This window comes from Stenotrophomonas sp. YJH_SMC_8, from assembly GCF_059371315.1.
Window position 1 is genome coordinate 223,363 of sequence record NZ_JCAFUL010000001.1, and the last position, 57,671, is coordinate 281,033.

A 57,671-nucleotide genomic window follows, 5' to 3' on the forward strand; every position below is an offset into this window, starting at 1 on the left:
GCCCTGTCGGCCGTGCGTGACCTGCGTACCGCGCCTCTGGTCCTGGCCGTTCTGGTGCTGGTGTTGATCGCACTGGGAAGCCCCAGCGATGGCTGGGACCCGCGTTCGATCTGGCTCTTCCATGCCAAGCGGATCTACCTGGAGGGCACGTTGTACGCCCAGCTGGATGATTACGCGCCGTGGAGCCACAACGACTATCCCGCGCTGGTTCCGTTGTTGATGGCCTGCGCAGCAGGTTTGGCCGGGCACTGGAACGAACTGCTGCCCAAGGCGGTGGCACCGCTGCTGCTGCTGCCGGCACTGCTGCTGATCGCCCCGAGTTTCCGATGGCGCTGGTGCGGGGTGCTGTTCGCAGTGCTGCTGCTGCGCCTGGGGCGCGACATGCTGATCAACGGCTACATGGATCCTCTGGTGGCGGTCTACGCCGTCGCTGCCGTGGCGACAGCGGTGCGCTACCGCATGTCCGGGAAGCATGGTGGTAGTCGCGAGCTGGTCGCATTCACCCTGCTGGTGGCAGTGCTGTCGATGTTGAAGAACGAGGGCGCCGTGCTTGCGGTTCTGTTGACGGCCGTGGTGCTGGGCGAAGGCGCGCTGCGTGAGCGTCGCCTGGGCTGGCGCATCCTCCTGGCCGCGGTTGTGGCCCTGCTGCCACTGCTGGCATGGAAGCTGGCCGTCGGGCAGGCAGGGGTTGGCAATGACCTGGCGGGAAGCGACATGAAGGCGCAGCTATTGGCGCGGCTTGGCAGCGAGGGCGGTACCCTGCCGATCGTCGGGCGCCTGCTGCTGGATGTCTGGGTGCTGGTGCCGTTGCTGGTGCTGGCGGTGCTCTGGCGCCCGGTGCTGCGGGTTCCGGCGGCATCGGCTGCCATGCTGGCGGCGCTGGCGTACGCAGCGGTGCTCTTCCTGGTCTACCTGGGAACGCCGCATGACCTGGACTGGCACCTGCGCACCAGTGTCGATCGAGTCCGCATGCCGGTAACACTGCTGCTGGGGTTTGCGGTGCTGCTGGCGCTGGAACATCGCGTCGCGGTGAAGACGCTGCGCACCCGCTGAGTCGGAACGCGCCGTGGCGCCATGCTGCGGCGCATCCCAGCGGTATGCAGGTGTAGCGCTAGAATGCGCTCATTCTTCCCGTGTGGGGCTGTAGAAATGGAACACGTGACTTCCACCGGCAAGCGCGGCAAGCGCTTTGCCACGGCGGCGCAGGCGCTGGAGGGCGTCATCGCCGATGGCCAGACCCTGGCTGTCGGAGGCTTCGGCCTGTGCGGCATTCCCGAGGCACTGATCGCCGCGCTGCGCGACAGCGGGGCCAAGGGCTTGACCGTGATCTCCAACAACGCGGGGGTCGATGGCTTCGGCCTGGGCCAGCTGCTGGAGACGCGGCAGATCAGGAAGATGATTTCGTCCTACGTGGGTGAGAACAAGGAGTTCGAGCGGCAGTTCCTGGCCGGTGAACTGGAGCTGGAATTCAACCCGCAGGGCACCCTGGCCGAGCGCCTGCGCGCCGGTGGCGCCGGCATCCCGGCGTTCTTCACCGCCACCGGCTACGGCACGGTGGTGGCCGAAGGCAAGGAAACCCGCGAGTTCGACGGCAAGCACTACGTGATGGAAACCGCGCTGCGCGCCGACGTGGCGCTGGTCAAGGCGTGGAAGGCCGACGAGGCCGGCAACCTGGTGTTCCGCAAGACCGCGCGCAACTTCAACCCTGCCTGTGCGATGGCCGGCAAGGTCTGCATCGTGGAAGTGGAGGAGGTGGTGCCGGTCGGCGCCATCGATCCGGACCAGGTGCACCTGCCGGGCATCTACGTGCACCGCATCGTGCACAACGCGCATCCTGAAAAACGCATCGAACAGCGCACCATCCGCGCGGAGGGCAACTGACATGGCGTGGACCCGTGACGAGATGGCAGCGCGCGCTGCCCAGGAACTGACCGACGGTGCCTACGTGAACCTGGGCATCGGCCTGCCGACCCTGGTCGCCAACCACATCCCCGAGGGCGTGGACGTGTGGCTGCAGTCGGAAAACGGCCTGCTGGGCATCGGCCCGTTCCCGACCGAAGCCGAAGTCGACGCGGACCTGATCAATGCCGGCAAGCAGACCGTCACCGCGCGTGCCGGTGCCAGCTATTTCGGCAGCCATGACAGCTTTGCGATGATCCGTGGCGGCCACGTCAACCTGGCCATCCTCGGCGCCATGCAGGTGACCGACAAGGGCGACCTGGCCAACTGGATGGTGCCCGGCAAGATGGTCAAGGGCATGGGCGGCGCGATGGACCTGGTGGCCGGCGTGCAGCGCGTGGTGGTGCTGATGGAGCACACCGCGAAGAACGGCGAGCACAAGATCCTGGCCGAATGCACACTGCCGCTGACCGGCGTCGGCGTGGTCGACCGCATCATCACCGACCTGGCTGTATTCGACGTCACCGATGCCGGTCTGGTGCTGGTGGAAGCGGCGCCGGGTGTCAGCGATGACGAACTGAAGGAAAAAACGGGCGTGGCGTTCGCGCGAGGTTGAATCGGCGTTCGCGCCGGAGTGATCAGTCGCGCAGGAGTGCTTCCAGACTCCTGCGCGCCGCATCGCTGGAGAAGTGCTCGCGGATGTTGTGGTAGCCCTGTTCGGAGATGTGGGACCACAACGCCTCATCCGAGTACAGGCGCAGGATGGCGTTGCTGAACGCCTCGGTATCTGCCGCGATCAGTGCATTCTGACCATCGACCAGGAACATGCCTTCGGCAGCAATGGGCGTGGCCACTACCGGAACACCGTGGCTCATGGCCTCATTGACCTTGCCTTTCACGCCTGCGCCGGAGAGGAGCGGGGCGAGCGCGATCCTGCAGCGCGACAGGAAGGGCTGCAGTGATGCTACGTGGCCGTGGACGATGACACCGTTGCCGGCATAGCGCGCCGCCACGTCTTCCGGAATCTCTCCGATCAGGTGCAGGACGATCTCCGGGCGCTGCGCACGGATGCGGGGATGGATCTCGCCGACCAGCCATTCCAGCGCTTCCTGGTTGGGTTGATGGGCATAGCCCCCCACGAAGTACAGGTCAGCGGTCTCCTCGAACCGGCGTGTGCCCCCCTGTACGTCATGGATGTTGGACAGCAGCCGGATGTCGCTGCCGGGCAGTTGCGCCTGCAGCATCTCCAGCTCGGTCTGGCTGACCACCAGCGTCGTGTCGCTGGCGTTGATCAGGGCGAACTCGCTTTGCCGCGTGCGTGCGGCCCGCCGCTGCAGGTCCGGGTCCTGGCGCAGGTCCGCAGCACGCTGCTCACGCACATGGTGCAGGTCCACGGTGTCGAAGATCACCTTGCCGACAGCGTAATCGCGGATCAGCCCGATGTGGGCTGCCGCCACATGGTGGCGGCTGAGCAAGGTCGCACGCAGCTGCTGGCCGTGCACGCGCAGCCACTGGTCGAGGCGTGGGCGGCCTGCGATGCCGATCAGGTCCACGCCCAGTGCGTTGAGGAAGGCGCCACTGTCGGCACTGATGACACCATTGTCCGGCATGAACACCGGTTGCCATCCCAGCTCGCGGATCGACTGGAGGATCTTGCACATCCGGACCGAGCCGGAATCGCGGGTCGGATCGGGCGCGCTGGCATCAAGCACCAGCACGTATCCAGCACGTGCAGGGGCGGTGCTGCGCGCCTCGCCGGAAGAGCGCACTGCTTGATCGGGCACCGATGCTGCGGCCGGTGGATGTGGGCGAAGCACGGCCCTGACCTTGCGCAGCGTGGCGGCCGGGCCAACCTGGCGCAGGTTGTGAATCACCGAGGCCAGCCGGCGGGACGCCTGGCGAAGTCGCCATTTGAGGCTGTACCAGGAGTGCTTCATCGTCATCATCGTCAGGCGGCGCGCAGGAATGCGGTCGACCATCATAGTCGCTGGCCGCGGAGGGGGTGTGCTAGCGTGCTGGTATGCATTTCCCACTGGACGACGCCGACATCCACTGGCATCGGGGCTGGCTGGCCGCGGACCAGGCGGACCTTATGCAGCAGCAACTGGAGCAACGTATCCCCTGGCAGGTGCATCGCATCCGAATGTTCGGCCGTATCGTCGATTCGCCCCGCCTGAGCTGCTGGATGGGGGATGCCGAGGCGCGCTATCGCTATTCGGGTACCGATTTCCTGCCTGAGCCGTGGCAGCCGGCCCTGCTGCCGCTTCGCGAACGGCTGCAGGCATTCTGTGGACATGCCTTCAACAGCGTACTGCTGAACCGCTATCGCAGCGGCGGCGATTACATGGGCTGGCACAGTGATGACGAACCCGAACTGGGCCCGGCGCCGGTGATCGCCTCGCTGAGCCTGGGCGCGCCGCGGCGCTTCCTGCTGCGGCGGCGCGACGATCCGGCGCGGAAGGCGGAGTATCTGCTCGGCCACGGAGACCTGCTGGTGATGGCGGGGCAGACCCAGCGCTTCTACCAGCACGCGCTGCCGAAGATGGCGCGCGTGCAGGGTGAGCGGATCAACCTGACGTTCCGCTGGATCACGCCCCGTTGATGACGATGGGGGCAGAGCCCTTTCGCAGCGCGAAAGGGATCCGACCCCGTCACGCATCGGGTTCTGGGGTCGGATCCCTTTCCCGTCGGGAAAGGGCTCTGACCCCCTCGGCCTATCAGCGCTTGGCCGCCGTAGTGTCGTTCTGCCCGCTGACCAGCGTCCAGCCCACCATGTCCTGCGCCAGCTGCTGCAGGCCACGCTCGAACGCGGCGGTTACGGCCGGCACATCGGTGCTGCCGACCGGCTGGGCCTGGCGGAACGTGCGGTCGGCCACCACGCGCTGGTCGGCGACGTGGATCAGCTTGGCGTTGACCTCGATCACCACCGTCGGCGTGGCCTGGCCCTGGTAGTCCGACTCGAAGCGGCGTACGTCGGTGGACAGCTTGTAGTCGGCGCGGATGCCGGCGGTGCTGCGCGCCACGCCGCGGATGCGGCCGGAGTCCTCGAAGCCACGCAGCAGGGTGTCCTCGATCATGTCGGTGGCCGGCTGTGCCCAGCTGGCGCCCTTGTAGATCTCCAGCTGCGACGGGGTCGGCCGCACGTTGATGCGCGGGCTGTCAACCATGCGTGCGGCGCTGGGCTTGGCCAGTACCAGTTGCCAGCTGGCCTGCGGCCACGCCGGATCGGCCTTCACCTGCACGGCGGGCGAGTACAGCGTCACTGCGGTTTTCTCGCTGCTGCCAAGGATGGAGCAGCCGCCCAGCAGGGTGACCAGCGAAGCGGCCAGCAGCAGGCGCGGAAGGGGCATCGGGCTCATTTGGGTTCGAACTCCTTCGGTGCGTCGCGGCCCAGCAGATAGCGCGCGGGGTTGTTCTCGAGGCGGTCGCTGACCCGGCGCAGGTCGCGGATCAGGCCGCGCAGTTCGGTCAGCGTCGGGCCCAGCTGGCCGAGGCCATCGTTGGCGAAGCTGTTGATCGCGGCGCGGTTCTCGCCAAGGATCGAATCTGCATTGCCGGCGGCCGAGTCAAGCTTGGCCAGGGTGCCGTCCAGCTTGTCGATGATGCCCGGCAGCTGCTGCACCAGGTTCTTGTCCAGGCGCTCGATGGTGCCGTTGGTGGTCTTCAGCGTGGTGTCCAGGCTGCGCGCGGCATCGCGCGCGCTGAGCAGCAGCGCCTGGGTACCCTGGTCGCGGTCGGCCAGGCCGCCGCTGATGGTCTCCAGGTTGGCCAGCGTGGCGTTGATCGAGGCCACGTTGCGGTCGCTGAGGATCTGGTCCATGCGCTCGACGATGCGGTTGGCAACGTCGGTGATGTTCTGCAGCGCCGATGGCGTGGTCGGGATGATCGGGGCCGGGTCCTTGTTGACCGTGGTCAGCGCCGGCGACTGCGGCGTGCCGCCGCTGAGCTGGATGATCGATGGGCCGGTCAGGCTGGTGATCGCCAGCTTGGCGCGGGTATCGGTCTTGACCGGGGTGGTCGAGTTCAGGCGGATGCGTGCGACCACCTGGCGCGGGTCGTCCGGCACCAGGTTCAGTTCGATGATCGAACCGACCGCGATGCCGTTGTACTGCACCGGGCTGCCCACCGACAGGCCGGTCACCGCCTCGCGGAACACCACGCGGTATTCCTGCCAGGTACGGTCGGAGGAGTACTTGGCCGCCCACAGGCCGAAGGCCAGAAGGGCCAGGCCGGTGATCAGGGTGAACGCGCCGATCAGCACGTAGTTGGCTTTGGTTTCCATGGCTCAGGCACTCTCGATCTGTTCGCCGCGCGCGGCACGCGCACGCGGTCCGTGGAAGTATTCCTGGATCCACGGATGATCCAGTTTCTCGATGTCCGGCAGCGGTGCGTTGGCCACCACCTTGCGGTCGGCGATCACCGCCACCCGGTCGCAGATCGCGTACAGCGTGTCCAGGTCGTGGGTGATCAGGAACACGGTCAGCCCCAGCGCTTCCTGCAGGGTCTTGATCAGGCGGTCAAATGCCGCCGCACCAATCGGGTCGAGGCCGGCGGTGGGTTCATCCAGGAACAGCAGGGGCGGGTCCAGCGCCAGTGCCCGGGCCAGGCCCGCACGCTTGCGCATGCCGCCGGACAACTGCGATGGCAGCTTGTTGATCGCATCGGCGGGCAGGCCGGCCAGCTTCACCTTCAGCAGCGCCAGTTCGTAATGCCAGCGCTCGGGCAATTCGCGGTGGTGTTCCTTCAAGGGCACCTGCACGTTCTCGCCCACGGTCAGCGAAGAGAACAGGGCGCCATCCTGGAACAGTACGCCGGTGTTGCGTTCGATGTGCAGCCGGCTCTCTGCATCGTCGGCACGCGCATCGCGGCCGAGCACTTCGATCTGGCCGGCGTCGGGCGTGCGCAGGCCGAGGATCGAACGCATCAGCACCGACTTGCCGGTGCCCGAGCCACCGACCACGCCCAGGATCTCGCCGCGGCGCACGTCCAGGTCCAGGTCTTCATGCACGGTCTGGCTGCCGAAGCGGTTGACCAGCCCGCGCACACGGATGGCCAGATCGTGTCCTTCGCCGTCCTGCATGGGGATTTCTTCGGGAGTCGTGTGCGTGCTCATGTCACCAGTCCATGTGCATGAACCACAACGCCGCGAAGGCGTCGATGATGATCACCAGCGAGATGGTCTGCACCACGCTGGACGTCGTGCGCTCACCCACCGACTGCGCCGTGCCCTCCACCTTCAGGCCTTCCAGGCAGCCGATCAGGCCGATCACCAGTGCGAACACCGGGGCCTTGGACAGGCCGACCAGCATGTGCCGCACTTCCATGGTTTCGTGCATGCGCGCGATGTACATCTGCGGCGGGATGTCGAGGTCGAACGCGCCGACGGTGATGCCGCCGGCCAGGCCAGCAATCATCGCAATGAAGGTCAGCAGGGGCAGGGTGACCAGCAGCGCCATCAACCGTGGCAGCACCAGCAGGTCGATCGGGTCCAGGCCCAGCGTGCGCATGGCATCGATTTCCTCGCGCGCCTTCATCGCGCCGATCTGCGCGGTGAACGCACTGGCGGTACGGCCGGCCAGCACGATCGCGGTCAGCAGCACGGCGAACTCGCGCAGGAAGGCGATGTTGACCAGCTCGACCACGTAGATCTCGGCACCGAAGTCGCGCAGGATGGTCGAGCCGAGGAAGGCGATCACCGCACCGACCAGGTACGACAGCAGCGCCACCAGCGGTACTGCGTCCAGCCCGACCTGCTCCATCTGGTGCACGGTGGCGGTCAGTCGGAAGCGACGCGGCTCCTTGACCAGCCGGGCTGCCTTGACCAGGTTTTCGCCGAGGAAACTGCACAGCGCCTTGATGTTGTGGCCAGTGGCATGGACGCTGACACCGAGCCGTTCCAGCGCGGCCAGCACGCCGAAATCGCGCTTGGGCCGAGGCCGGTCGTCGGCCACTTCCTCGATGGTGCAGACCAGCGCCTGGTGATCCGGGCGGAACTTCAGTGCGTCCTCGCTGAGGTCGGCGCGATGGGCCACGCGCAGCACCTGCAGCACGCCGGCCGAATCCATCTTCTCGATGGCGGTGGCGTCGATGCCGGTCAGCGTGTCGGGAACGCCGCGCAGGACCTCGGCCGCGGCGAGCGCGGTCTTCAAGGTCCAGGTGCCGGACAGGCGGATCAGGCCCGGGTCATGGGCATCCTGTTCGAGCTGGGGGGCGTGGTTCGGGGTCACTTGGGCCATTCGGGTCGCAGCATAACCGTTCTGTCTGGGGCATCGCGTCGAACCCGGATGAATTTATCCAGTGCGGCCCGGCAGTAGGTAATACTACGGCGCATGTCCGCAGACGCTCACACGATCCCCACGCCCCAGGCCACCTACGCGCAGCGCGTGGCCTTTGTTTCCGAGATCGCCGGACGCCTGCACAGCTACGGCACAACGGCCCAGCGCCTGGAAACGGCAGTGGTGGCACTGGCCCGCCAGCTCGATCTGGATTGTGAACCGTGGTCGAATCCCACCGGTATCATCCTCAGTTTCAGCGACCCGGCACAGGCGATCGGCTCCAGCGACATCACCCGCGTGATCCGCCTGGCACCCGGTGAGAATGACCTGCACAAGCTCAGCGTCGCCGACCACATCGCCGAGGAAGTGGCCAATGGGCGGATGAGCATTGCCCAGGGGCACACCGCGCTGCGCCAGCTGGACAAGGATCCGGGCCGGCGCGGCAAGCTGCGCACCATCCTTTCGTTCACCCTCGGCGCGGCCGGCGTGGCCGGCATGTGGAAGCTGCCGTGGCTGGACATCGCCACCGCCGGTGTCATCGGCCTGATGATCGGCCTGCTCGGCATGGTCACCGACCGTCGCCCGGCCACCCGCGAAGCGGCCGAGGCGCTGGCGGCGCTGCTGGCCGGCATGGTCGCAACCCTGGTTGCGTCCTTCGTCGGCGCGCTCAACCTCAACACGGTGATCATCGCCTCGCTGGTGGTGTTGCTGCCCGGCATGTCGCTGACCAATGCGGTCAACGAACTTGCCAGCCAGCATTGGGTCTCCGGTACCGCGCGCTTCGCCGGCGCGTTGACCACCATCATGAAGCTCAGCGTGGGCGCGATGATCGCGGTGACCCTGGCCGATGTACTTGGCCTGGACCCGGTGATCCGTGCCACGCGGCCGCAGGGGCCGTGGGTGGAGTGGGGCTCGCTGCTGACCGCGGCGTTCGCGTTCGCGATGTTGTTCAAGGCCAACCGCCGCGACTATCCCTGGGTGATCGCCGCCTCGGTGGCCGGTTATGCGATCTCCAAGTTCGGCGGCCATGCCTGGGGTGCGCCGGCCGGCATCTTCCTGTCGGCGATGCTGCTGACCGCCGGTGGCAATCTGTTTGGCCGCCTGGTTGGCCGCCCGGGCGCGATCATCCGCCTGCCGGGCATCATCATGATGGTGCCCGGCAGCACCAGCCTGCGCGGCGTGCTGACCCTGGTCCAGCAGCAGGATGTCGGCGCTGGCCAGAGCGTGTTCCTCACCGTGCTCAACGTGGTGATGGCGCTGGTGGCCGGCCTGCTGTTCGGCAACCTGCTGATGCCGGCGCGCAAGACGTTGTGATCGAAGGACGGTAGCGCCGGGCCGTGCCCGGCGGATCGGGAAGCCAACCGCTGCGCTCGCCGGGCATGGCCCGGCGCTACCCAAAGAAAACGCCGGCTTTCGCCGGCGTTTTTCATGGCTTTCCAATTAGGCCTCAGGCCTTCTTGATCAGGAAATCTTCCGGCTTCTTGTTGCCCTTGGCGGTCAGCTCGGCCATCCAGCGCGGCTGCTTGCCACGGCCGGTCCAGGTTTCCTTCGGGTTGGCCGGGTTGCGGTACTTCGGCGCAACCTTGCCCAGCTTGCGGCCGGCGGTCTTGGACGGTGCCTTGGCTGCCGGGGCGGCCTTGCGCGCGCGCGGGGCCGGGGCGCCGCCGAACAGTTCTTCGATGGTGTAACCCTCGGTCTTGGCCAGCTTGGTCAGCTGGGCCCGGACCTTGGTGATCGGCCGGCGCTTGGCGACGATGGTCTGCTGCTTCTTGGCGGTGCGGATCAGGGCGCCCAGTTCGCGTGCCGACAGGCCGGTCAGGTCAATGCTCATTTACGGTTACTCCGGAAACTAATGTGTGGACGGGACGAGCCAGTCCATGGCGTCGCAGCACAGAATAGAGATGAATTATTCCAAGCACAAATGCAGACGGGACAGGGCTTGGCGGCATGCCGGCTGCATCGCGTCGATTTTGACCGGATTATGTCCGCTGCAATATCGGTGACGTGGCGGGAACGCAAAAAAAGACCGGGGCATGCCCCGGTCTTTCTGCAATCAGCCCTGCAGTCGCTGCAGCAGGGTGGCCTTGTCCAGGCTTTCCGCTTCGCTGGCGCGGCGCGAGCGGTACTCGTAGGTACCGGCGGCCAGGCCGCGCTCGCTCACCACCACGCGGTGCGGGATGCCGATCAGTTCCATGTCGGCGAACATCGCGCCCGGGCGCAGGCCACGGTCGTCCAGCGCGGCGTCGAGGCCGGCGTCGCGAAGTTCCTGCAGCAGATTGGCAGCGGCGTCGGCGACGGCAGCGTCGCCCTTCGGGTTGATCACGCACACCACCACCTGCCACGGCGCCATCGCGTCCGGCCAGATGATGCCGGCATCGTCATGGTTCTGTTCGATCGCCGCAGCCACCACGCGCGAGATGCCGATGCCGTAGCAGCCCATCGCCATCACCGCCGCCTTGCCGTTCTCGTCCAGCACGGTGGCGTCGAGTGCTTCGGCGTACTTGCGGCCGAGCTGGAACACATGGCCGACTTCGATGCCACGGGCGATCTTCAGTTCACCGCCGTCCAGCGCACGGTCGCCCGCACGCACGTTGCGGATGTCGGCCACTTCCGGTTCCGGCAGGTCGCGGCCCCAGTTGACGCCGGCCAGATGGAAACCGGCCTCGTTGGCACCGACCACGAAGTCGGACATCGCCGCCACTTCGCGATCGGCGACCACGCGGATGGCCTTGGCCGGCGCGACCGGGCCGAGGAAGCCCGGCACGCTGGCCAGGTGCTCGGCGATTTCCGCTTCGCTGGCGAAGCGCTGCTCGTCCAGGCCGGCGACCTTGGCCAGCTTGATCTCGTTGACCTCGTGGTCGCCGCGTACCAGCACCAGCACGAACTGCTGTGCCTTGCCTTCACCAGCGATCAGCGCCACCGACTTCACCGTGCGCTGCAGCTCGATGCCGAGCAGGGCGGCGACGTCCTCGCAGGTCTTCTGGGTGGGCGTGTCGACCTTGCGCATCGCTTCAGCGGCGGCCGCACGCGGCGCCGGATCGGCGCTGATCGCCGCTTCCATGTTGGCTGCGTAATCCGAGCCGGTGGAGAACACCAGCGCGTCTTCGCCGGAATCGGCGATCACGTGGAATTCCTGCGACGCATCGCCGCCGATCGCACCGGAATCGGCCTGCACCATGCGGAAATCCAGGCCGAGGCGGGTGAAGATGCGGCTGTACGCCGACTTCATGTTCTCGTACTCGCGCACCAGGCACTCATCGTGCAGGTGGAACGAGTAGGCATCCTTCATCAGGAACTCGCGCGAGCGCATCACGCCGAAGCGCGGGCGGATCTCGTCGCGGAACTTGGTCTGCACCTGGTAGAAGTTCACCGGCAGCTGCTTGTAGCTGGACAGCTCGCTGCGCGCGAAGTCGCAGGCGGCTTCTTCGGCGGTCGGGCTGTAGCAGAACACCTGGTCCTTGCGGTCCTTGATCTTCAGCAGCTGCGGGCCGAACTTCTGCCAGCGACCGGTCTGCTCCCACAGTTCCTTCGGCTGGATGGTCGGGATCTGGAATTCCACCGCACCGGCACGGTCCATTTCCTCGCGCACGATGCGCTCGACCTTGCGCAGCACGCGCAGGCCCAGCGGCGACCAGGTGTACAGGCCCGATGCCAGCTTGCGGATCATGCCGGCGCGCAGCATCAGCCGGTGGCTGGTCAGCTCGGCGTCGCTGGGGGTTTCCTTGGTGGTGTGCAGGTGGAACTGGGAGAGGCGCATCGTCGGCTTCGGATAACGGCAGAGACGCCTATTCTGCCAGCCCGGCCGGGGGGAGGGGTATCGGCAGGGCTGCGCCCTGCACCCGTCTGAAGCAACGTCAACTGCAACGGCAACAGCAAGAACGGGTTTCCTGGGAGATGGCGGGGTGGGTCCGGTTGCGGGGGGCGCCGTAAACCCATCCCTGGGGGCTTGGCAGCCGCATCCATGCGGCTGACACCCCCGCAACCGGACCCACCCCGCCTTCGACAGATCTCCGCGATCTGTTGGACATGCCGATGGGGGTCAGATCCGTTTTCCGGAGGAAAACGGATCTGACCCCGGATTAAATTCGATATCTGACAGATTTCATCCACGCATGGCGTGGATCTACCACCGTCACCGGGAAACTGTCGAAGGCGGGGCGGTGTCGGATTGCGGGGTGTCCGCGGCATGGATGCCGCGGCCAAGCCCCCATGGACGGGTTTACGGCGTCCCCGCAATCCGACACCGCCCCGCCAAACCTACAGAAAGCCCAGAGCCGGCTGTTGCCCTTGCTGTTGCCTCTGCGGGTGCAGGGCGCAGCCCTGCCGGTACCCTCACTCCGCTGGGCAGTAGGCCTTGATGGCGGCTTCCGCCAATCCCTTCTGCGCGCTGCGCTGTTCCGGGGTCAACGCGGTATCAGCCTTGCCGTCGCCATTTGTGTCCTGCATCACTTGGCCGGAGCCTTCCAGCAGGGCCAGGTTGGCACGGGCGGTACTGCACTGCTCCGGCACGGGTGTGGCCGGGGTCTCGGCACTGGCCGCGGCCTGCGGGCTGCGGGCCTGCTCGCGGGTCTCGAATTTCTTGCCGGCCGGCGGGGTCTCCGAGTACTGGGTCACGCCATTGGCGTCCTTCCATTTATAGACCGGGCCGGCCACGGCGTTGGCACTGGCCAACAGCAGCAGGCATCCAAGGCAGGACAGGGCACGCATGGCAAACTCCATGGAATGGGCGTAGAACGCCGATTGCAGCATTGGCGCCGAGCACTGGCAAGTCGATTAAACTGGATTCCATGGACCCGATCACACCGCCGCCGCGCTCGCGCACGATTTACCTGCTGCCCAACCTGTTCACCACCGCCGGCCTGTTCGCCGGCTTCTACGCGATCATCGCCGCGGCCAACGGGGATTTCGTCAACGCCAGCATCGCCGTGTTTGTGGCGGCGGTGATGGACGGCCTGGACGGGCGCGTGGCGCGCCTGACCGGTACCAGCAGCGAGTTCGGCGTCCAGTACGACTCGCTGGCCGACCTGGTCAGCTTCGGCATGGCCCCGGCGCTGGTGATGTACCACTGGTCGCTGTCGTGGCTGAAGTTCGACGACCCGCTGCTCGGGCGGGTCGGCTGGGCGGTGGCGTTCCTGTATGCCGCCTGCGCGGCACTGCGCCTGGCCCGCTTCAACACCCAGGTGGCGGTGGTCGACAAGCGCTGGTTCGTCGGCCTGGCCAGCCCGGCTGCGGCCGGCCTGATGATGTCCTTCGTCTGGGCCTTCGCCGATGGCAACCTGGGATGGGACGGCAACCAGCTGCGCTACGTGGCGCTGGCGGTGACGATCGTCGCGGCGTTGCTGATGGTCAGTCGCATCCGCTTCTGGAGCTTCAAGGGCGGTGCCGCCAAGGGCAGCCGTTCCGACCGTGTGCCGTTCCTGGTGCTGGCACTGGTACCGGTGGCGATCGCCATCGCGGTCATCGATCTGCCGCGCGTGCTGTTCGCGGTGGGCATCCTGTACGCCTTGTCCGGCCCGGTGATGTGGGCCGTGCAGCGCCTCCGCAAGAAGCCCGAGGCCGCGTGAGCCAGGACCTGCCCGTGCTGTGGTCACCGGCCCAGCAGGCCTGGCTGCAGGCCATGGGCTTTACCGTGTATCACGACGGCCAGCTGGCCGCCGAACTGGACGCCGCGCTGCAGTTGAGCGTGGTCGAAGCCGACGCGGCCGCAGCGGCTTCGGCGGAACCAGTGCGGGCGGGTTCGGCCTCCATGCGGGAACACCCTGCCGAAGCCGCAGCCGCCCCTCACCAGGGACGCCCGGCACCGCCGCGTCGCGAGAGCCCCGTCACCGCACCGGATACCGCGCCGGCACCGGCCCGTCCGCTGCCGGGCGGCAATGCACGGCAGCCGGTGGTGCGGCTCCCGGATCGCCTGCAGATCGCATTGCTGCGTGCCTCTGGCTGCAATCCCAATGATCCCGCCACGCAGGCGCTGATGGACAGTTGGCCGCTGGACCAGCTGCGCCAGGATCCGGCCGCCAAGCGCGCGTTGTGGCCGCAGTTGCGTGCCCTGCGCAAGCGGGGCAGTGCATGAGCGCGGTCAGCCAGCCCGGCCCGGTCAGCCTGCGCGCATTGCGCGAGAGCGACCTCAATGCGGTGATGGCGATCGAAGTGCGTGGCTATCCGTTCCCCTGGACCCGCGGCATCTTCGTCGATTGCCTGCGTGCCGGTTATCCCGGCCTGGCGATGGAGCGCGATGGCCAGCTGATCGGCTACGGCGTGCTCAGCATTGCCGCCGACGAGGCACATGTGTTGAACATCTGCATCGATCCGCTGGCGCAGTCGCGAGGGCTGGGTCGCCAACTGCTGCGCGCACTGGTGCAGCTGGCGGGCAACCGGGGTGCGCACCGCGTGTTCCTGGAAGTGCGTCCCTCCAATACACCCGCGCTGGCCCTGTACCACAGCGAAGGTTTCAACGAGATCGGCCGCCGTCCACGCTACTACCCGGCGGCACAGGGCCGCGAGGATGCGGTGGTGATGGCCATCGAACTGGTCGACGGCGACCTGCAGGCGATGCCGCCGTTGTAAGGGAGAAGGGGTGCCGGCCAGCGGCCGGCACTACCGCGCTCGCCGGGCGCGGCCCGGCGCTACCGGCGGCGGCCAACCCTGGCTGGCACACATTGTCCGCTTCGGTAGGTGCCAACCTTGGTTGGCACGCATTGCTCACGCCAGCCGCAAGGCCAATACACCGCAGACGATGAGCGCCGCTGCCAGCCAGCGCGCACGCGGGATCCGCTCGCGCAGCAGGAACACCGAGATCAACAGCGCGAACAGGATCGATGATTCACGCAACGCCGAGACCATCGCCACTGGGGCCTGGGTCATCGCCCACAAGGCCATCGCATAGGACGCCGTGGTGCCGACGCCGCCGGCCAGGCCCAGGGGCCAGTGCTGGCGCGCATAGGCCAACACCGCGCCGCGCCGGGTGTACAGCGCCCACAGGGGCAGTGGAATGCCCGACAGCAGGAACAGCCACAGCGTGTAACCGAGCGCGCTGCCGGATTGTCGCGCGCCCTGCGCATCGACCAGGGTGTAGGTGGCGATCATTGCCGCGGTCAGCAGTGGCAGGCGCAGTTGGCCGCCACGTGCAGCCAGTGCCATGCACAGGATGCCGGTGCTCACCAGCACCACGCCCAGCCACGCGGGAGGGGGCAGTTGCTCGCCCAGCAGGGTGCCGGCCAGCGCGACCAGGATCGGCGCGCTGCCACGCATCAGCGGATAGGCCAGGCTCATGTCGACCTGCTGGTAGCAGCGTGCCACCAGGCCGTAGTAGGTCACCTGCAGCAGCACGGATGCAGCCAGCCAGGGCCAGCTGTGCGCGGCCGGGAACGGCAGGAAGGGCAGGGCGGCCGCCGACAGCAGCGCGGCGCTGCCGGTGACCAGCACGGTGCCGAGGAACTTGTCCGGCCCGCGTTTGACGATTGCATTCCAGCTGGCGTGCAGGGCCGCTGCGGCGAGGACCAGCAGGAAGATGGAAAGAGGCATCGGGCGATGATGCCATGCCGGCGAAACGTTCCGGATTTGGTGGGTGCCAACCTTGGTTGGCACATCGCTCAGTGCGGAGCAAGGTCCGCACCCACCAGAGTGGAGGCAGGGTAGGTGCCAACCTTGGTTGGCACGCACCAGAGCGCGGCGCTTACAGCTTCGCGCGCTGCTCGCGCAGGCCGGCCAGCTGGGTATTCCAGTCGGCCAGGCGCACGCGTTCCTGCTCGACCACCGCCGGCGGCACCTTGTCGGTGAACCTGGCCAGCTTGGTCTCGCTCTTTTCCTTTTCGGCATCGACGCGGGCGATTTCCTTGTCCAGGCGCACGCGCTCGGCATCGAGATCGACCAGGCCTTCCAGCGGTACCAGCAGCTTCAGTTCACCGACGATCGCGGCGGCGGCTGGCGGTGCGCTTTCGCCTTCGGCCAGCCACTGGATGCTGTCCAGCTTCAGCAGGAACGACAGCGAGGCACTGAAGCGTTCGATGCGCACGCGGTCCTGCGCCAGCCCGGCCTGCAGGCGCAGCGGCACCAGCTTGGACGGGGCAACGTTCAGTTCGCTGCGCACGCGACGCACCGCGCTGATCACCGCCTTCAGCCATTCCACGTCGGCCTCGGCCTGGGCGAAATCGCCTTCGAACTCGGCGGCGGTCGGGTACGGGCGCAGCGACAGCGTGGTCTCGGCCAGGCCCAGGCGCGGCGCCAACTGCTGCCACAGCTGTTCGGTGATGAACGGGGTCAGCGGGTGCAGCAGGCGCAGCAGCGCTTCCAGCACGTACAGCAGGGTGTGGCGGGTGCTTTCGGCATCGGCGGCGTCGGCACCGTTCAGCGCCGGCTTGCTCAGTTCCAGGAACCAGTCGCAGAACGCGTTCCATGCGAACTCGTACAGGCACTGCGCCAGCAGGTCGAAGCGGTAGGCGGCGAAATGGCCCTGCGCTTCGGCGGTGGTGGCGGCCAGGCGCGCGAGGATCCAGCGCTCGGCATCGGTGCGCGGCTTGGGCACGCCGGTGAACGCAGCGCCCTCAGTGTTCATCAGCGCGAAGCGGCTGGCGTTCCACAGCTTGTTGCAGAAGTTCTTGTAGCCCTCGGCGCGGTTCATGTCGAACTTGATGTCGCGGCCGTGGGTGGCCAGCGCGGCGATGGTGAAGCGCAGCGCATCGGCACCATGGGCGGCGATGCCGTCCGGGAATTCCTTGCGGGTGGCCTTCTCGATCTTCTCCACCATCTTCGGCTGCATCAGGCCGCCGGTGCGCTTGGCGACCAGGTCGTCGATGGTGATGCCGTCGATGATGTCCAGCGGGTCGAGCACGTTGCCCTTGCTCTTGGACATCTTCTGGCCCTGGCCGTCGCGGATCAGGCCGGTGAAGTAGACGTCCTTGAACGGGATCTTCCCGACCAGGTTGTCGGTGGCCATGATCATGCGCGCCACCCAGAAGAAGATGATGTCGAAGCCGGTGATCAGCACCGACGACGGCAGGTAGCGGTCGAAGCCACGCTCGGCCATGGCCTGCTCGTTCGGCCAGCCCAGGGTGGAGAACGGCCACAGCTGCGAGGAGAACCAGGTCTCCAGCACGTCGCTTTCCTGGTTCAGCACCACGTCGCTGCCGAGGTTGTTCTTTGCCCGCACTTCCTCTTCGCTGCGACCGACGTAGCAGCTGCCGGTGGCTTCGTCGAACCACGCCGGGATGCGGTGGCCCCACCACAGCTGGCGGCTGATGCACCAGTCCTGGATGTTGTTCATCCAGTGGCGGTAGGTGTTGATCCAGTTCGGCGGCACGAAGGCGATGGTTCCGTCTTCGACCAGTTCCAGGCCACGCTTGGCCAGGTCATCCATCTTCACGAACCACTGGTCGGTCAGGTACGGCTCGATCACCTGGCCGGTACGGTCGCCGCGCGGCACCTGCAGCTTGTGCGCCTTGGTCTCGACCAGGATGCCGAGGTCTTCCAGTTCGGCCAGCACGGCCTTGCGCGCTGCGTAGCGGTCCAGGCCCTGGAAACGCTCCGGTGCGTTTTCATTCAGCGCCGCCACCGGGGTGAACAGGTTGATCATCGGCAGGCTGTGGCGCACGCCCACTTCATAGTCGTTGAAATCGTGCGCCGGGGTGACCTTGACCACGCCGGTGCCGAACGCACGGTCCACGTAGTCGTCGGCGATCACCGGCACGCGGCGGCCGGTCAGCGGCAGCACCACGCTCTTGCCGATCAGGTGGGCATAGCGCTCATCTTCCGGGTGCACCATCACCGCGGTATCGCCCAGCAGGGTTTCCGGGCGCGTGGTGGCGACCACCAGGTAGTCGCGGGTTTCGCGCAGGGTTTCCACGCCGTCGGCATCGCGCTCGACGTGCTCGTAGCTCAGGCCTTCATCCAGCGTGTAGGCGATCGACCACAGGAAGCCGTCTTCCTCGGCGCTCTCCACTTCCAGGTCGGAAATGGCGGTCTTCAGCACCGGGTCCCAGTTGACCAGGCGCTGGCCGCGGTAGATCAGGCCCTGCTCGTACCAGCGCACGAAGGCTTCGTTCACCGCCGCCGACGGCTGCGGATCCATGGTGAAGGTGCTGCGCGACCAGTCGGCGGAGGTGCCGAGGCGGCGCATCTGGCGCTCGATGGTGTCGCCGGACTGCTGCTTCCACTCCCAGACCTTGCCGATGAAGCCTTCGCGGCCCAGCGAATCGCGGGTCTCGCCCTTGCCTTCCAGCGCCAGGTTGCGGCTGACCACCATTTCGGTGGCGATGCCGGCGTGATCGGTACCGACCTGCCACAGCGTGTCGTAGCCGCGCATGCGGTGGTAGCGCACCAGCGCATCCATCAGCGTCTGCTGGAACGCATGGCCCATGTGCAGGGTGCCGGTCACGTTCGGCGGCGGCAGCAGGATGGTGTACGGCTCGCCCGTGCCGGACGGCTTGAAGTGGCCGGCCTTCTCCCAGGCCTCGTAGAGGTCGGTCTCGAAGGACTTCGGGTCGTAGCTGGAGGCGAGTTGGGTCATGCGGGGGAACCAGGAGGTAATCGTTGAAGGATCAGGGCGCGGCGGCGGCCCATCAAGGGGGCCGGGGCGCGCCTACATGTCGTGCTTGTTCAGGTCGTAACCGGCGGCCTTGTACTGGCGCCAGCGCTCGCGCAGCGGTTCGCGCGCTTCCGGATCGGCCGGGACCACTTCCAGCACGCGTTCGCACTGGCCCAGCCAGGGTTCATCGCGCAGGTTGATCACCAGCGGGCGCGCCGGCGCCTCGGTGCCGGGCACGGCGATCAGCACCAGCGCCTCTTCCTCGTCCATGTCTTCGCCGGCGATCTGGTGCGGGATGTAGGCATCGTTGTCGAACGCCCACAGCAGCTCGTCCAGCTCCTCGGCCTGGGCCTGGTCGCGGGCCAGCACCAGGGTGAACAACCCGGCGTCGTTGGCCTTGCGCGCCAGTTCGCAGACCAGGCGTAGCGGCTCGGTCAGGAAACGGGGCTTGGCGATCAGGTAGAAGTCGGCGCGGGGCATGGCAGGGTCCGGGTCAGGCAGGGGCCCGGTCGTGCCGGGCGAGGCCCTGGCCGGCGGGGGCCGGCCAGGGTCGGGTACGGCATCAGGCGCGGGCGGCCTGGTCCAGCAGCCACTGGCTCAGCAGGCCGACCGGGCGGCCGGTGGCCATGCCACGCTTGCCTTCATCGCTGGCCACGCCGGCGATGTCCAGGTGCGCCCAGCGCTGGCCTTCAGCGAAGCGCGACAGGAAGCAGCCAGCGGTGATCGCGCCGGCCCAGCGGCCGCCGATGTTGTAGACGTCGGCGAAGGTCGAATCCAGCATTGGCTGGTACTCGTCCCACAGCGGCAGGCGCCAGGCGCGGTCGAACACGTGTTCGCCGGCGGCCAGCAGCTCGTTGGCCAGGTCGTCGTGCTTGCTCATCAGGCCGGCGGTCTGGTGGCCCAGGGCGACCATGCAGGCACCGGTCAGGGTGGCGACGTCGACCAGCGCGGCCGGCTCGAAGCGCTGCGCGTAGGTCAGCGCATCGCACAGGATCAGGCGGCCTTCGGCGTCGGTGTTGCCCACTTCGATGGTCTTGCCCGACATCGAGGTGATCACGTCGGACGGACGGTAGGCGTTGCCGTCGATGGCGTTCTCCACTGCCGGCACCACCACCACCAGGTTCAGCGGCAGCTTGGCCTTGACCGCGGCGACGAAGGTGCCGATGACGTTGGCGCCACCGCACATGTCGTACTTCATCTCCTCGATGCCGCCCTGGGTCTTCAGGTTGACGCCACCGGTATCGAAGGTGATGCCCTTGCCGACCAGCACGTACGGCTTGGCGTCGCCGGCGCCGGTCCACTTCAGCACGACCAGGCGCGGGCGGTTGGCCGAACCACGGGCCACGGCCAGCAGCGAGCCCATGCCCAGCGCTTCCATCTGGTGCTCGTCAAGGATCTCGGCCTCGGCACCGTCGTGCTCACCGGCGAACTTCACGCCCACCTCGGCCAGGTAGGCCGGGGTGCAGTAGTTCGGCGGCAGGTTGCCCAGCTCGCGGGCGAACTCGACACCGGCGGCGATGGCCTGGCCCTGGGCCAGGGCCTGGGCGTCGTCACCGGCGACGGCCAGCTGGGCCAGGCCGGCGTCGTCGGCCTTCTTCTTGCCCAGGGTGGCGGTGTAGCGGTAGGCGGCGTGATCGGCGGCGATCACCGCCTGGCGGATCGCCCAGGCCACGTCGCGGTCCTTGATGGCCACTTCGGACAGGGTGAACAGTGCGCTGCGGGCAGCGCCGGCCTTCAGCGCGCGCACGGCGTCGCCAACGGCCTTCAGGTACTGCGGCACACCGAAGCGGGCGGCGTCGCCGAGGCCGACCACCAGCACGCGCGGGGCGGACACGCCCGGCAGGTCGTGCAGCAGGGTGGTGGCGCCGGTCTTGCCGGACAGGTCGCCGCGCTGGGCCAGCGAGGCCAGGCGGCCGCCGCTGGCGGCGTCCAGGGCCTGTGCGGCCGGGGTCAGGGTATGGTCGGCATACGCGCCGACCACCAGGCAATCAACGGTGGCGGCGGCCGGAGCAACGTGGTTCAGGGTGAATTCGAGGGCCATTGAGCAGATTCCATTGGCAAGTCCGTACAATCGCGGACCGTTTACGCCCAGACAGTAGACTGGGCGGCACCGCGAACGAACCCCAGAGTTTAAACCACCGCCCCATGTTGAAGCTCGACCGATACCTGCTGGGCGATTTCGTCCAGAGTTTCCTGGCTACCCTGATCGTCCTGCTGGTGGTCAGCGTGGGCGGCGTGCTGGTGGACATCCTCGGCAACATCGCCGACGGGCGCCTGCCGGCCAAGCTGCTGTTCTCCCAGCTGGGCCTGCAGTTCATCGCCTACCTGCCGCTGATCCTGCCGCTGGCGCTGATGCTGGGCCTGCTGCTGGCGGTGGCCCGCCTGTACCGCGACTCGGAAATGGCCGTCATCACTGCCATTGGCGTGGGCCCCAAGCGCCTGCTGCGGCCGCTGCTGATGCTGGTGGTGCCGGTGGTGCTGCTGGTCGGCGCCTGCTCGCTGTGGCTGGGCCCGTGGGCCGGCCGGGTGGCCGAGCAGATGATCATCGAGGCCAACCGCAGCGTGCTGATGGCGGGCCTGGAGCCGGGCCGCTTCACCCAGCTGCCCAATGGAGGCGTGGTCTACCTGTCCTCGATCTCGCCCGATGGTACCCAGCTGGGCCGGGTCTTCCTGCAGCGGCAGAAGGACGACCGCCTGGAAGTAGTGTCCGCCGCAGGGGGGCGCATGTTCTTCGAAGGCGCCCGCCAGCGCTTCCTGGAACTGGATGATGGCCACCAGGTGGAAGGACCGGTGGCAGGGGGTCTGGATTACCGTCTGGCCACCTTCGCCCGCAACGATGTGGCCCTGCCCGACGGTGCGCAGACCCGTACCGGGGATGATCCGGAACTGATGCCGACCACGCAGCTGTTCGGCGATGACCGGCCCGAGGCGCAGGCACAGCTGCATCGCCGCCTTGCCCCGCCGTTGATCGCACTGGCGTTTGCGCTGCTGACCGTGCCGCTGGGCCGCAGTTCGCCGCGCCAGCAGCGCTACGGGCGGATGATGCTGGCGCTGATGGCCTACATGGTGGGCACCAACCTGATGTTCATCGGCAGCGGCTGGATTGCCAACGGCAAGATTCCGCCTGCGCTCGGCCTCTGGTGGCTGACCCTGCCGCTGCTGGCGCTGGCGATCTGGATGTATGCACGTGATGGCCGCCTGGGCCGCCCGAAGGGAGCCCGCGCATGAGGCTGCGCCCGATGCGTTTCGACCTGTATCTCGGCCAGTCGGTGTTCACCACGGTGCTGCTGACCTGGGCCGTGCTGGTGGGCCTGGACGTGGTGATGGCGTTCTCCGGCGAGTTCAAGGACATCGGCAAGAACGGCTACACCCTGGGGCACGCTGCCGCCTGGGTGCTGTACACGGTGCCACGCCGTGCCTACACCATGTTCCCCACCGCTGCGGTGATCGGTGCGCTGATGGGCCTGGGCCAGCTGGCCGCGACCTCTGAGCTGACCGCACTGCGTGCACTGGGCCTGTCGCGCAAGCGCCTGAGCGTATCGGTGGCCATCGCCCTGTCGCTGCTGACCGCAGTGATGGTGCTCAGCGCCGAGACGCTGGGCCCCTGGGGCCAGGACCGGGCCGACGCGCTGAAGTCCAGTGCCAAATGGGGCCGTGACATCTCCACCACCCGTTATTCCGGCCTGTGGGCGCGCGAGGGCGATACCTTCCTCAGCGCCGCCGGTGGCGAAGAGCAGCTGGTGGGCGACAAGGGCACGCGGCTGATCCTGCGTGACGTGCGCCTGTATCGCATCGCCGAGGATGGTGGGATCGCCTCGCTGACCCATGCGGACACGGCCGAGCATGACCGTGACGGCTGGGTGCTGACCGGCGTGCGCCGCGATACCTTCGGTGAACGTTCGGCCACGCGCGAGGAAGTGGCGCGCGAGCCATGGAACTCCAAGCTGGACGCCGGCGCGCTGGCCACCGGCATCGCCAAGCCGCGCAACCTCAGCGTGGCCGAACTGCGCACCAGCATCGAATACCGCGAGCGCAACGGTCTGGATGCGCGCGACTACGAAGATGTGTACTGGAGCCGCTGGTTCTACCCGGTGAACGTGCTGGCGCTGTGCCTGGCGGCGGTGCCGTTCGCGTTCGGCTCGCTGCGCAGTGGTGGCATGGGCAAGCGCCTGTTCCTCGGTATCCTGTTCGCGCTGGGCTTCTGGCTGCTGCAGCTGTTCTTCGGCCGCATGGCCGGCGCGTTGAAGTTCGATTACCGCATTGCCTATGCGTTGCCGCCGATCGTGATGCTGGCGGTATCGGGATTGCTGTTCCGGCGGAAATCGGGCTGATCGTGATTGTTGCAGGGCCGGGCTCATGCCCGGCTGTTTCCGCTTCACTTCAAGGACGCTTCACTTCAAGGATGAACATGACCCTCTACCGCCTTCTGCCGTGCATTGCGGCTGTGCTGCTTTCGGCCGGCTGCAGCCGATCGCCCGTCGACTTCGAGATCGACAACCCGACTGATACGCCGGTCACCCTGTCGATCGATGATCAGCAGCACGTCCTCGCGCCGCACACTGCGGTGTCGATCAGCCTGCAGCCAGGCCACTACCGTCTGCAGAGCGAGAAGATCGGCAGGGTGCGCATGGTGGTCTATGCCGGTGGCAATGGCGGCCTGATCAACCCGACGCTGGGCGAGTACGTGATCGTCACCGAGCAGTACGTCACCAGCAAGACCAACTCCGGTGGCCTGGTGTCGAAAGTCGAGTTGAATGATGTGGAGATCGAAGGTCCGTATGTGAAGGCGACAGGCCTGCTGATTCCACGCCGCTGGGATGTGGGCCTGCTCGGCGAGCTGCCGGACATGGTGGTGTCCAACAGCCCGGATACGTCGTCCGACTACCGGACCAAGCTCTACAACGTGCCCGGCTTCTTCGATTACCTGGATGCCGGGGACGAGTTGAAGGAGGCTTTCGGGCCGGACGGCTACCGGGCGCCGGCGGCATCGGTGGCTTTCACCCCCGCCCAGCTGCCGTCGCTTCCCGCCGCCTATGAGGCCCAGGCCAAGCCGATGCGCGAGCTGTACGCGCAGTACCTGGCGGCCTCCGATGCGGGCGAGCAGGAACGATTGAAGAAGGGAAGCCTGAAGCTGTGGCAGGAGTTCGTGAAGGCCCGCGCGCAGTTGAGCGGCCAGGTGCCCGTGGCCGATGACGTGCAGGCAAACGCGTTTGCTTCGGCGTTCTTCGACATATGGGCGCAGCCAGCGGTGATCCTGCCGGATGCGGCACCCGCAGGCTGATCGTTTCGTTGATCGTGTAGAGCCGAGCCCATGCCCGGCTATCGAGTGCATCGCGAAACGCAGCCGACCGTAGGCTCGGCTCTACAGGTCGTGCATCAGCGCTTCGGCATCCGCAACAGGCGGGTGCCGCTGGCGCGGTCGTGCCAGGTCAGCCGCTGGCGGTCGATCCACGCCCACCAGAATCCCAGGCCGCCCAGCAGCAGCGACAGCGTGCCCACTGCGAAGCGCAGCCAAAGCTGCGTGCGTCGCAGGGGCGCGCCATCACTCGATTCCAGCTTCAACCGCCACGGCCGCATGCCCAGCGTCTGCCCGCCGCGGCGCCAGCTGGCCGTGGCATACCACCCCGTGATGAGCCAGCACACTGCCCACAGCAGCCACTGCCAGGCGCTGAACGGTGCGATGTTCTCGCGCTGGGCGTGGCCGCTGAAGGTGTAGGCAAGGGTGAACAGGGTGCCGGCCAGCATCCACAGCGCCAGCACCGGCAGCGCGTCGTAGACCATCGCCAGCGCGCGCCACAGCAGCAATGCGCGCGGGCGGGGCAGCTCGGTAGCGGCCGCAGGGGCCGTATCAATGGCGGGGCGGGACATGCGCCGAGCATACGCAATGCTGGCCGCATCCGCAGTGGCCCTCGTATCCTGCACGCATGGCCTCTGTTTCCACCCCCGCCGAACGCCGCCAGCTGGTGCAGCAACTGCCGGAACTGCGTGCCGATGACAGTGCGCGCATCCAGCGTTTCCTCGATGCGATCTGGGCCGAGAACGGCCTGGCCCGCGCCACCCTCGACAGCTACCGGCGCGACCTGGAAGGGTTGGCACGCTGGATGGACGGGCGCGACGGTGGCCTGGCCGGCATTGAACGTCCGGGATTGTTCGACTACCTGGCCTGGCGCACCCGGCATGGCTGGTCGCCACGAAGCAATGCCCGCCTGTTGTCGGCGTTGCGCGCGTTCTTCGCCGATGGCGTGCGCCGGGGCGATCGCAGCGAAGACCCCAGCGCGCTGCTGGACCCACCCAGGTTGCCTAGGCTGCTGCCCAAGGCACTGGCCGAGAGCCAGATCGACGCGCTGCTGGCGGCACCGGATGTCGACAGCCCGCTGGGCCTGCGCGATCGCGCCATGCTGGAGCTGATGTATGCCGCCGGCCTGCGCGTGAGCGAACTGGTGCTGTTGCCGGCCACCGCCGTCAACCTGCGCCAGGGCGTGCTGCGGGTCACCGGCAAGGGCAGCAAGGAACGGCTGGTGCCGCTGGGCGAGGAGTCGCAGCACTGGCTGGAACGCTATCTGCAGCAGTCACGCCCACTGCTGGTCGGCAAGGGCAGGGTGCAGGCACTGGCGGATGGGCAGACGCCATTGTTCGTCGAGCCGACGCTGCATGCGCTGACCCGGCAGGCGTTCTGGCACCTGGTCAAGCGCCATGCGCAGATTGCCGGCATCGACCCGGCGCGGATCAGCCCGCATGGCCTGCGCCACAGCTTCGCCACCCACCTGCTCAATCGCGGCGCCGATCTGCGCGCGCTGCAGATGCTGCTCGGCCACAGTTCGCTGTCCACCACCCAGATCTACACCCTGGTGGCGCGCGAACACCTGCAGAAGCTGCACGCCCGGCATCATCCGCGCGGCTGAGCCGCGGCCTGAACCCTGGCCCCGGGCGGTGCGCGGCGTCGCGGCCCGGTGCCGATGGCTGTGTCAGAATCCGGGGTCTTCTTCTGTCGCGGACCGTTCCATGCTCCGATTTGCCATCGCCGCCGTGTTCGGTGCGCTCAGCCTGACTGCCTGCGCCCAGCCGGCCCCGCCAGCCGCCAAGGCACCTGCTGCCGCTGCTGCCAAGGCCGGCCCGGCCGCCAACGCGCCGGCCGACCAGGCCGTGCGTGCCGCGTTGACCGCGCTGAATCCCGGTTTCCAGATCGACTACATTGGTGCCGCGCCGTTCCCAGGCTTCCGCGAGGTGGTGGTGTCGGGCCAGCTGCTGTACGTCTCCGACGACGGCCGTTACCTGTTCCAGTCGCAGCCGTACGACACCCGTGCCAAGGGCCCGGCCAACAGCGAAGGCCTGCTCGGCTACCGCCGCGATCTGCTGGCCAAGGCCAACCATGGCGACCGCATCGTGTTCGCCGCGCCGAACGCCAAGTACACCATCAGCGTGTTCACCGACATCGAATGCGGTTACTGCCGCAAGCTGCACCAGGACATCGCCGAACTGAACCGCAACGGCATCTCCGTCGAGTACCTGGCGTTCCCGCGCATGGGCCTGGGCAGCAAGGACTACACCGACATGATCTCGGTCTGGTGTGCGGCAGATCGTCGCCAGGCACTGACCAACGCCAAGCGCGGTGGCAGCGTGCCGGCCAAGAACTGCACCAACCCGGTGGCGATGCAGTACGCACTGGGCCAGCAGCTGGGCGTGAACGGCACGCCGGCGATCTTCGCCCCGGACGGCACCCAGCTGGGCGGCTACCTGCCGCCGGCACAGCTGCGCGCGGCGCTGGAAAAGCTGTCGGCCAAGCGCTGACCGGGAATGCCGCCGGGCATGGCCCGGCGCTACCGAGGGTGGGCGGGTAGCGCCGGGCCATGCCCGGCGGATGCATCATTCGAACGAAGCCGGGGATGCGTGTCGCATCCCCGGCTTTTTCCTTACTTCAGGCCGTCACTGACCGCCTTGGTCAGCGTGCCCTGTGCATCGTCACCACTGAACTCCCAGACGAACGCGCCGCCCAGGCCCTGGGTCTTCACGTAGCCCATCTTGCGGGTGATGTTGGCCGGGGTATCGAAGCTCCACAGCGTGCTGCCGTTGTAGATCCAGGTGGCACCGGCAGTGTTGTCGGTGTAGCCCGGCCACGCCAGGTTCTTCAGCACCTTCCAGTCTTCGATGCCGGCCTCATACGTGCCCGGCGCGGCGCCGGTCGCGGTCTGGTACAGGCCGTTGTTGGCGTTGGCCACGCCGGTCCAGCCACGCCCGTAGTAACCGATGCCGAGGTTGAGCTTGGCGGCAGGCACGCCGCGGCTGATGAAGGCCTCGATGGCGTCGTTGCTGTTGTACAGCTTCTGGTCGCCGGTGGACGGATCATTCGGCGAATCGAACAGTGCCGACTGGTGATTGGTCTTCGCATCCCACGCGCCGTGGAAGTCGTAGGTCATCACGTTGATGTAGTCCAGGTACGGGTGGTACGCGGCCGGATCGGTGACGCGGATCTTGTCGATGCCGGCACCCACCGCCACCGTCAGCAACAGGCCCGGACGCACCGCATCGAGCTGGCGGCGGAACTCGGCCATCAGCGCGGTGAAGTTGGCGTTGTCTTCCGGCTTGCCGCATTCGATGCCGCACGCCACCGGGTATTCCCAGTCGATGTCGATGCCGTCGAACACGCCCAGCGCGGCACCGGCGCCACCGGCACCGTCGGTCACCGGCAGGTTGCCCTTGATGTAGGCGTCGATGCAGGAGGCGACGAAGGCCTGGCGGTTTTCCGGGCGCGCCGCGCTGGAGAAGCCGCGCGACCAGGTCCAGCCACCCAGCGAGATCAGCACCTTCATGCCCGGGTACTTGGCCTTGAGCTGCTTGAGCTGGTTCCAGTTGCCGCGCAGCGGCTGGTCCCAGGTGTCGGCGCTGCCGCTGACGCTCTCGGCGGCACTGAACGCCTTGGTGTAATCGGCGAAGGCATCGCCACCGGCACCGCTGTTCGGATCCGACGGCTGGGTGATGCCCACTTCGCAGCGGTTGTTGCGCACGTTGCCGAAGGCGTAGTTGATGTGAGTCAGGCGCGCGGCGGAGCCACTGCTGTCGATGTTCTTCACCCGGTAGTTGCGGCCGTAGATGCCCCACTGGGTGAAGTAGCCGATGACCCGCTTGCCGGTGGTGCCGCCGTCACCGGCCAGCGTGGTGGCGCTGATCTCGGTGCCCTGTGCCGACGCGTTGCCGGCGTTGTCGCGGGCGCGCACACGGTAGCGGTAGGTGGTGGATGCAGTAAGCCCGCCATCGACATAGCTGGCGCTGGACGGCGAACCGACCAGGCTGCCGTTGCGGTACACGTCATAGCCGGCGACGCCGCTGCCACCGGTATTGTCGGTGGACGGGCTCCAGCTGAGCGCGATGCTGTTGGCGGTGCGCGTGCCCACTGCCAGTCCACCGGGCACGCTCGGCGCGGTGGTATCGCCACCGGCGGCGTTGACGGTGATGGTGATGGTCGGCGTGCTGCTGGTGGCGTTGTTGTTGTCGGTGGCCACCGCCCGCAGGGTGTGGCTGCCGGCGCTGGCGTTGGCCCAGCTGGCCGCATACGGCGCACTGGTGGCGATGCCCAGCGAGGCGCCGTCGCGGAAGAACTCGACCTTGGCGACGCTGCCGTCCGGGTCGCTGGCGTTGGCGGTGACGTTGACCGTGCTGCCGGCGCTGAAGGTGGCGCCGTTGGCCGGCGAGGTCAGGGTGACCACCGGCGGCTGGTTGCTGCCGCTGCCATCGCAGGCACCGAGGTTGGTGTAGTAGGGCGCACCGGCCGGATGGTCCGGCGGCGCGTTCCAGATGTCCTGGTTCGCCCGATAGAGGACGCCTCCTTTCTGCAGGGTATCGCCGGCCCGGTAGATCTTGGCCTGGTCCCACTGGGCCACGCCGGCACAGCTGGCGGCCTGCGCCAGGCCGGGCAGGGCGGCGGTACCGGCGGCAAGGGCAAGCAGCCAGGCCAGGCGGCGGGGACGACAGCTTCGGGTCGCACGTTCGGCACTGCGCACAATCGGGTCGTACATGGGTAAGTCTCCGATCAAAGGGCGCGCGGGCCCCGATGGCGCCGCGCGTGACGCAGGTCCGGGCATCGCCCGGGAAGGCGACGGAGGGGGCGGACGGGGTACCTGGGAGGCCGGGGAGAGAGTCCGGCACCAGGTGGGGACAACGTTGTCATCAATTGTGTGGTCAATCCGTGAGCAAGCGCATGGTTCCGGGATTCAGGCGGAAAGCGGCGCTGCGCGCAGTCGGCGGCCATCGGCGGAGCCCCTCGTGGCGGGTCGCAGCGCGATTTCATGGGTTTGGCCGGGTGGGTGGGCATCGCAGGGGACGCCGTAAACCCGTCCTTGGGGGCTTGGCCGCGGCATCCATGCCGCGGACACCCCCGCGATGCCCACCCACCCGGCCACGGACAGGTTCCTGCGCGGCCAGCCACGGAAGACAGAACAAAAAATCAAAAGCAAAAGCCGGTCGCTTCGCTCTTCATGCTTGATTTCTGACTTCCTCTGGTTGCCGGCCGGCGGCCGGCACTACCGGGAACATCCACGCATGGCGTGGATCTACCGCAGATCGCGGAGATCTGTCGAAGGCGGGGTGGGTCCGGTGGCGGGGGTGTCCGCGGCATGGATGCCGCGGCCAAGCCCCCAAGGACGGGTTTACGGCGTCCCCCGCCACCGGACCCACCCCGCCATCCCACGGGAAGCCAGCTTTTGCTCCGGCCGTTGCCGTTGCCCTGGCCTCGGCGGGTGCCGGGCGCCGCCCGGCCAAAGCCCTTCCCCCGCTTCCGGTACAATGTCGGGCCCGTTTCCCAACTACGGTTCCCCGGACATGATGGTCCTCGAGGGCGCGCCCGCCCTGTCGCCGTTCCGCCGCGAACGTCTTGAATCCCGCCTGCAGTCCATCGCTCCCTCCCTGCGCATCAGCGGTGCCTGGCACGTCTACTTCGTGCAGCCCGAAGGCAGCGCCGCTCCCGACCTCGCCACCCTGTGCCGCATCCTCGAGGCTGCGCCGCAGGCAGAAGCCGTGGCCGACGGCGCGGTCAGCCGCATCGTGGTGCCGCGCCTGGGTACGCTGTCGCCGTGGTCGAGCAAGGCCACCGAACTGGTGCGCGGTGCCGGCCAGCCGGTGAGCCGGGTCGAGCGAGGCCTGCGCATCGACGTGCAGGGCTGGCCGGCCGATGCCGACGTGCAGCAGGCGCTGGTCAAGGCGTTGCACGACCCGATGACGCAGTCGGTGCTGGAGACCGTGCAGCAGGGCCAGGCACTGTTCTCGGCGCCGGCCCGTGGCGAACTGGAACGCGTGCCGGTGGACCAGCTGGAGGCCGCCAACGAGCGCCTCGGCCTGGCCATGGCCCAGGACGAGATCGATTACCTGCGCGAACGCTTCACCGCGCTGGGCCGCGCGCCGTCGGACGTCGAACTGATGATGTTCGCGCAGGCCAATTCCGAGCACTGCCGGCACAAGATCTTCAACGCCAGCTGGACCATCGACGGCCAGGAGCAGGACCGCTCGCTGTTCCGGATGATCAAGAACACCCACCAGCAGACCCCGCAGCACACGCTCAGCGCGTACAGCGACAACGCTGCGGTGATCGAAGGCCATCCGGCCTCGCGCTACCGCCCGGATCCGGCCAGCGGCGAGTACCGTCGTGAACCGCAGGTGCCCAGCGCGTTCCAGATCAAGGTGGAGACCCACAACCACCCGACCGCCATCGCACCGTTCCCGGGCGCCTCGACCGGCGCCGGTGGTGAAATCCGCGATGAAGGCGCGACCGGCCGCGGCGGCAAGCCGAAGGCGGGCCTGACCGGGTTCTCGGTCTCGCACCTGCGCATTCCCGAGCTGCCGCAGCCGTGGGAAGCGCCGCGCGCGCTGAACCCGCGCATGGCGCCGGCGCTGGAAATCATGACCGATGGCCCGCTCGGCGGCGCCGCGTTCAACAACGAGTTCGGCCGCCCGAACCTGCTCGGCTACTTCCGCAGCTTCGAGCTGCCTGAAGGCGCCGACCTGGTTCGCGCCTACGACAAGCCGATCATGCTGGCCGGTGGCCTCGGCGCCATCGACCGCATCCAGGTCGACAAGATCCAGCTGCAGGCCGGTGATGCGGTCATCGTGCTCGGTGGCCCGGCAATGCTGATCGGCCTGGGCGGCGGTGCCGCCAGCTCGGTGGCCTCCGGCGAAAGCGCCGAGGACCTGGACTTCGCCAGCGTGCAGCGCGACAACCCGGAAATGGAACGCCGCTGCCAGGAGGTCATCGACCGCTGCGTAGCGATGGGCGCCAACAACCCGATCAAGTTCTTCCACGACGTCGGCGCCGGTGGCCTGTCCAATGCCATCCCCGAACTGCTGCACGACTCCAAGGTCGGTGGAGTGATCGATCTGGGCAAGGTGCCCACCGATGATCCGTCGCTGTCGCCGATGCAGCTGTGGTGCAACGAATCGCAGGAACGCTACGTGCTGGGCGTGGCCCAGGAGCGCCTGGCCGAGTTCGCCGCGCTGTGCGCCCGCGAGCGCTGCCCGTTCGCTGCGGTCGGCGTGGCCACCGCCGAGGAACACCTGGTGGTGGCTTACGGTGCCGTGCCGGGCCACACCCCGGCCGATGCGCCGATCGACCTGCCGATGGACGTGCTGTTCGGCAAGCCGCCGAAGATGCACCGCGATACCGCGCATCCGCCGGCACCGCGCTGGCCGGCGCTGAAGACTGCGGGTCTGGATCTGCAGGAAGCGGGCCTGCGCGTGCTTGCGCACCCGACGGTGGCCTCGAAGAACTTCCTGGTCACCATCGGTGACCGCAGCGTCGGCGGCCTGACCGCACGCGAACAGATGGTTGGCCCGTGGCAGCTGCCGGTGGCCGATGTGGCCATCACCGTGGCCGACTTCGATGGCGTGGCCGGTGAAGCGATGTCGATTGGCGAGCGCACCCCGCTGGCCCTGCTCGATGCGGCAGCTTCGGCACGCATGGCGGTGGGCGAAGCGCTGACCAACCTGTGCGCGGCCCCGGTCGATGCGCTGGATGAGATCAAGCTGTCGGCGAACTGGATGGCCGCGGCCGGCCACCCGGGCGAGGACGCGCTGCTGTACGACGCGGTGAAGGCCGTGGGCATGGAACTGTGCCCGCAGCTGGACATCAGCATTCCGGTGGGCAAGGACTCGCTGTCGATGCAGGCGCAGTGGCACGACCAGGGCGAAGCGCACAAGAGCGTGTCGCCGGTGTCGCTGGTGATCTCCGCCTTCGCGCCGGTCGCCGACGTGCGCCAGCAGCTGACCCCGCTGCTCGACCGCGACGTCGAAAGCGAGCTGTGGCTGATCGGCCTCGGCGCCGGCAAGCAGCGCCTGGGCGGTTCGATCCTGGCCCAGGTGCATGCCGACCACGGTGACCTGCCGGCCTTCGCCGGTGCCGCCCCGGATCTGGACGACCCGCAGCGCCTGCGCGGTTTCTTCGAACTGATCCGCGATGCGCGCCAGGCCGGCCTGCTGCTGGCCTACCACGACCGCAGCGACGGCGGTGCCTTCGCCGCGCTGTGCGAAATGGCCTTCACCTCGCGGCTGGGCCTGGACATCACCCTCGACGCCTGGGGCGACGATCCGTTCCGCAGCCTGTTCAACGAAGAACTGGGCGCGGTGGTGCAGATCGCGCGCGAAGACCGCGCGGCATTTGCCGATCTGGTCGAGCGCCATGCACTGACCGAGTGCGCGCAGCGCATCGCCAAGCCGACCACCGCACCGGTGGTGCGTGTGTCGCTGGCTGGCGAGAATCTGGCCGAATGGCGCTGGGAAGCGCTGTTCGACGCCTGGTGGTCGGTCACCCACGCCATGCAGAAGCGCCGCGACAACCCGGCCAACGCCGATGCCGAGCGTGAGATCGCCCGTGCCTTCAACGCACCGGGCCTGAAGCCCAAGCTCAGCTTCGACATCAATGAAGACGTGGCTGCCCCGTTCATCAGCACCGGTGCGCGTCCGCGCGTGGCGGTGCTGCGCGAGCAGGGCGTCAACGGCCAGATCGAAATGGCGAACATCTTCGAACGTGCCGGCTTCCGCCCCTTCGATGTGCACATGAGCGACCTGATCGAAGGCCGCGTGGCGCTGCAGGAGTTCACCGGTCTGGTCGCCTGCGGCGGCTTCAGCTACGGCGACGTGCTTGGCGCTGGCCGTGGCTGGGCGACTTCGATCCTGGAGCGCAGCGCGCTGCGCGATGCCTTTGCCGCGTTCTTCGCGCGCGAGGACAGCTTCGCCCTGGGCGTGTGCAACGGCTGCCAGATGATGAGCCAGCTGAAGGACATCATTCCCGGTGCCGAACACTGGCCGCAGTTCCGCCGCAACGCCAGCGAGCAGTTCGAAGCCCGTACCGCGCTGCTGGAAGTGGTGGAGTCTCCATCGATCCTGCTGCGTGGCATGGCCGGTTCGCGCCTGCAGGTGGCAGTGGCGCATGGCGAAGGCCAGGCGGTGTTCGACAACGCGGTCGACCAGGCCGCGGCCCGTGTTTCGCTGCGCTACATCGATGGCCACGGCAACGTGGCCAGCCAGTACCCGCTGAATCCGAACGGTTCGCCGGACGGCATCACCGGCCTGACCAGCAGCGACGGCCGCGTGACCATCATGATGCCGCACCCGGAACGCACCCCGCGTGCGCTCAACATGAGCTGGGCCCCGGCCGAGTGGCAGGGTGATTCGCCGTGGATGCGCATGTTCCGCAACGCGCGGGTGTGGTGCGGCTGATCGCACCACATCGCGCAGGCATCAATGCCGCCGCGTATGGAAAAACCCGCCGTTGATCGGCGGGTTTTTTCTTTGCGCGCGTGAAAATCCTGATGCGCCCGCTAGTTACATGGATTTTCAGGCGACAAAGTATCGTCACGCATCGCTAACAAAATCCTTTTATAAACAGGCGAAAAAGTGAACTACTTCACGGCAACAGGATTTGTCGTGTCAAAGTCTTGACGATCTGCAAAGTTGCCGTTAACACTTGAACCCCGTTTCAGAATCATTCATTTCGCAGTAACCGGTTGGCGCACGCGCTCGGTTTTCTGTCGCTGCGCGCCGTTCGGCAATACCCCGCAGTAAATCACGCGAATAAACGCCCCCAGGGGACGTTGGGCCGGAAAGCCCAGCGGTGGCGTTGCTTTGCCCAAAACCAGTCCAATCAGGAGCCGTACCGATGAATCGGATTTATCGCAAGGTCTGGAACAAAGCATTGGGTCAGTTGGTGGTGGCCTCGGAACTGGCTTCCTCCGACAGCAGCAGTGGTGGGGTCGTCGACCAGCGCCGCGATGCGACACAGGCCACGCCCGCACTGCTGGCGGTGGCACTGGGCCTGGTATTGGGATTGGGCATGAGTGGCTCTGCCACCGCACAGTCGGTGCAGATCGGCGGTAGCGCCACCTGCGTGGCATTCAGCGGCAAGCTGCTCGAAAAGTGCCTGATCGAAGGCTCGGCCACGGCCAAGGGCAGCAATGCGGTGGCGATCGGCAGCAACAGCAGTGCCAGTGCGGCCAACAGCGTGGCGCTGGGCGCGGGCTCCAGGGCCACGCGCGCCAACACCGTCTCCGTCGGTGATGCCGGCAAGGAACGGCAGGTCACCAACGTCGCCGCAGGCACGCAGGCGACCGACGCAGTGAACAAGGCGCAGCTGGATGCGCAGGCGCGCGCCACGCAGGCCGCGCTGGCCAACGTTGCCGCAGACGGGAACCGCTATTTCAAGGCCGACGGCGCAGGTGATGACAGCGACGCGGCGAAGATCCAGGGCGAGGGTGCACTGGCCGCCGGCGCCGGTGCGCAGTCGCTGGCCAACGCCACCACTGCCATCGGTACCCAGGCCATAGCTGCGGGCATCGGCGCCAGCGCGTTCGGCCAGGGTGCGTTGGCGATCGGTGATGCCAGCGTAGTGGTCGGGCAGAGCGCAGCAGCCTTCGGTCTTGGCGATACCGCCGTCGGCGCCAGTGCGTATGCCGCCAGCGAGAACGGTGCAGCAACGGCACTGGGTGCACTGTCCGAAGCCACCGCCGATGGTGCGACCGCCGTCGGTGGCGGTGCCGTGGCGATGGGCCCGGGCAGCACTGCGCTCGGTCGCGGCGCCACCGCCGCCAACGAAGCCTCGATCGCCGTCGGTGCGTTCAGCACGGCCGTCGGTGAATACAGCACGGCCCTGGGCTCCAATTCCGCCGCAGTCGCTACCGGCAGCGTGGCGCTGGGCGCCGGTTCGCTGGCCGACCGTGTCGATACCGTGTCCGTCGGTGCCGCCGAATACGGGCTGACCCGCCAGATCACCAGCGTTGCCGCCGGCACCGAAGATACCGATGCGGTCAACGTCGGCCAGTTGAAGGGCGTTGCAGCGGTGGCCGATGCCACCGCCAAGCGCTTCCAGGCCACCGGCAGCAGCAACAGCGATGCCGGTGCCCTGGCTGAAGGTGACGACGCGCTGGCCGCCGGCGAGGCCGCCAATGCCATCGGCAATGGCACCACGGCGGTCGGTGCCGGTGCCACCGCCGTTGCGCAGAACGCGACCGCGGTGGGCAACAACGCGCTGGCCTCTGGCCAGAACAGCGCAGCATTCGGCAACAACGCGCAGGCCAACGGACCGGGCAGCGTGGCCGTCGGAGGCGCTGCGGTGGATGCCAACGGCAACCCGCTGATCACCAGTGGTGGCGTGCCGGTGGTCACCGGCGCCACCAGTGCCGGCGTGGGTGGTACGGCCGTCGGCGCAAGTGCCGATGCCAGCGGCTTTGCTGCATCGTCCTATGGCGTGGGGGCCTATGCGTCCGGCGCGCAGGCGTCGGCGTTCGGTGCGGTTTCCAATGCCATCGGTGACTACTCCACGGCACTGGGTACGCAGAGCAATGCCACGGGCACCAGCAGCGTTGCCATCGGCGGCCCTGCCGACCTGATTCCCGGCCTGGGCTTCTTCGTGCAGACACAGGCCAGCGGTGAATCGGCGACTGCGGTCGGCGCAGGCGCCATCGCCAGCGGCGACCGTGCCGTGGCCAACGGCAGCCTCAGCGAAGCCTCCGGTGCCGAAGCCACCGCAGTGGGCTACTTCGCTTATGCGCCGGGCGAGAACGCCAGTGCGCTCGGCGCGCAGACCTGGGCGAGTGGTGCGCAGAGCACTGCGGTGGGCTACTACGCCACTGCACGCGGCGCCAACAGCGTCGCGCTGGGCGCGAACTCCGAAGCGGTGCGTGCCAACAGCGTGGCCGTCGGCAGTGCCGGCAACGAGCGGCAGATCACCAGCGTCGCAGCCGGCAGTGAAGCCACCGATGCGGTGAACAAGGCGCAGCTGGATGCGGTGGCCAGCACCGCCGACAGCACCGCGCGCTTCTTCCAGGCACAGCCGGAAGCTGGCAGTGATGCCGGTGCGTTGGCGGAAGGCGAGGGGGCCATCGCGGCCGGTTCGTCGAGCAATGCGATCGGTGCTGGCGCGGTTGCGCATGGCGCGGCCGCGTCGGCAATCGGCGATGACAGCGTGGCGGTGGGCCGAAACAGCACGGCCACCGGCAATGGCGGTGTCGCCATTGGTGGCCTGGGCCAGGCCTACGACGAGTTCAACCAGCCGATCATCGGTGCCGATGGCAAGGCGCAGCAGGTGGGTACCACGGCCGTGGCCGATGCCACGGCGGTCGGCAGCGCTGCGCAGGCCACCGGTGCTGCCAGCAGCGCCTTCGGCAATGCGGCCAAGGCCAGCGGTGACAACAGCTTCGCCGCCGGCGGCAAGTCGCGCGCCACCGGCGCGTATGCGGTGGCGGTGGGTGACAGTGCGTTCGCCAGCAGCGATGACAGCACCGCGGTGGGCGGCTACAGCTGGGCCACCGCCAGCGGCGCCAGCGCCTTTGGTTCCGGTGCGTGGGCGACCGCCACCAACGCCTCGGCGTTCGGCAATGCAGCATGGGCCAGCGGCGCTGGCGCCACGTCGATCGGCTACAACAGCTGGGCCAACGGCACCAGCGCCACCGCAGTCGGCCGTGGTGCCTTCGGCTATGGCGACAACAGCGTGGCGCTGGGCTTCCAGGCGCTGGGCAACAGCATCAACAGCATCGCCATCGGCACCAACACGGTGGCCGGCGGCGAAAGTGCAATCGCGCTGGGCGCGGGCAGCAATGCCAGTGCCAGCAATGCCGTCGCACTCGGCGCGGGCTCGGTCGCCAACCGCGCACGCACGGTGTCGGTGGGCAGCAGCGGCAACGAGCGCCAGGTCACCAACGTCGCCGCCGGTACCCAGGCCACCGATGCGGTGAACAAGGCACAGCTGGACGCGGTGGCAAGCACCGCCACAACCACCAGCCGCTTCTTCCAGGCCAGCGGCAACGGCGACGATGTGGCGGGTGCGCTGGTGGAGGGCGACAACGCGCTGGCCGCAGGTGATGCGGCCAACGCCATCGGCAATGGCGCCACCGCGCTCGGCAGCGGTGCCAATGCGCTGGCCGGCAATGCGCAGGCGATCGGCTTCAACGCGCTGGCGACCGCCGCCAATGCCAGTGCCGTAGGCGCCAATGCACAGGCCACCGGCGAATACGCCACTGCGCAGGGTGCGGAAAGCGAAGCCAGCGGTGAGCAGAGTGCGGCGTTCGGCGCGGCCAGCATCGCCAGCGGCGCGGGCAGCACCGCCAGCGGTGCCTTGTCCGAAGCCTCCGGCGAAGAAGCCGTAGCCGTGGGCTACTTCAGCAACGCCAGTGGTAGTGGTGCCACCGCGGTCGGCAGCGAGAGCGTGGCCAGCGGCACGGCTGCGGCAGCGTTCGGTATCGGTGCCGAAGCCACCGGTGGTTACAGCACCGCCATCGGCGGCTATGCACAGGCTTCGGCCTTCAATGCCACCGCTTTTGGCAACTTCGCCAACGCCTCGGGTTCCAACAGCGTGGCGCTGGGCGGCGATTCGCAGGCGTCCGGCGCCTACAGCACCGCCACCGGCCAGGGCAGCCTGGCCACCGGCACCAACAGCGTCGCCATTGGTGGTTCGCTGTTCGGCACGCTGGCCACCGAAGCCTCGGGCAACTACTCCACGGCGGTGGGCGGTGGCGCCTGGTCGGGAGGCATCAACAGCACCGCACTGGGCAATGCGGCGGAATCGCGCGCGGCCAACAGCGTGGCGCTCGGTGCGGATTCGATTGCGGACCGCGACAACACCGTGTCGGTGGGCGGCGGCGGCAACACCCGCCAGATCACCAACGTGGCCGATGGCACGCAGGGCAACGATGCGGTCAACAAGAACCAGCTCGATGCCGTAGCCGCCGCCGCGGAAAAGACCAGCAGGCAGTTCCAGGCCAGCGGCAATGCCGATGGTGAAACCGGAGCGCTGGTGGAGGGCGACAATGCGCTGGCCGCCGGTGATGCGGCCAACGCCATCGGCAACGGCGCTACCGCGTTGGGCAGTGGTGCCAATGCGCTGGCCGCCAACGCCACCGCAGTCGGCATCGATGCGCTGGCGACCGGCAACAACGCGGCGGCACTGGGCAGCACGGCACAGGCCACCGGCGAGGACAGCCTGGCCCTGGGCAGCGGCGCCAGCGCCAGCGAAGTGGGGACAAGCGCAGTGGGCGCGCGTGCACAGGCAAGCGGTGTCTACAGCACCGCCAACGGTACTGAATCCAACGCCAGTGGCGCACAGTCCCTTGCCAGCGGCTTCCGCAGCGCGGCCTCCGCCGATGGCACCACAGCGGTGGGTGGCTATGCCGAAGCGACCGGTCGCCTCGGCACCGCACTCGGCTACGGCTCGGCTGCCAGCGGCGCCAACACCACGGCGGTGGGCTTCGGGGCAGCGGCGGCGGGCACCGGCGCGGTTGCGGTGGGTCAGTCGAGTGAAGCCAGCGGTGCGGAAAGCGTGGCGATCGGCGGCAGCACCTTCTTCGGCCTGGTTCCGTCGCGCGCCAGTGGCACCGGTGCGGCCGCATTCGGTGCCGGTGCGTGGGCCACCGAGGATTACGCTACGGCCATTGGCTGGAATGCCTGGTCGGCAGGTACCAACGCCACGGCGCTGGGTGCCAACGCCACCGCCAATGGCAGCAACAGCGTTGCGCTCGGTGCCGGTTCCAAGGCTGACCGCGACAACACGGTGGCCGTTGGCAAGGCCGGCAGCGAACGCCAGGTCACCAACGTTGCCGCCGGTACCGAAGCCACCGATGCGGTGAACAAGGGCCAGCTCGATGCCGTTGCCAGTGTCGCCGACAAGACCAGCCGCCAGTTCCAGGCCAGCGGCAATGCCGATGGCGAGGCCGGTGCACTGGTCGATGGTGAAAATGCGCTTGCGGCCGGCAATGCGGCCAATGCGATCGGCAACGGTGCGACCGCGCTGGGCAGCGGCGCCAACGCCATGGCCGCCAATGCCACGGCGGTCGGCTTCGATGCACTCGCCACCGGCAGCAACGCCGCCGCACTGGGCAACGCCGCGCAGGCGGCCGGTGTCGACAGCGTGGCGGTAGGCAGCGGTGCCAGCGCCAGCGAAACCGGCGCCAGCGCCACCGGTGCCGGTGCCCAGGCCAAGGGCCCCTACAGCACCGCCAGCGGTGCGCAGGCCACGGCCACCGGCACGCAGGCGCAGGCCAGTGGTTTCCGCGCCAATGCTTCGGCTGACGGCGCTTCGGCCATCGGCAGCTACGCCGATGCCAGCGGTCGCCTCGGCACTGCGGTCGGCTACGGCAGCAAGGCCACCGCCGCCAACGCCACGGCGGTGGGCGTCAGTGCCACCGCCAGCGCCGCAGGCAGCGTGGCGTTGGGTTCGGGCTCGGTGGCTGATCGTGCCAACACCGTCTCGGTGGGCAGCACCACCAGCGATCGCCAGATCACCCGGGTTGCGGCCGGCACCGAGCGCACCGACGCGGTCAACCGCGGCCAGCTTGACGCGGTTGCTGCAACCGCCGATGGCACGGCGCGCTACGTCAAGGCCAGCGGTACCGGCACCGCCAGTGCCAGCGGCAGTGACGCGGCAGCGCTCGGTTCGGGAGCCAGCGCCAGTGGCGCGCGCGGCAACGCATTCGGTGCCAACGCGGCGGCCATCGGCAATGGCGCGCTGGCGCTGGGCAGCAGTGCCGGTGCGACCGGCGCGAACTCGGTGGCACTGGGTGCGGGCTCGCGCGCACTCGATGCCAACGTGGTGTCGGTCGGCGGTGGCAACGGCACCGATGGCCCGGCCACGCGCCGCATCGTCAACGTGGCTGATGGCCGCGTCGCTGCCGGCAGCAGTGACGCGGTGACCGGCTCCCAGCTCAATGTCACCAACCAGCGCGTGGGCGCAGTGGAAACCCGCGTCGGTGATTTCGATTCGCGCATCGCCACGGTGGAGACCACGGCGGCCAGTGCAGTCGGCTACGACGACGCCAGCCGTGACCGCCTGACCCTGTCCGGCTTCCAGGGCACCACCATCGACAACGTCGGTGCCGGCAGCATCGCCGCCGGCAGCCGCCAGGCGATCAATGGCGGCCAGCTGTTCCAGTCGCTCAGCGATGCCGCCAGCTTCCTGGGGGGCGGCGCCAGCGTCGGCATGCAGGGCGTGTTCGTGGCGCCGAACTACGTGATCCAGGGCGCCACCTACAGCAACGTCGGTGATGCGCTGGGTGCGTTGGACCGCAAGGTCAGCGAGATCGACCGCCGCACCGCCGGTGGTACGCGTTCGGGAACGGCCAGCCTGCGTTCGATGAGTGCCTCGCTGGATGAAAGCGCACTGGCCAGCGTTGCCGAAGCACCGGCGGCGGCCGATGCTGCACCGGCCAGCACCGCACGCGTGCAGGGCACGCCGACCGCTGCGGCGGCGGGTGCGGGCATCCCGGTGGGCACCCCGGCATCGGGTCTCAACGCGGTCGCCATGGGCGACGGCGCAGTGGCCAGCGGCGCTTCCTCCACCGCCATCGGCCAGGGTGCAAGTGCCACCGCTGCCAACGCTGTGGCGCTCGGCCAGGGCTCGGTTGCCGATCGTGCCAATACGGTGTCGGTGGGCAGCGAAGGCAACGAGCGCCAGGTCACCAACGTGGCAGCCGGTACCACCGCCACCGATGCGGTCAACAAGGGCCAGCTCGATCGTGGCATGGCCACCGCCAACAGCTACACCGACAGCCGCGTGCAGGCCGTCGCCGACAGCTTCGATGTGTTCAAGGGCGAGGTCGACGGGCGCCTGCGGCACATGGATCGCCGCATCGACCGCCAGGGCGCGATGAGCGCGGCGATGCTCAACATGGCCACCAGTGCTGCCGGTATCCGCACCCAGAACCGGGTCGGCGTCGGCATCGGCTTCCAGGGCGGCGAATCGGCACTGTCGCTGGGTTACCAGCGTGCGATCAGCGATCGCGCCACGGTGACGGTCGGCGGTGCCTTCAGCAGCGACGACAGCTCGGTCGGCGTCGGCGCCGGCTTCGGCTGGTAAGCCACTCCATCGCGCCGGCGGCCACCCACGCCGGCGCAGCACCTGCAACGAGGGCCTGGGGGGAGGTCACGGCAATCCCGGCTGGGCCGGCCGGGAGTCGTCAAGGAATGATGGCCGCAGTGTTGGTTCGATCCATGACCCAGAAGAGGAATTCGACGTGATCAAGAAGCAGAACCTTCGCATCAATGTGTTGGCAGCCGCCGTGCTGTCGCTGACCGGTGTTGGCCTGGCACAGGCCGCCGACCTGAAAGCAAATGCGCCGTTGTCCGGCCCGAAGACGCAGCAGGTTGATGGCATCATCGTGAAGTACCGCGCTGGCAGCGCCGCAGCTGCCGATGCAAACGCCAAGCTGGCCGTGGTCAACTCGGCCATCGCGCGTGCCGTGCCGGCAGGCACCAACGCGGCTGCGCGCAGTGCCGCGCTGCGCCCGCAGGTGGCCCGCAGGCTCGGCATCGGTGCCGATCTGATCCGCCTGCAGGGAGGGATCGCGCGCGCCGAGCTGGACAAGGTGCTGGGCGAACTGAAGGCTGACCCGACCGTCGAATATGCGGTGGCCGACGCCGTCATGTATCCGATCGATGCCGCGTCGTCGCCGCGCGCGGACGCCGTCGCGAAGTCCGATGCGTCGCCCAACTTCGTGCCCAACGATCCGTACTACCAGAGCCACAACTGGCACTTCCACAACCCGGTCGGCGGCGTCAACGCACCGGCCGCATGGGACGTCTCGCAGGGCGAGGGCATCGTGGTGGCCGTGCTCGATACCGGCATCCTGCCCGAGCACCCGGATTTTGCCGCCGGCACCCTGCTGGAGGGCTACGACTTCATCAGCCAGGCCAGCCGCTCGCGCCGTGCCGCCGACGGCCGCGTGCCGGGTGCGCTCGACTACGGTGACTGGATGCCCACCGCCAATGCCTGCTACGACGGTTCGCCGGTACGTGACAGCAGCTGGCACGGTACCCATGTGACCGGCACCATCGCCGAGGCCACCAACAACGGCCTGCATACCGCCGGCCTGGCCTACAAGGCCAAGGTGCTGCCGGTGCGCGTGCTCGGCTACTGCGGTGGCACCCTGTCGGACATCACCGACGCCATCACCTGGGCTTCGGGCGGTACCGTGGCCGGCATTCCTGCCAACCAGAATCCGGCCGAGATCATCAACATGAGCCTGGGCGGCTCCGGCAGCTGTGATCCGGCCTACCAGGCGGCCATCACCGGTGCCACCAACCGAGGTACCCTGGTGGTGGTGGCAGCCGGCAACGACTCGATGAATGTCGCCAATGCCCGCCCGGCCAACTGCGATGGCGTGGTCTCGGTCGGCGCGACCGGCATCACCGGTGCCATGGCCTACTACTCCAACTTCGGTACCCGCATCGATCTGTCCGGTCCGGGCGGTGGCGTCACCGACGGCAATCCGAACGGCTATGTCTGGCAGGCGGTGTCCAGCAGCAAGACGTCGCCGCCGGCAGCCGGTTCCACCGAGGGCTACACCCTGGGCGGCAAGGCCGGCACCTCGATGGCGGCACCGCATGTGGCTGCCGTCGCCGCGCTGGTGCAGAGCGCGCTGATCGCCGCCAACCGCGACCCGCTCGCACCGGCAGGCATGCGGACCCTGCTGAAGGAAACGGCACGTCCGTTCCCGGTCAGCATTCCGTCCGCCACCCCGATCGGCACCGGCATCGTCGACGCCAAGGCCGCGCTGGACAAGGCGCTGGAAGAGCCGTGCACCGAGAACTGCGGTCCGGTGGCCAAGCCGCTGACCAACAAGGTGGCCATCGGCGGGTTGAGTGGTGCCGCCGGCAGCAGCGTGCTCTACAGCTTCGAGGCCGCGGCAGGCAAGCAGCTCAGCGTCATCACCTATGGTGGCACCGGCAATGTGTCGGTCTACCTGGCCAAGGGCCGCGAGCCGAGTGCCACCGACAACGATGCGCGCTCGACCCGCCCGGGCACCTCGGAAACGGTGCGCGTGACTGCAGCGACCGCCGGCACCTACTACATCAAGGTGGTGGGCGAGGCGGCATACAGCGGCGTGAGCATTCTCGCCACGCAGTAAGCGCGCAGTTCGGTAGTTGAATGGCCGAAGCCCGTCACCCGCATGTGACGGGCTTCGTCTTTTTACGAAAGCGGGCGGCGGGGCGACGGAAATCACGGCGTAACTGCTAAAGTCGAGCCGATTGACAGGAGAGTCACGTGAACGCGCTTGCTGCAACCGCCGCCGACGACGCCGAAGGTCGCATCCTGGATGCGTTGCTGGCGCGTGGCCGCCTCAAGGAGGGCGATCTTGCAAGGGCTCGGCCGCTGCACGCGGAGGCGGGCGGCAGCCTGCTCGGCCTGCTGGTGCGGCTGGGGCTGGTATCCGAACGTGACCAGGCGCAGGCCAGCGCCGAGGTGCTGGGTCTGCCGCTGCTGGATGGCAAGCAGTTGCCGGATTCACCGCCCCAGGGCCTGGCCGAGGGCCTGCCGCTGTCCCTGCGTTTCCTCAAGCAGTTCCATGTATGCCCGCTGGCACTGGATGAACAGGGTGTACGGCTGTGGCTGGCCGATGCCCACGATCCCTATCCGCAGCAGGCTGTGCAGCTGGCGCTGGGCGTACCGGTGACGCCGGTGCTGGGCATGCGTGCGGAGATCGATGATCTGGTCGAGCGCTGGTTCGGCCAGGGCCGCAGCGCGATGGGCGCGATCGTTGAAACCGCAGACGGCGAGGGCGGCGCGGTCGACGATATCGAGCACCTGCGCGACCTCGCCTCGGAAGCGCCGGTGATCCGCCTGGTCAACCTGGTGATCCAGCGTGCGGTGGAGCTGCGCGCTTCGGACATCCATGTCGAGCCGTTCGAGAGCCGGCTGAAGGTGCGTTACCGCGTCGATGGCGTGCTGGTGGAGGGCGAAAGCCCGCCGGCCAACCTCACCGCAGCGGTGATCAGCCGCATCAAGATCATGGCCCGCCTCAACATCGCCGAGCGCCGCCTGCCGCAGGATGGCCGCATCATGCTGCGCGTGCAGGGCAAGGAGCTGGACCTGCGCGTGAGCACGGTGCCGACCGCGCACGGCGAGAGCGTGGTGATGCGCCTGCTCGACCGCGAAACGGTGGTGTTCGATTTCCATCGGCTCGGCTTTACCGATGCGTTCCTTCCGCAGTTCCGCAAGGTGCTGGAACAACCGCATGGCATCCTGCTGGTCACCGGCCCGACCGGTTCGGGCAAGACCACCACGCTGTACACCGCGCTTAGCCAGCTCAACACCGCCGACGTCAAGATCATCACGGTGGAAGATCCGGTCGAGTACCAGATCGAGGGCATCAACCAGATCCAGGCCAAGCCGCAGATCGGCCTGGATTTCGCCAACGCACTGCGCAGCATCGTCCGCCAGGACCCGGACATCATCATGATCGGCGAAATGCGCGACCTGGAAACCGCGCGCATCGCGATCCAGTCGGCGCTGACCGGCCACCTGGTGCTGTCCACCCTGCACACCAACAATGCGGCCGGCGGCATCACCCGCCTGCTCGACATGGGCGTGGAGGACTATCTGCTCACCTCCACCATCAACGGCATCCTGGCGCAGCGCCTGGTGCGCCGGTTGGAGCCGACCCACGCCGAGCGCTATGAAGCCTCGCCGGAGGAGATCGAGCGCTTCGAGCTGCGCCGTCTGCAACCGGAAGGGCCGATCCATCTATACCGCCCGAAGCCTTCGGCACTGGCGCCGACCGGCTACCTGGGCCGCACCACCATCATGGAATTCCTGGTGATGAACGATGCGCTGCGCCGCGCGGTGATGCGCCGCGATGGCATGGGCGAGATCGAACGCATCGCCCGTGAAGCCGGCATGCGCACGATGTACGAGGATGGTCTGTCCAAGGCGCTGAGCGGGCAGACCACCATCGAGGAAGTGCTGCGCGTGACCGAGGAAAGCTGATGCGCGCAGGACGCCGGGGCTGACATGCCGAACTACCGCTACAAGGCGCTCAATCCGCACGGCGAGATCTTCGACGGGCAGATGGAAGCAGCCAGCGAGGCCGAACTGGTCGCGCGCCTGCAGGATCAGGGCCACCTGCCGATGGAGACCCAGCTGGCCGATGGCGGCGTGGTCGGCGGCAGCAGCTGGCGCACGCTGCTGCGCCAGCGCCCGTTGCAGGGCGCGGCGCTGCTGCAGTTCACCCAGCAGCTGGCGACCCTGCTTGGCGCCGGCCAGCCGCTGGACCGTGCACTGTCGATCCTGCTGGGCCTGCCGGAAGACGAACGCTCGCGGCGTGCGATCACCGACATCCGCGACGTGGTGCGCGGCGGTGCGCCGCTGTCGACCGCGCTGGAACGCCAGCACGGCCTGTTCTCGCGCCTGTACGTGAACATGGTGCGTGCCGGCGAGGCGGGTGGCAGCCTGCACGAGACCCTGCAGCGGCTGGCCGACTACCTCGAACGCAGCCGCGCGCTGCAGGGCAAGGTGATCAACGCACTGGTCTATCCGGCCATCCTGCTGGTGGTGGTGGGCGGCGCGCTGCTGTTCCTGCTCGGCTACGTGGTGCCGCAGTTCGCGCAGATGTACGAAAGCCTGGACGTGGCGCTGCCGTGGTTCACCAACGCGGTGCTGCAGCTGGGCCTGTTCGTGCGCGACTGGTGGGTACTGCTGCTGGTAGTGCCGGGGTTGCTGGCGCTGTTCTTCGAGCGCAAGGTACGGCAGCCGGCGTTCCGGCTGGCGCTGGATGGATGGCTGCTGCAGCGTCGCGGCATCGGCCGTCTGCTGGGCGAACTGGAAACCGCACGGCTTGCGCGCACGCTGGGCACCCTGCTGCGCAACGGCGTGCCGCTGCTCGGTGCGCTGGGCATCGCACGCAACGTGCTGGGCAACCGCGCCTTGGCTGCCGACGTGGAAGCGGCAGCCGACGAAGTGAAGAACGGTGCCGGCCTGTCGCTGGCGCTGTCGCGCGGCAAGCGCTTCCCGCGCCTGGCGCTGCAGATGATCCAGGTCGGCGAAGAATCCGGTGCACTCGATACCATGCTGCTGAAAGCTGCCGACACGTTTGAACAGGACAGCGCCCGTCGCATCGACCGTCTGCTGGCGGCGATGGTGCCGGCGATCACCCTGGTGCTGGCCTCGGTGGTCGGTGCGGTGATCGTGGCCGTGCTGGTGCCGTTGTACGACCTGACCAATGCCATCGGCTGATGATGGCTCCCTACGCAACCTCGACACTCCGCAACTGAAAGGACCGACCATGATTGCTTCCCGTCGACCGATCCGCCTTTCCTTCACCGCCGCGCGCAACCAGTCGGGCATGAGCCTGCTGGAGATCATCATCGTCATCGTGCTGATCGGCGCGGTGCTGACCCTGGTCGCCAGCCGCGTGCTGGGCGGCGCCGATCGTGGCAAGGCGAACATCGCCAAGGCCCAGGTGCAGACCGTTGCCTCCAAGGTCGACAACTACCAGATCGATACCGGCAAGCTGCCGGGCTCGCTCAACGATCTGGTGACCGCACCGGCCGGTGTCGGCGGCTGGCTGGGCCCGTACGCCAAGCCGGCCGACCTGAATGACCCGTGGGGCCACGCGCTGGAGTACCGCGCGCCGGGCGAAGGCCAGCCGTATGAACTGATCAGCCTGGGCAAGGATGGCAAGGCCGGTGGCAGCAGCGTCGACGCTGACATCCGCTACCAGCCGTAACCGGGCATGACGCATTTCCTGCCGCGCCGGCTGCCTCGCCCGCGCCTGCACGGCAGGCGCGCAGCGGGCCTGTCGCTGCTGGAAATGCTGCTGGTGATCGCGCTGATCGCCGCGATCGGCCTGATCACCGCCGCGGGTCTGTCGCGCGGCTTTGCCGGCATGCAGCTGCGCAGCGCCGGCAAGGACATCGCCAACCAGCTGCGCATGGTGCGCGCGCAGGCCATCGCCCGCGGCGAGCCGCAGCGCTTCGTGATCGAGCCGGCGCGACGCCACTGGCAAGGTGCGAACCAGCGCCAGGGTGACGTCCCGGCGCAGCTGCAGGTGCAGTTCGAAGGCGCCGCGCAGCTGGCCACCGCGCCCGGGCAGGGCGTGATCGAGTTCCATCCCGATGGCGGCTCCAGTGGTGGTCGCATCCGGCTGCAGCGTGAGGGCGCCGAATGGCGCATCGATGTCGGCTGGCTGACCGGCGAGGTCCGCTCCGGCCCGTGGCAGGCGCCATGAAGCGGCGGGCGCGTGGTTTCACCCTGCTGGAAGTGATCATCGCCTTCGCCCTGCTGGGCCTTGCGCTGACACTGCTGCTGGGCAGCCTGTCAGGTGGCGCGAGACAGGTCCGCGAGGCCGAGTTGCGCACGCGTGCGGTGCTGCATGCGCAGTCGTTGCTGGCCGAAGCCGGTGTCGCCTCGCCATTGCAGGTCGGCAGCCAGCAGGGCGACTGGGAACAGGGCCGATACCATTGGGAGCTGCAGGTGCAACCATGGGTCGAGCCGCGTGCCGGCAACGCGGCACAGGTACAGGCGCAATCGCCGGGGGCTCCCTGGCTGGCCGAGCTGCAGCTTCAGGTGCGCTGGGGCGACAGCGAACGCGAACAACTGCGCTGGCGCAGCCTGCGCCTGCTGCCACCGGACCTGGAGAGCGCGCGATGAAGCGACGCGCCGCAGGCTTCACCCTGGTGGAAGTGATGCTGGCCACGGTGCTGTTGGCCGGTGGCCTGGCGTTGGCGTTCGCCAGCGTGCGCTCGGCGATGGCGGTGAGCCAGCGTGGCGAGCAGATTGCCGCCGAGAGCGAACGCATGCGTGCGGTTGAAACCCTGCTGCGGCGACAACTGGCGGGTGCGCTGCGCACGCCGCTGGAAGTGCCCGATCCCACCCGCGAACCGATCTTCTTCCAGGGCGAAGAGCAACGCATGCTGTTCGCGGCTGATCTGCCGGGCTACCTGGGCCGTGGCGGTGCCTACCTGCACGCATTGCAGGTGGATGGCCGCAGCGGCCAGCAACGCCTTCTGCTCGACCTGGTACTGCTGCAGGAAGGCGAGCGCATTGCCGAGAATCCGCCGCGCCCGCCGGAGGTGCTGGTGGAGAACCTGAAATCGGTGCAGCTGCGCTATCGCGGAATCGATGCCAGCACCGGCCAGGTGACTGAGTGGATGCCGCGCTGGGATGACACCCGGCGCCTGCCGATGCTGGTGGAGATCCAGATCGTGCCGGCCAAGGGCGCCCCCTGGCCGGCACTGGTGGTCGCTCCGCGCGCCGGTGGCAGTGGAGGTGCGCGATGAGCCGGGCGCGAGGGGCGGCGCTGGTACTGGTGCTGTGGCTGATCGCGCTGATGACGGCGCTGGTGGGGGCGTTCACGTTGAGCGCGCGGGTCGAGCATCTGCAGCAGCGGGTGCTGGACGATGATGCACATGGCCAGGAGCGTGCACGGGCGGGACTGGAGTACGCGCTGACGCGCCTGTCCGCCGATCCGCAGCGAGCGCCCTGGCGCGCCGATGGCCGTGTCTATCGCTGGCAGTTCGATGACGCCAGCATCGAGATCAAGGTGCTGGACGAGAACGGCAAGATCAACCTGAACCTGGCCGACGTGGCCCTGCTGAGCGCCTTCCTCAAGGCGCTGGGTGAAGACGAAACGCAGGCCCGCCAGCTGGCCGGCGCGATCGTCGACTGGCGTGACGAGGACAGCCTGCTGCAGCCCGGCGGTGGTGCCGAAGCGCCCGACTATGCCGCAGCAGGCCTGCCCTATGGCCCCCGCAACAAGCGTTTCGAGACGCTGGGCGAGCTGCAGCGGGTACTCGGCATGCGCGGGCCGCTGTACCAGGCCATGCTGCCGCACTTGACCCTGTACAGCCGGCAGGCGCGGCCGGATCCGCAGTTCGCCAGCGCGCCGGTGCTGACCGCACTGGGCATGGATGCGGACACCGTGCTGGCGCAGCGCGCCCAGCAGGAGCGTGATGCAGATGCCGCTGGCGGTACGACAACGCTTGCCAGCAGCAGCGGCACCTATAGTATCGAGTCTCGTGCAACGGACGGCAGTGGACGCCGGTCGGTAGTGCAGGCAGTGGTACGCAATGGCTCGGGCGGGGTTCCCGGGCGGTCCTACACAGTGCTTCGCTGGGAGCAGGGAATGACAGCAAGATGACGGCTTGGCAGGACAGTGTGCGGCAGGTGCAGGGCCGGATCGGCCCCGGTGCCGGCCGTTTCCTGCGCTGGTGGCGGCAATCGCTGCTGGCGTGGGTGCCGGCCCGTTGGCAGTGGGCGCTGGGCTGGGCGCAGGCCCGCTTGCTGCTGCAGCGCGAAGGCGACCACCTTCAGGTCTGGCGTGAGGCGGGGGAGCGCCGCGAACCGGTGGTGCGGCTGCCGTGGCCGCTGTCACCGGCCGAACTGGATCGCGTGCTGGAAGCCCGCCTGCGCAGCTTGCCGCGGGTGTGGCTGCTGCCGGCCGGCGATGTGCTGCGCCGGCAGCTGCGCCTGCCAGCGGCGGCGGCTGACCGCCTGCGTGCGGTGGTCGGCTTCGAGATCGACCGGCAGACGCCGTTCGAATCCAGCCAGGTCAGCTATGACGTGCGTGAACGTGGCGCGGCGGGCGAGGGCCAGCTGCAGGTCGAACTGGTGGCCTGGCCGTTGCGGCAGCTCGAGGCCTGGCGCAGCAACGTGGGCCAATGGGCCGATGCACTGTCCGGTGTCGATGCCATCGATGCGCAGGGCAACATCCTGCAGGTGAACCTGCTGCCGCCCGCGCAGCGTCAGCTGCAGGCCGACCCGATGCGGCGCTGGAACCTTCTGCTGGCGGTGGCCGCAGTGGTGATGCTGGTGCTGGCTGGCCTGCAACTGCTCGACAACCGCCGCGCGGCAGCTGATGAACTGCGTGCCGAAGTCGAGCGCAGTGCGCGCAGTGCGCGTGGCGTGGCCAGCGAACGTGCCCAGCTGCAGGCGCTGATCGACGGTGCTGCATTCCTGGAAAAGCAGCGCAGCCAGCGCGCCGGTACGGTGGAGATCTGGAACGAACTGACCCGGCGCCTGCCGGAGGGGACGTACCTGGAAAAACTGGCCATCGAGAACAACAACCTGCAGCTGATCGGGCTCAGCCGCGAGGCATCGCAGCTGGTGCAGCTGCTGCAGGATGCGCCGCAGTGGCGCAAAGTGAACCTGACCGGCGTGCTGCAGGCCGATGGTGCCGCCAGCGGCCGCGACCGCTTCACCATGACCGCTGAACTGCAGCCGTTGCCGACGGCAGCCCCGACCCGGGAGGCGGCCGATGCCGATGCCAAGCGCACGCCGTGACCGCTGGCTGGCGCTGGCACTGCTGCTGGCGGTGCTGGGCCTGGCCTATCTGCTGCTGGTGCACCCGTGGTTCACCCAGCCGCTGCGCGAGATCGATGCCGATGTCGCCGCGCTGCGCGAGCGCGAGTCGCGCGTGCAGGCACAGCTGCGGCAGAAGCCGCAGATCGAGCAGCGCCTGCGAGCCACCCGCGAAGCCCTGCAGCAACGGCCGGGCTTCCTGCGTGAGGCCACTGCCGAGGCCGCCGCCGCCGCACTGGGTGCGAAGCTGCAGGACGCGGTGGCGATGGCCAGCCCGGGCAACCGCAGCTGCACCATCAGCAACCGCACGCCGCTCACCGACAACCGGCGCGACGCCGAGTTCGTGCGCGTTGCCATGCAGGTACGCCTGCGCTGTGGCGTGGCCGAACTGGCCACGGTGCTGCACAGCCTGGAAACCGGCAGCCCGCGTTTGTTCGTCGACAACCTCAACCTGATCGCACAGCGCTTCCAGCAGTCGCCGAATGAATCCGGGCTCGGCCTGGACGTGTCGTTCGAACTGGCCGGTTACCTGCTGCCCGGTGCCGCTGCCGATGGCAGTGCCCCGGCCCCTGCCGCCGAACCGGTGTCCGCGCCGCAGCCGCCTTCAGCGGCGCCCGCCCCCGCACCGGCTGTGCCGGTCGAGGGACAGGAGGTGGCTGATGAAACTTGAGCAGATCAGCCTGCGCACCGGTTTCCTGCTGGCCCTGACCGGTTGGGCCGCGGCGGTCTGGTTGGCCGCCGGTTTCGGTCTTGGCAGCCAGCTACCAGGTGCCGACGGCGATGCCGATGCGGCGCCTTCGCTGCCGGTGCTGCCGCCGTTGGCCGCAGAACGCATGCCCAGCGCCGACAGCTACAGCGCGATTGGTGAGCGACCACTTTTCGCCGAGGACCGCACGCCGAAGCCCTACCTGCTCGGTGGCAGCGAGCCTGCCGCCAGCGCCGCGCTGCGCTTGACCGGCGTGCTGCTGACCGGCGACTTCGGCATGGCCACCTTCACCACCGAACAGAATCGTTCGCTGCGGCTGCGCCTCAATGGCGAAGCGGTGGACGGCTGGCAACTGGTGGGGCTGGCACCGCGCCAGGCCACGGTGATCGGCCCAAGTGGCAGCCAGGTGCTGGAACTGGCCGTGTTCAACGGCCAGGGCGGCGAGCCACCCACTGTACTGCGCGGTGCCAATGGCGCGCCGCCAGCGGGTGCGGTCGTTGTGCCGCCGCCGGCGGGCGCACCGCCGATGCCACCCCCACCTCCGGCAGCTGCAGCCGCAACCGCGCAGCCGCAGCCCGCCAGCAGCGTGCCATCAGCCGCCGCCGCGGCACCGCCTGCCAACAACAACGGCCCCAGCGAAGCGCAGATGCAGGCCATCCGCGAACGCATCCAGGCCCGTCGCCGCCAGCTGCAGCAACAACAGCAGCAACAACCGTCGCCGCCCCCGGGCGATGGCACCAACCGATAGAGTGAATGCATGAGCTTGCGTTTTCTTCCCTGGTCCTTTGCCCTCGCGCTGCTGGTCGGCTGCAGCACCGTGTCCGCGCCGCATGTGCAACGCAAGGGCAACCTGTCGCCCACTGCCGAGGCCGGCCAGGCGGCCGAGGTCGCCGCCGATGCCGCCCGTGACGCCCAGGGTGCTCCGCAGGCCGTGATCCGCCGCGGTACCGGCACCATGATCAACCGCGAAGCCGCACGCGCACCGGCACCGGCACTGCATGGCGCCAGCACCGGCGAGGCCACCTTCAACTTCGAAGGCGAATCCGTGCATGCGGTGGTCAAGGCCATCCTGGGTGACATGCTGGGCCAGAACTACGTGATCGCACCGGGCGTGCAGGGCACGGTGACCCTGGCCACGCCCAAGCCGGTGTCGCCGGCACAGGCGTTGAACCTGCTGGAAATGGTGCTGGGCTGGAACAACGCCCGCATGGTCTACAGCGGCGGCCGCTACAACATCGTCGCCGCCGACCAGGCCCTGGCCGGCACCGTCGCGCCGAGTACCGCACCGGCGGCCAGCGCGCGTGGCTTCGAAGTGCGGGTGATCCCGCTGCAGTTCATCTCCGCCACGGAAATGAAGAAGGTGCTGGAGCCGTATGCGCGGCCCAACGCCATCGTCAACGTCGACAGCGGCCGCAACGTGATCACCCTCGGTGGCACCCGCGCCGAGCTGGAAAACTACATGCGCACCGTCGAGATCTTCGACGTCGACTGGCTGTCGGGCATGTCGGTGGGCGTGTTCCCGATCCAGTCGGGCAAGGCCGAGCAGGTCGCTGCCGATCTGGAGAAGGTGTTCGGCGAGGAGAGCAAGACCCCCAGCGCTGGCATGTTCCGTTTCCTGCCGCTGGAAAACGCCAACGCGGTCCTGGTGATCACCCCGCAGGTGCGTTACCTGGACCAGATCCAGCAGTGGCTGGACCGTATCGATACCGCCGGTGGCAGCGCCCGCCTGTTCTCCTACGAGCTGCGTTACATCAAGGCGCGCGACCTGGCCGAGCGCCTCAGTGAAGCCTTCGCCAGCAGCGGCAATCGTGGCGGCTCCAGCCCCGCATCGCTGGCACCCGCCGCGATTCCATCGCAGCTGGGCAGCGACGGCGAGCGCGGCATGGACAGCAACAACAGCAGCAGCTTCGGTTCGACCCCGGGCAGCAGCTCCGGCAGCGGCAACAGCGGCAGCATGAACCTGCCGCAGCGCCAGTCCGGCAACGTCAGCGTCAGCCTGGAAGTGGAAGGCGACCGCGTGGGCGTGTCGGCGGTGGAGGAAACCAACACCCTGCTGGTGCGCTCGACCCCGCAGGCCTGGCGCTCGATCCGGGAAGTGATCGAGAAGCTGGATGTGATGCCGTTGCAGGTGCACATCGAAGCGCAGGTAGCCGAAGTCGCGCTGACCGGAGACCTGAAGTACGGCGTCAACTGGTTCTTCGACAATGCCGTGCTCGGGCAGAAGCTGACCGGCGCCCTGGGCGGCGTGACCCTGCCTGCCGCTGCTGGCGGTTCCTGGAGCAGCTTCGCCGGTGCAGTGACCGGTGGCGAAGGCCTGGGCTGGGCGTTCACCGGGCACAACGGCGCGGCGGTGGTGAGTGCGCTGGACAAGGTCACGGATGTGCGCCTGCTGCAGACGCCTTCGGTGTTCGTGCGCAACAACGCCGAGGCCACGCTCAACGTGGGTGACAAGGTGCCGATCAACACCACCACGGTGAACACCGGCATTGGCACCAGCAGCTACAGCTCGGTGCAGTACATCGACACTGGCGTGATCCTGAAGGTGCGCCCGCGCGTGACCCGCGACGGCACGGTGTTCCTGGACATCGTGCAGGAAGTGAGCAGCGCCTCCGAGGTGCCGGAGAACTGCAACCCACAGGAACGCAACTGCAACCCGCGCATCTCCACCAAGAAGCTGTCGACAGAAGCGGCGGTGCAGAGCGGCGACACCATCATGCTGGCCGGCCTGATCACCGATTCGGCGACCGATGGCAGCAGCGGCATTCCCGGCCTGAGCCGGATTCCGGTGGTGGGCGCCCTGTTCGGGCAGAAGACGCGCACCAGCCGTCGTTCGGAAGTGATCGTGCTGTTGACCCCGAGCATCGTGCGCAACGGCCAGGAAGCACGCACGCTGACCGACGAGTACAGCCAGCGCTTCCGCGCGATGGAACCGCTGAACCAGCCGCGCGCGAAGAAGTAAGGGGTATCGGCCGGGCTGCGCCCGGCACCCGCAGAGGCTCGAGCAACAGCAACAGCAACAGCAACAGCAACAAGCGGATCTTCTGAGGGATGGCGGGGCACTGTGGGTTTGCGGGGACGCCGTGAACCCATCCATGGGGGCTTGGTCGCCGCATCCATGCGGCTCACACCCCGCAAACCCACAGTGCCCCGCCTTCGACAGATTCCCGCGGCCGTTGGTAGGTGTCGACCTTGGTCGACACGGTAGATCCACGCCATGCGTGGATGAATCTCCATCGAAATCGAATATTTAGATATCTGTGATATCTGAGCCGAGCACGGCTCGGCTCTACAGAATGCAAGGCCCGGCAGATCGCAGAAATCTGTCGAAGGCGGGGTGGGTCCGGTTGCGGGGGTGTCCGCGGCATGGATGCCGCGGCCAAGCCCCCAAGGATGGGTTTACGGCGTCCCCCGCAACCGGACCCACCTCGCCAACCCCAGGAACCCAGCTTCTGCTTCGGCTGTTGCTGTTGCTCCGGCCTGAAGCGGGGGCCGGGTGCAACCCGGCCGATACCCTCCCAGTGCTAGGCTGTGGCCACCGACAACCACGGAGGCGGGATGGGGGCGATCGTGTTGTTGCCGCTGTGCGTGGACGATGCTGCGCTCGATCGCTGCCTGGCCGCACTGGATGCCGGCACCGCGCCGGGCACCGCAGTCTGGTTGGCCGACGATGCGCAGACCGGTCCGCGTGCGCAGGCGGTGGTGGAACACTGGCTGGCGCATACGCCGCTGCAGGCCGAATACACCCGCCGCGCGCGGCCGCTGGGTGAAGTGGCGCATCTGGATGAGATGCTGCGCGCCTGCGATGGCCTGGACGTGGCCGTGCTGGCTCCGGACAGCGTGCCGGCACCCGGTTGGCTGCAGCAACTGCAGGACGCTTTCGCCCGCGATGCCGCCATCGCGACGGCAACCCCGTGGTGCAATGCTGGCGAAACCGCCGCGTGGCCACGGTTGGGCGAGATCAATCCCGAGCCCGAGGATGCGGCGCTGCTGGCACAGACCTGCGCTGCCTTGCCGACGCTGCACCCGGAACTGCCATCGGCGGTCACCCATGCGGTGCTGGTGCGTGGCAACGCACGCCGTCGCGCCGGTGGCCTGGATGTGGACAGCTACGCCGGCTGGAACGCGGCCCTGGTCGATCTCAGCCTGCGCATGGCCGGCCTGGGCTGGCGCAACGTGCTGTGCGAGACCGCCTTTGTCAGCCGTGCGGGCGAGGCGGTCAGCCGCGATGGCGACCTTGAGGCGCTGGCTGCGCGCTGGCCTGGCTGGGTGCCGCGCCTGGCCGATTTCCTGATGCACGATCCATTGCACGGGCTGCGCGCCGACCTGCAGCAGCGCATGCGGCAGGCGATAATGCCGAAGGAACAGGGCGACCTGTTCGTTCCTTCCGCGCCGGAGTCACCCGCTTGAATGTTGCCATCGCCGCCATCGTCGTCACTTACCAGAGTGGCAGCACCATCGATGCCTGCCTCTCGCGCCTGCGCCAGGCGCAGGACGTGGCCGAGATCCGGGTGGTCGACAACGGCTCGCTGGATGGCACGCTGGACATCGTGCAACGGCATGCCAGCCACGATCCCCGTGTGCGTTTTGTCGGCAATCCTGACAATCCAGGCTTTGCCGCTGCCAACAACCAAGGGGTGGCAGATTCGCACAGCCCTTGGCTGGCCTTCATCAACCCGGACCTGATGGTGGAGCCCGATACCCTGGCTGAGCTGCGCAGCCGTGCCGAAGGGGTGGGTGATTGCCTGCTGGGTGTCGAGCAGCTGGACGAGCATGGCCATGCCGACGAGGCGGTGCGCCGTCGTGATCCGGATTTCCTGTTGATGCTGCGTTCGCCGGGTAGAGGCTCGAAGCTGGCGGTCCCGCGCGACCCCCAGCAGCCGCTGCAGCGGGTGCCGGCACTGTCCGGTGCGCTGCTGATGATGCCGCGTGCGCTGTTCGACCGCATCGGTGGCTGGGACGCTGGCTACCGCCTGCACGCCGAAGACCTGGACCTGTGCCGGCGCGCACGTGAGGCTGGCGCGGTGGTGGCGATCGCCAACGACCTGCAGGTCACCCATGTGCGTGGTGTCTCCAGCCGCTCACGACCGTTCTTCGTTGAATGGCACAAGCACAAGGGCCTGTGGCGCTATTTCCAGAAGTTCGAAGCGAAGCAGCGTTCGCTGCCGGTGCGTGCCGCGGTATGGGGCGCGATCTGGGCCCACGCCGTGATGCTGGTGCCGCGCCTGCTGCGCCGGTCCCTGTAGAGCCGAGCCCGCGCTCGGCCACACCAGATCCGTCGGTAGATCCACGCCATGCGTGGATGGGGTGCCCGATCGGTAGCGCCGAGCCCGCGCCCGGCTGCATGGATGGGTCATCCATGCATGGAGTGGATCCACTGGTGGCGCCCACGGTTCACTCCGCCGGGCGCATAATCCGCCCCATGGCTATCATCCAGTCCCTGCTCGACACCGACCTGTACAAGTTCACCATGATGCAGGCGGTGCTGCACCAGCACCCCGGCGCCCAGGTGCAGTACCGGTTCAAGTGCCGCACCCCCGGCATCGACCTGGCCCGCTACATCGACCAGATCGACGAAGAGATCGACCACCTGTGCAGCCTGCGTTTCAGCAGCGCGGAACTGGACTACATGCGTGGGCTGCGCTTCGTGAAGCCCGACTTCGCCGATTTCCTCGGCCTGTTCCACCTGGACCGCAAGTACATCCAGCTGCGTGCGTCGAAAACCGTGCCGGGCGAGATTGAACTGGACATCACCGGTCCCTGGCTGCACACCATCCTGTTCGAGGTGCCGCTGCTGGCGATCATCAACGAAGTCTGGTTCCGCAACACCACCACGCCTGACTTCGCCGAGGGCGAACGCCGCCTGCAGGCCAAGGCCGCGCTGCTGCGCGATACCCCCGGTTTCGAACAGTGCCGCATTGCCGACTACGGCAGCCGCCGCCGCTACTCGCGCGACTGGCACGCGCGCCTGCTGCCATTGCTGCGTGATGCACTCGGCCCGCAGCTGGTGGGCACCAGCAACGTGCACTTCGCCCGCCTCTATGGCATGACCCCGCACGGCACGATGGCGCACGAGTACCTGCAGGCGTTCCAGGCGCTGGGCCCGCGCCTGCGTGATTCGCAGGTGGCGGCACTGGAATCGTGGGCGCGCGAGTACCGGGGCGACCTGGGGATCGCGCTGTCCGACGTGGTCGGCCTGGACGCGTTCCTGCGCGACTTCGACATGTATTTCTGCAAGCTGTTCGACGGTGTGCGCCATGACTCCGGCGATCCGTTCGACTGGGGCGACCGCATGCTGGCGCACTTCCAGCAGCGCCGGGTCGACCCGCGCAGCAAGGTCCTGGTCTTCAGCGACGGCCTGGACATCGCCAAGGTCATGCGCCTGTACGACTACTTCCGTGGTCGCTGCCAGGTCGCGTTCGGCGTCGGCACCCACCTGACCAATGATCTGGGCCCGACGCCGCTCAACATCGTCATCAAGATGGTCCGCTGCAACGGCCAGCCGGTGGCCAAGCTCAGCGATTCGCCGGGCAAGAGCATGTGCGACGACCCCGGTTACCTGGCTTACCTGCGCCAGGTCTTCGAGCTGCCGCAGCCGGCGTAACCGCGCCGGCCTTCAGTGCTGCTTACAGGTAGTCGACAACGACCAGGTAGGCGCCCTGCAACGGCTGCTGCTTCGAGGCCTGCACGCTGTAGCGCTCGGAGAAGGCGATATCGCCGGCGCGCATCGCGCTGGCC

At 68.1% G+C, this 57,671-nt stretch carries 45 protein-coding genes (2 of these 45 only partly in view); 30 read left to right on the plus strand and 15 right to left on the minus strand.

Annotation, left to right across the window (positions count from 1 at the left end; all coding sequences use genetic code 11):
• The 3 genes from AC5P88_RS01030 to AC5P88_RS01040 all read left to right on the plus strand — a co-directional run.
• On the plus strand, positions 1 to 1,053 hold the 3' portion of the coding sequence (locus tag AC5P88_RS01030) for a hypothetical protein (RefSeq protein WP_111173911.1). 153 nt of this gene lie to the left of the window's left edge; 1,053 of the gene's 1,206 nt are visible here — the last part of the coding sequence; the start codon falls outside the window, past its left edge; it ends in the stop codon at positions 1,051 to 1,053.
• A gap of 96 nt (positions 1,054 to 1,149) precedes the next feature.
• Complete coding sequence (locus AC5P88_RS01035; RefSeq protein ID WP_111189312.1) at positions 1,150 to 1,881, plus strand: CoA transferase subunit A; 732 nt, start codon at positions 1,150 to 1,152, stop codon at positions 1,879 to 1,881.
• A gap of 1 nt (position 1,882) precedes the next feature.
• Positions 1,883 to 2,515 (plus strand): CoA transferase subunit B, encoded by a 633-nt coding sequence (locus AC5P88_RS01040; RefSeq protein ID WP_111173913.1) that lies wholly within the window; start codon positions 1,883 to 1,885, stop codon positions 2,513 to 2,515.
• A gap of 22 nt (positions 2,516 to 2,537) precedes the next feature.
• Here the strand turns inward: AC5P88_RS01040 and AC5P88_RS01045 are convergent, their stop codons facing one another.
• Positions 2,538 to 3,836 carry a glycosyltransferase gene (locus tag AC5P88_RS01045; RefSeq protein ID WP_181453352.1) on the minus strand — a complete coding sequence of 433 codons (1,299 nt, stop codon included), beginning with the start codon at positions 3,834 to 3,836 and terminating at the stop codon, positions 2,538 to 2,540.
• 83 nt (positions 3,837 to 3,919) lie between these two features.
• Between AC5P88_RS01045 and AC5P88_RS01050 the strand changes: the two genes are divergently transcribed.
• On the plus strand, positions 3,920 to 4,501 hold the full coding sequence (locus AC5P88_RS01050) for an alpha-ketoglutarate-dependent dioxygenase AlkB family protein (protein ID WP_111173915.1): 582 nt from the start codon (positions 3,920 to 3,922) through the stop codon (positions 4,499 to 4,501).
• Between the two features lie 115 nt (positions 4,502 to 4,616).
• Here AC5P88_RS01050 and AC5P88_RS01055 read toward each other — a convergent pair whose 3' ends face one another.
• The 4 genes from AC5P88_RS01055 to AC5P88_RS01070 are packed head-to-tail and all read right to left on the minus strand — an operon-like array spanning position 4,617 to position 8,135.
• Positions 4,617 to 5,258 (minus strand): ABC-type transport auxiliary lipoprotein family protein, encoded by a 642-nt coding sequence (locus AC5P88_RS01055; RefSeq protein ID WP_099551400.1) that lies wholly within the window; start codon positions 5,256 to 5,258, stop codon positions 4,617 to 4,619.
• The gene (locus tag AC5P88_RS01060; RefSeq protein ID WP_033835489.1) at positions 5,255 to 6,181 is read right to left on the minus strand and encodes an MlaD family protein; all 927 of its coding nucleotides are present in this window, start codon (positions 6,179 to 6,181) and stop codon (positions 5,255 to 5,257) included. The genes AC5P88_RS01055 and AC5P88_RS01060 overlap by 4 nt, the downstream gene beginning before the upstream one ends.
• A gap of 3 nt (positions 6,182 to 6,184) precedes the next feature.
• Positions 6,185 to 7,012, minus strand: a complete 828-nt coding sequence (locus AC5P88_RS01065; protein ID WP_049427916.1) for an ABC transporter ATP-binding protein — start codon at positions 7,010 to 7,012, stop codon at positions 6,185 to 6,187.
• Between the two features lies 1 nt (position 7,013).
• Entirely contained in the window at positions 7,014 to 8,135 is a 1,122-nt protein-coding gene (locus AC5P88_RS01070; protein ID WP_495224053.1) for an MlaE family ABC transporter permease, read from the minus strand.
• 93 nt (positions 8,136 to 8,228) lie between these two features.
• Between AC5P88_RS01070 and AC5P88_RS01075 the strand changes: the two genes are divergently transcribed.
• A complete protein-coding gene (locus AC5P88_RS01075) occupies positions 8,229 to 9,488 on the plus strand; it encodes a threonine/serine exporter family protein (protein ID WP_005408003.1) in 1,260 nt (419 codons plus the stop codon).
• A gap of 133 nt (positions 9,489 to 9,621) precedes the next feature.
• Here the strand turns inward: AC5P88_RS01075 and AC5P88_RS01080 are convergent, their stop codons facing one another.
• From AC5P88_RS01080 to AC5P88_RS01090, 3 genes are all read right to left on the minus strand, one after another.
• Positions 9,622 to 10,005 carry an H-NS histone family protein gene (locus AC5P88_RS01080; RefSeq protein ID WP_005408004.1) on the minus strand — a complete coding sequence of 128 codons (384 nt, stop codon included), beginning with the start codon at positions 10,003 to 10,005 and terminating at the stop codon, positions 9,622 to 9,624.
• Between the two features lie 222 nt (positions 10,006 to 10,227).
• Positions 10,228 to 11,931, minus strand: a complete 1,704-nt coding sequence (locus AC5P88_RS01085) for a proline--tRNA ligase (protein ID WP_106550178.1) — start codon at positions 11,929 to 11,931, stop codon at positions 10,228 to 10,230.
• 575 nt (positions 11,932 to 12,506) lie between these two features.
• Positions 12,507 to 12,881 (minus strand): DUF4124 domain-containing protein, encoded by a 375-nt coding sequence (locus AC5P88_RS01090; RefSeq protein ID WP_099551437.1) that lies wholly within the window; start codon positions 12,879 to 12,881, stop codon positions 12,507 to 12,509.
• Between the two features lie 80 nt (positions 12,882 to 12,961).
• Between AC5P88_RS01090 and pssA the strand changes: the two genes are divergently transcribed.
• The 3 genes from pssA to rimI are packed head-to-tail and all read left to right on the plus strand — an operon-like array spanning position 12,962 to position 14,738.
• Complete coding sequence (gene pssA / locus AC5P88_RS01095; RefSeq protein WP_106551140.1) at positions 12,962 to 13,738, plus strand: CDP-diacylglycerol--serine O-phosphatidyltransferase; 777 nt, start codon at positions 12,962 to 12,964, stop codon at positions 13,736 to 13,738.
• A complete protein-coding gene (locus AC5P88_RS01100) occupies positions 13,735 to 14,244 on the plus strand; it encodes a hypothetical protein (RefSeq protein WP_495224054.1) in 510 nt (169 codons plus the stop codon). The genes pssA and AC5P88_RS01100 overlap by 4 nt, the downstream gene beginning before the upstream one ends.
• Positions 14,241 to 14,738, plus strand: a complete 498-nt coding sequence (gene rimI, locus AC5P88_RS01105) for a ribosomal protein S18-alanine N-acetyltransferase (protein ID WP_099551394.1) — start codon at positions 14,241 to 14,243, stop codon at positions 14,736 to 14,738. The genes AC5P88_RS01100 and rimI overlap by 4 nt, the downstream gene beginning before the upstream one ends.
• A 135-nt stretch (positions 14,739 to 14,873) precedes the next feature.
• Here the strand turns inward: rimI and AC5P88_RS01110 are convergent, their stop codons facing one another.
• From AC5P88_RS01110 to AC5P88_RS01125, 4 genes are all read right to left on the minus strand, one after another.
• Positions 14,874 to 15,695, minus strand: coding sequence for an EamA family transporter (locus AC5P88_RS01110; RefSeq protein WP_495224055.1), 822 nt, complete (start codon positions 15,693 to 15,695; stop codon positions 14,874 to 14,876).
• 151 nt (positions 15,696 to 15,846) lie between these two features.
• Positions 15,847 to 18,675, minus strand: coding sequence for a valine--tRNA ligase (locus AC5P88_RS01115; protein WP_106551143.1), 2,829 nt, complete (start codon positions 18,673 to 18,675; stop codon positions 15,847 to 15,849).
• A gap of 72 nt (positions 18,676 to 18,747) precedes the next feature.
• Entirely contained in the window at positions 18,748 to 19,173 is a 426-nt protein-coding gene (locus tag AC5P88_RS01120; protein ID WP_005415211.1) for a DNA polymerase III subunit chi, read from the minus strand.
• Positions 19,174 to 19,255: 82 nt separating this feature from the next.
• Positions 19,256 to 20,734: a leucyl aminopeptidase gene (locus AC5P88_RS01125; protein ID WP_495224056.1), complete on the minus strand. Its 1,479-nt coding sequence runs from the start codon at positions 20,732 to 20,734 to the stop codon at positions 19,256 to 19,258.
• Positions 20,735 to 20,838: 104 nt separating this feature from the next.
• On the opposite strand from AC5P88_RS01125, the gene lptF reads away from it, so the two are divergent.
• From lptF to AC5P88_RS01140, 3 genes are all read left to right on the plus strand, one after another.
• Positions 20,839 to 21,921, plus strand: a complete 1,083-nt coding sequence (gene lptF, locus AC5P88_RS01130; RefSeq protein ID WP_106551145.1) for an LPS export ABC transporter permease LptF — start codon at positions 20,839 to 20,841, stop codon at positions 21,919 to 21,921.
• Positions 21,918 to 23,024 (plus strand): LPS export ABC transporter permease LptG, encoded by a 1,107-nt coding sequence (gene lptG / locus AC5P88_RS01135; protein WP_106551146.1) that lies wholly within the window; start codon positions 21,918 to 21,920, stop codon positions 23,022 to 23,024. Before lptF ends, lptG begins: the two co-directional genes overlap by 4 nt.
• A gap of 77 nt (positions 23,025 to 23,101) precedes the next feature.
• Complete coding sequence (locus AC5P88_RS01140; protein ID WP_495224058.1) at positions 23,102 to 23,974, plus strand: hypothetical protein; 873 nt, start codon at positions 23,102 to 23,104, stop codon at positions 23,972 to 23,974.
• A 95-nt stretch (positions 23,975 to 24,069) separates the two neighbouring features.
• On the opposite strand, the gene AC5P88_RS01145 is transcribed toward AC5P88_RS01140, so the two are convergent.
• Complete coding sequence (locus AC5P88_RS01145; protein ID WP_106551148.1) at positions 24,070 to 24,561, minus strand: RDD family protein; 492 nt, start codon at positions 24,559 to 24,561, stop codon at positions 24,070 to 24,072.
• 56 nt (positions 24,562 to 24,617) lie between these two features.
• Here AC5P88_RS01145 and xerD point away from each other — a divergent pair, with 56 nt between their 5' ends.
• Together xerD and AC5P88_RS01155 are read left to right on the plus strand one after the other, a co-directional pair.
• Positions 24,618 to 25,595, plus strand: a complete 978-nt coding sequence (gene xerD / locus AC5P88_RS01150) for a site-specific tyrosine recombinase XerD (protein WP_106551149.1) — start codon at positions 24,618 to 24,620, stop codon at positions 25,593 to 25,595.
• A 100-nt stretch (positions 25,596 to 25,695) separates the two neighbouring features.
• Positions 25,696 to 26,481, plus strand: coding sequence for a DsbC family protein (locus AC5P88_RS01155; RefSeq protein WP_106551150.1), 786 nt, complete (start codon positions 25,696 to 25,698; stop codon positions 26,479 to 26,481).
• Between the two features lie 122 nt (positions 26,482 to 26,603).
• Here the strand turns inward: AC5P88_RS01155 and AC5P88_RS01160 are convergent, their stop codons facing one another.
• A complete protein-coding gene (locus AC5P88_RS01160; protein WP_495224059.1) occupies positions 26,604 to 28,703 on the minus strand; it encodes a glycosyl hydrolase family 18 protein in 2,100 nt (699 codons plus the stop codon).
• Positions 28,704 to 29,505: 802 nt separating this feature from the next.
• On the opposite strand from AC5P88_RS01160, the gene purL reads away from it, so the two are divergent.
• The 17 genes from purL to pncB all read left to right on the plus strand — a co-directional run bounded on the left by purL (position 29,506) and on the right by pncB (position 57,537).
• Complete coding sequence (purL, locus tag AC5P88_RS01165; protein ID WP_495224060.1) at positions 29,506 to 33,390, plus strand: phosphoribosylformylglycinamidine synthase; 3,885 nt, start codon at positions 29,506 to 29,508, stop codon at positions 33,388 to 33,390.
• Between the two features lie 439 nt (positions 33,391 to 33,829).
• Positions 33,830 to 41,011: an ESPR-type extended signal peptide-containing protein gene (locus AC5P88_RS01170; protein WP_495224061.1), complete on the plus strand. Its 7,182-nt coding sequence runs from the start codon at positions 33,830 to 33,832 to the stop codon at positions 41,009 to 41,011.
• 157 nt (positions 41,012 to 41,168) lie between these two features.
• Positions 41,169 to 43,061 (plus strand): S8 family serine peptidase, encoded by a 1,893-nt coding sequence (locus AC5P88_RS01175; RefSeq protein ID WP_106551127.1) that lies wholly within the window; start codon positions 41,169 to 41,171, stop codon positions 43,059 to 43,061.
• 137 nt (positions 43,062 to 43,198) lie between these two features.
• Entirely contained in the window at positions 43,199 to 44,920 is a 1,722-nt protein-coding gene (gene gspE / locus AC5P88_RS01180) for a type II secretion system ATPase GspE (protein ID WP_106551126.1), read from the plus strand.
• A 24-nt stretch (positions 44,921 to 44,944) separates the two neighbouring features.
• Entirely contained in the window at positions 44,945 to 46,165 is a 1,221-nt protein-coding gene (gene xpsF / locus AC5P88_RS01185) for a type II secretion system protein XpsF (RefSeq protein ID WP_111111615.1), read from the plus strand.
• Positions 46,166 to 46,214: 49 nt separating this feature from the next.
• Entirely contained in the window at positions 46,215 to 46,658 is a 444-nt protein-coding gene (gene gspG, locus AC5P88_RS01190; protein ID WP_004142831.1) for a type II secretion system major pseudopilin GspG, read from the plus strand.
• 6 nt (positions 46,659 to 46,664) lie between these two features.
• Positions 46,665 to 47,159: a type II secretion system protein XpsH gene (gene xpsH / locus AC5P88_RS01195; protein WP_099484331.1), complete on the plus strand. Its 495-nt coding sequence runs from the start codon at positions 46,665 to 46,667 to the stop codon at positions 47,157 to 47,159.
• Positions 47,156 to 47,581 carry a type II secretion system protein XpsI gene (gene xpsI, locus AC5P88_RS01200; RefSeq protein ID WP_495224063.1) on the plus strand — a complete coding sequence of 142 codons (426 nt, stop codon included), beginning with the start codon at positions 47,156 to 47,158 and terminating at the stop codon, positions 47,579 to 47,581. Before xpsH ends, xpsI begins: the two co-directional genes overlap by 4 nt.
• Positions 47,578 to 48,210: a type II secretion system protein J gene (locus AC5P88_RS01205; RefSeq protein ID WP_286074928.1), complete on the plus strand. Its 633-nt coding sequence runs from the start codon at positions 47,578 to 47,580 to the stop codon at positions 48,208 to 48,210. Before xpsI ends, AC5P88_RS01205 begins: the two co-directional genes overlap by 4 nt.
• Positions 48,207 to 49,070, plus strand: coding sequence for a type II secretion system minor pseudopilin (locus tag AC5P88_RS01210; protein ID WP_106551122.1), 864 nt, complete (start codon positions 48,207 to 48,209; stop codon positions 49,068 to 49,070). The genes AC5P88_RS01205 and AC5P88_RS01210 overlap by 4 nt, the downstream gene beginning before the upstream one ends.
• Positions 49,067 to 50,212 (plus strand): PilN domain-containing protein, encoded by a 1,146-nt coding sequence (locus AC5P88_RS01215; RefSeq protein WP_106551121.1) that lies wholly within the window; start codon positions 49,067 to 49,069, stop codon positions 50,210 to 50,212. Before AC5P88_RS01210 ends, AC5P88_RS01215 begins: the two co-directional genes overlap by 4 nt.
• Entirely contained in the window at positions 50,187 to 50,900 is a 714-nt protein-coding gene (gspM, locus tag AC5P88_RS01220; protein ID WP_106551120.1) for a type II secretion system protein GspM, read from the plus strand. The genes AC5P88_RS01215 and gspM overlap by 26 nt, the downstream gene beginning before the upstream one ends.
• Complete coding sequence (locus AC5P88_RS01225; RefSeq protein WP_495224065.1) at positions 50,890 to 51,684, plus strand: type II secretion system protein, XpsN-like; 795 nt, start codon at positions 50,890 to 50,892, stop codon at positions 51,682 to 51,684. The genes gspM and AC5P88_RS01225 overlap by 11 nt, the downstream gene beginning before the upstream one ends.
• 9 nt (positions 51,685 to 51,693) lie before the next feature.
• Complete coding sequence (gene gspD, locus AC5P88_RS01230) at positions 51,694 to 53,895, plus strand: type II secretion system secretin GspD (RefSeq protein ID WP_495224066.1); 2,202 nt, start codon at positions 51,694 to 51,696, stop codon at positions 53,893 to 53,895.
• A gap of 596 nt (positions 53,896 to 54,491) precedes the next feature.
• Positions 54,492 to 55,343, plus strand: a complete 852-nt coding sequence (locus AC5P88_RS01235; RefSeq protein WP_111113692.1) for a glycosyltransferase family 2 protein — start codon at positions 54,492 to 54,494, stop codon at positions 55,341 to 55,343.
• Entirely contained in the window at positions 55,340 to 56,179 is an 840-nt protein-coding gene (locus AC5P88_RS01240) for a glycosyltransferase family 2 protein (RefSeq protein ID WP_495224067.1), read from the plus strand. Before AC5P88_RS01235 ends, AC5P88_RS01240 begins: the two co-directional genes overlap by 4 nt.
• A 176-nt stretch (positions 56,180 to 56,355) precedes the next feature.
• Positions 56,356 to 57,537: a nicotinate phosphoribosyltransferase gene (gene pncB, locus AC5P88_RS01245; protein ID WP_106549183.1), complete on the plus strand. Its 1,182-nt coding sequence runs from the start codon at positions 56,356 to 56,358 to the stop codon at positions 57,535 to 57,537.
• 22 nt (positions 57,538 to 57,559) lie between these two features.
• Here the strand turns inward: pncB and AC5P88_RS01250 are convergent, their stop codons facing one another.
• Positions 57,560 to 57,671: the final stretch of a hypothetical protein gene (locus AC5P88_RS01250; RefSeq protein WP_033834854.1), read on the minus strand. Its footprint extends 254 nt past the window's final position; only the last 112 of its 366 coding nucleotides appear in the window; the start codon falls outside the window, past its right edge — the gene reads right to left on this strand; the stop codon is at positions 57,560 to 57,562.

Bases quoted from the DNA above. Each gene is read 5' to 3' on its own strand.
- AC5P88_RS01035 (WP_111189312.1), top strand. From the start codon at position 1,150: ATGGAACACGTGACTTCCACCGGCAAGCGCGGCAAGCGCTTTGCCACG.
- AC5P88_RS01040 (WP_111173913.1), top strand. From the start codon at position 1,883: ATGGCGTGGACCCGTGACGAGATGGCAGCGCGCGCTGCCCAGGAACTG.
- AC5P88_RS01045 (WP_181453352.1), bottom strand. From the start codon at position 3,836: ATGAAGCACTCCTGGTACAGCCTCAAATGGCGACTTCGCCAGGCGTCC.
- AC5P88_RS01050 (WP_111173915.1), top strand. From the start codon at position 3,920: ATGCATTTCCCACTGGACGACGCCGACATCCACTGGCATCGGGGCTGG.
- AC5P88_RS01055 (WP_099551400.1), bottom strand. From the start codon at position 5,258: ATGAGCCCGATGCCCCTTCCGCGCCTGCTGCTGGCCGCTTCGCTGGTC.
- AC5P88_RS01060 (WP_033835489.1), bottom strand. From the start codon at position 6,181: ATGGAAACCAAAGCCAACTACGTGCTGATCGGCGCGTTCACCCTGATC.
- AC5P88_RS01065 (WP_049427916.1), bottom strand. From the start codon at position 7,012: ATGAGCACGCACACGACTCCCGAAGAAATCCCCATGCAGGACGGCGAA.
- AC5P88_RS01070 (WP_495224053.1), bottom strand. From the start codon at position 8,135: ATGGCCCAAGTGACCCCGAACCACGCCCCCCAGCTCGAACAGGATGCC.
- AC5P88_RS01075 (WP_005408003.1), top strand. From the start codon at position 8,229: ATGTCCGCAGACGCTCACACGATCCCCACGCCCCAGGCCACCTACGCG.
- AC5P88_RS01080 (WP_005408004.1), bottom strand. From the start codon at position 10,005: ATGAGCATTGACCTGACCGGCCTGTCGGCACGCGAACTGGGCGCCCTG.
- AC5P88_RS01085 (WP_106550178.1), bottom strand. From the start codon at position 11,931: ATGCGCCTCTCCCAGTTCCACCTGCACACCACCAAGGAAACCCCCAGC.
- AC5P88_RS01090 (WP_099551437.1), bottom strand. From the start codon at position 12,881: ATGCGTGCCCTGTCCTGCCTTGGATGCCTGCTGCTGTTGGCCAGTGCC.
- pssA (WP_106551140.1), top strand. From the start codon at position 12,962: ATGGACCCGATCACACCGCCGCCGCGCTCGCGCACGATTTACCTGCTG.
- rimI (WP_099551394.1), top strand. From the start codon at position 14,241: ATGAGCGCGGTCAGCCAGCCCGGCCCGGTCAGCCTGCGCGCATTGCGC.
- AC5P88_RS01110 (WP_495224055.1), bottom strand. From the start codon at position 15,695: ATGCCTCTTTCCATCTTCCTGCTGGTCCTCGCCGCAGCGGCCCTGCAC.
- AC5P88_RS01115 (WP_106551143.1), bottom strand. From the start codon at position 18,675: ATGACCCAACTCGCCTCCAGCTACGACCCGAAGTCCTTCGAGACCGAC.
- AC5P88_RS01120 (WP_005415211.1), bottom strand. From the start codon at position 19,173: ATGCCCCGCGCCGACTTCTACCTGATCGCCAAGCCCCGTTTCCTGACC.
- AC5P88_RS01125 (WP_495224056.1), bottom strand. From the start codon at position 20,734: ATGGCCCTCGAATTCACCCTGAACCACGTTGCTCCGGCCGCCGCCACC.
- lptF (WP_106551145.1), top strand. From the start codon at position 20,839: ATGTTGAAGCTCGACCGATACCTGCTGGGCGATTTCGTCCAGAGTTTC.
- lptG (WP_106551146.1), top strand. From the start codon at position 21,918: ATGAGGCTGCGCCCGATGCGTTTCGACCTGTATCTCGGCCAGTCGGTG.
- AC5P88_RS01140 (WP_495224058.1), top strand. From the start codon at position 23,102: ATGACCCTCTACCGCCTTCTGCCGTGCATTGCGGCTGTGCTGCTTTCG.
- AC5P88_RS01145 (WP_106551148.1), bottom strand. From the start codon at position 24,561: ATGTCCCGCCCCGCCATTGATACGGCCCCTGCGGCCGCTACCGAGCTG.
- xerD (WP_106551149.1), top strand. From the start codon at position 24,618: ATGGCCTCTGTTTCCACCCCCGCCGAACGCCGCCAGCTGGTGCAGCAA.
- AC5P88_RS01155 (WP_106551150.1), top strand. From the start codon at position 25,696: ATGCTCCGATTTGCCATCGCCGCCGTGTTCGGTGCGCTCAGCCTGACT.
- AC5P88_RS01160 (WP_495224059.1), bottom strand. From the start codon at position 28,703: ATGTACGACCCGATTGTGCGCAGTGCCGAACGTGCGACCCGAAGCTGT.
- purL (WP_495224060.1), top strand. From the start codon at position 29,506: ATGATGGTCCTCGAGGGCGCGCCCGCCCTGTCGCCGTTCCGCCGCGAA.
- AC5P88_RS01170 (WP_495224061.1), top strand. From the start codon at position 33,830: ATGAATCGGATTTATCGCAAGGTCTGGAACAAAGCATTGGGTCAGTTG.
- xpsF (WP_111111615.1), top strand. From the start codon at position 44,945: ATGCCGAACTACCGCTACAAGGCGCTCAATCCGCACGGCGAGATCTTC.
- gspG (WP_004142831.1), top strand. From the start codon at position 46,215: ATGATTGCTTCCCGTCGACCGATCCGCCTTTCCTTCACCGCCGCGCGC.
- xpsH (WP_099484331.1), top strand. From the start codon at position 46,665: ATGACGCATTTCCTGCCGCGCCGGCTGCCTCGCCCGCGCCTGCACGGC.
- xpsI (WP_495224063.1), top strand. From the start codon at position 47,156: ATGAAGCGGCGGGCGCGTGGTTTCACCCTGCTGGAAGTGATCATCGCC.
- AC5P88_RS01205 (WP_286074928.1), top strand. From the start codon at position 47,578: ATGAAGCGACGCGCCGCAGGCTTCACCCTGGTGGAAGTGATGCTGGCC.
- AC5P88_RS01210 (WP_106551122.1), top strand. From the start codon at position 48,207: ATGAGCCGGGCGCGAGGGGCGGCGCTGGTACTGGTGCTGTGGCTGATC.
- AC5P88_RS01215 (WP_106551121.1), top strand. From the start codon at position 49,067: ATGACGGCTTGGCAGGACAGTGTGCGGCAGGTGCAGGGCCGGATCGGC.
- gspM (WP_106551120.1), top strand. From the start codon at position 50,187: ATGCCGATGCCAAGCGCACGCCGTGACCGCTGGCTGGCGCTGGCACTG.
- AC5P88_RS01225 (WP_495224065.1), top strand. From the start codon at position 50,890: ATGAAACTTGAGCAGATCAGCCTGCGCACCGGTTTCCTGCTGGCCCTG.
- gspD (WP_495224066.1), top strand. From the start codon at position 51,694: ATGAGCTTGCGTTTTCTTCCCTGGTCCTTTGCCCTCGCGCTGCTGGTC.
- AC5P88_RS01235 (WP_111113692.1), top strand. From the start codon at position 54,492: ATGGGGGCGATCGTGTTGTTGCCGCTGTGCGTGGACGATGCTGCGCTC.
- pncB (WP_106549183.1), top strand. From the start codon at position 56,356: ATGGCTATCATCCAGTCCCTGCTCGACACCGACCTGTACAAGTTCACC.